The 56,358-nt window shown below is 63.6% G+C and carries 53 protein-coding genes, 1 tRNA gene and 1 pseudogene (1 of these 55 only partly in view); 44 read left to right on the forward strand and 11 right to left on the reverse strand.

Going from position 1 to position 56,358, the window contains the following annotated elements:
* Positions 1-133: 133 nt before the first annotated feature.
* From AP428_RS15230 to tatC, 19 genes are all read left to right on the forward strand, one after another.
* Positions 134-1,060, forward strand: a complete 927-nt coding sequence (locus AP428_RS15230; RefSeq protein WP_011694114.1) for an ABC transporter ATP-binding protein — start codon at positions 134-136, stop codon at positions 1,058-1,060.
* A complete protein-coding gene (locus AP428_RS15235; protein ID WP_227745860.1) occupies positions 1,057-1,878 on the forward strand; it encodes an ABC transporter permease in 822 nt (273 codons plus the stop codon). Before AP428_RS15230 ends, AP428_RS15235 begins: the two co-directional genes overlap by 4 nt.
* Positions 1,879-1,932: 54 nt before the next feature.
* A complete protein-coding gene (locus AP428_RS15240; RefSeq protein ID WP_006477131.1) occupies positions 1,933-2,172 on the forward strand; it encodes a BolA family protein in 240 nt (79 codons plus the stop codon).
* 14 nt (positions 2,173-2,186) lie between these two features.
* Complete coding sequence (gene murA, locus AP428_RS15245) at positions 2,187-3,536, forward strand: UDP-N-acetylglucosamine 1-carboxyvinyltransferase (protein ID WP_006477130.1); 1,350 nt, start codon at positions 2,187-2,189, stop codon at positions 3,534-3,536.
* Positions 3,533-4,186, forward strand: a complete 654-nt coding sequence (gene hisG, locus AP428_RS15250; protein ID WP_006477129.1) for an ATP phosphoribosyltransferase — start codon at positions 3,533-3,535, stop codon at positions 4,184-4,186. Before murA ends, hisG begins: the two co-directional genes overlap by 4 nt.
* 24 nt (positions 4,187-4,210) lie before the next feature.
* A complete protein-coding gene (gene hisD / locus AP428_RS15255) occupies positions 4,211-5,527 on the forward strand; it encodes a histidinol dehydrogenase (protein WP_054928299.1) in 1,317 nt (438 codons plus the stop codon).
* A 143-nt stretch (positions 5,528-5,670) separates the two neighbouring features.
* Entirely contained in the window at positions 5,671-6,744 is a 1,074-nt protein-coding gene (gene hisC, locus AP428_RS15260) for a histidinol-phosphate transaminase (RefSeq protein WP_054928300.1), read from the forward strand.
* Between the two features lie 65 nt (positions 6,745-6,809).
* Positions 6,810-7,397 carry an imidazoleglycerol-phosphate dehydratase HisB gene (gene hisB / locus AP428_RS15265; RefSeq protein ID WP_011546606.1) on the forward strand — a complete coding sequence of 196 codons (588 nt, stop codon included), beginning with the start codon at positions 6,810-6,812 and terminating at the stop codon, positions 7,395-7,397.
* A gap of 60 nt (positions 7,398-7,457) precedes the next feature.
* Positions 7,458-8,078 carry a MarC family protein gene (locus AP428_RS15270; protein WP_054928301.1) on the forward strand — a complete coding sequence of 207 codons (621 nt, stop codon included), beginning with the start codon at positions 7,458-7,460 and terminating at the stop codon, positions 8,076-8,078.
* Positions 8,075-8,716: an imidazole glycerol phosphate synthase subunit HisH gene (hisH, locus tag AP428_RS15275; RefSeq protein ID WP_012492306.1), complete on the forward strand. Its 642-nt coding sequence runs from the start codon at positions 8,075-8,077 to the stop codon at positions 8,714-8,716. Before AP428_RS15270 ends, hisH begins: the two co-directional genes overlap by 4 nt.
* A 163-nt stretch (positions 8,717-8,879) precedes the next feature.
* Positions 8,880-9,635, forward strand: coding sequence for a 1-(5-phosphoribosyl)-5-[(5-phosphoribosylamino)methylideneamino]imidazole-4-carboxamide isomerase (hisA, locus tag AP428_RS15280; protein ID WP_006477123.1), 756 nt, complete (start codon positions 8,880-8,882; stop codon positions 9,633-9,635).
* 107 nt (positions 9,636-9,742) lie between these two features.
* Complete coding sequence (hisF, locus tag AP428_RS15285; RefSeq protein WP_006751800.1) at positions 9,743-10,516, forward strand: imidazole glycerol phosphate synthase subunit HisF; 774 nt, start codon at positions 9,743-9,745, stop codon at positions 10,514-10,516.
* Positions 10,516-10,932 (forward strand): phosphoribosyl-AMP cyclohydrolase, encoded by a 417-nt coding sequence (hisI, locus tag AP428_RS15290; protein ID WP_011546604.1) that lies wholly within the window; start codon positions 10,516-10,518, stop codon positions 10,930-10,932. Before hisF ends, hisI begins: the two co-directional genes overlap by 1 nt.
* Positions 10,929-11,294 carry a phosphoribosyl-ATP diphosphatase gene (locus AP428_RS15295; protein WP_006485344.1) on the forward strand — a complete coding sequence of 122 codons (366 nt, stop codon included), beginning with the start codon at positions 10,929-10,931 and terminating at the stop codon, positions 11,292-11,294. Before hisI ends, AP428_RS15295 begins: the two co-directional genes overlap by 4 nt.
* 70 nt (positions 11,295-11,364) lie before the next feature.
* Positions 11,365-11,757, forward strand: a complete 393-nt coding sequence (locus tag AP428_RS15300; protein WP_006477118.1) for a hypothetical protein — start codon at positions 11,365-11,367, stop codon at positions 11,755-11,757.
* Between the two features lie 31 nt (positions 11,758-11,788).
* On the forward strand, positions 11,789-12,154 hold the full coding sequence (locus AP428_RS15305) for a histidine triad nucleotide-binding protein (RefSeq protein WP_011546602.1): 366 nt from the start codon (positions 11,789-11,791) through the stop codon (positions 12,152-12,154).
* A gap of 93 nt (positions 12,155-12,247) precedes the next feature.
* The gene (gene tatA / locus AP428_RS15310; RefSeq protein WP_006477115.1) at positions 12,248-12,478 is read left to right on the forward strand and encodes a Sec-independent protein translocase subunit TatA; all 231 of its coding nucleotides are present in this window, start codon (positions 12,248-12,250) and stop codon (positions 12,476-12,478) included.
* A gap of 26 nt (positions 12,479-12,504) precedes the next feature.
* The gene (tatB, locus tag AP428_RS15315) at positions 12,505-13,044 is read left to right on the forward strand and encodes a Sec-independent protein translocase protein TatB (RefSeq protein WP_006477114.1); all 540 of its coding nucleotides are present in this window, start codon (positions 12,505-12,507) and stop codon (positions 13,042-13,044) included.
* A gap of 41 nt (positions 13,045-13,085) precedes the next feature.
* Entirely contained in the window at positions 13,086-13,874 is a 789-nt protein-coding gene (tatC, locus tag AP428_RS15320; RefSeq protein WP_023476200.1) for a twin-arginine translocase subunit TatC, read from the forward strand.
* Between the two features lie 207 nt (positions 13,875-14,081).
* Here the strand turns inward: tatC and AP428_RS15325 are convergent, their stop codons facing one another.
* On the reverse strand, positions 14,082-15,287 hold the full coding sequence (locus AP428_RS15325) for a Do family serine endopeptidase (protein ID WP_006477112.1): 1,206 nt from the start codon (positions 15,285-15,287) through the stop codon (positions 14,082-14,084).
* Positions 15,288-15,308: 21 nt separating this feature from the next.
* Here AP428_RS15325 and AP428_RS15330 point away from each other — a divergent pair, with 21 nt between their 5' ends.
* From AP428_RS15330 to AP428_RS15360, 7 genes are all read left to right on the forward strand, one after another.
* Complete coding sequence (locus AP428_RS15330) at positions 15,309-16,055, forward strand: Nif3-like dinuclear metal center hexameric protein (RefSeq protein ID WP_006477111.1); 747 nt, start codon at positions 15,309-15,311, stop codon at positions 16,053-16,055.
* Positions 16,056-16,273: 218 nt separating this feature from the next.
* Positions 16,274-16,894 (forward strand): ubiquinol-cytochrome c reductase iron-sulfur subunit, encoded by a 621-nt coding sequence (gene petA, locus AP428_RS15335; protein ID WP_006491868.1) that lies wholly within the window; start codon positions 16,274-16,276, stop codon positions 16,892-16,894.
* Positions 16,894-18,276 carry a cytochrome bc complex cytochrome b subunit gene (locus AP428_RS15340; RefSeq protein WP_012327783.1) on the forward strand — a complete coding sequence of 461 codons (1,383 nt, stop codon included), beginning with the start codon at positions 16,894-16,896 and terminating at the stop codon, positions 18,274-18,276. The genes petA and AP428_RS15340 overlap by 1 nt, the downstream gene beginning before the upstream one ends.
* Positions 18,277-18,297: 21 nt before the next feature.
* On the forward strand, positions 18,298-19,056 hold the full coding sequence (locus AP428_RS15345; protein ID WP_054928302.1) for a cytochrome c1: 759 nt from the start codon (positions 18,298-18,300) through the stop codon (positions 19,054-19,056).
* Positions 19,057-19,150: 94 nt separating this feature from the next.
* The gene (locus tag AP428_RS15350) at positions 19,151-19,762 is read left to right on the forward strand and encodes a glutathione S-transferase N-terminal domain-containing protein (protein WP_006400565.1); all 612 of its coding nucleotides are present in this window, start codon (positions 19,151-19,153) and stop codon (positions 19,760-19,762) included.
* 71 nt (positions 19,763-19,833) lie between these two features.
* The gene (locus AP428_RS15355) at positions 19,834-20,355 is read left to right on the forward strand and encodes a ClpXP protease specificity-enhancing factor (RefSeq protein ID WP_012327784.1); all 522 of its coding nucleotides are present in this window, start codon (positions 19,834-19,836) and stop codon (positions 20,353-20,355) included.
* Positions 20,356-20,373: 18 nt separating this feature from the next.
* Positions 20,374-20,449: transfer RNA gene (locus AP428_RS15360), tRNA-Thr, on the forward strand.
* Positions 20,450-20,561: 112 nt separating this feature from the next.
* On the opposite strand, the gene AP428_RS15365 is transcribed toward AP428_RS15360, so the two are convergent.
* The 6 genes and pseudogenes from AP428_RS15365 to AP428_RS36730 form a co-directional block, all read right to left on the reverse strand.
* Positions 20,562-21,242: a PIN domain-containing protein gene (locus tag AP428_RS15365; RefSeq protein WP_231691695.1), complete on the reverse strand. Its 681-nt coding sequence runs from the start codon at positions 21,240-21,242 to the stop codon at positions 20,562-20,564.
* Positions 21,145-21,615: an excisionase family DNA-binding protein gene (locus AP428_RS37755; RefSeq protein WP_082409383.1), complete on the reverse strand. Its 471-nt coding sequence runs from the start codon at positions 21,613-21,615 to the stop codon at positions 21,145-21,147. Before AP428_RS37755 ends, AP428_RS15365 begins: the two co-directional genes overlap by 98 nt.
* 191 nt (positions 21,616-21,806) lie before the next feature.
* The gene (locus AP428_RS15370) at positions 21,807-23,012 is read right to left on the reverse strand and encodes an IS110-like element ISBma3 family transposase (protein WP_041489176.1); all 1,206 of its coding nucleotides are present in this window, start codon (positions 23,010-23,012) and stop codon (positions 21,807-21,809) included.
* A 327-nt stretch (positions 23,013-23,339) separates the two neighbouring features.
* Positions 23,340-23,844, reverse strand: a pseudogene (locus tag AP428_RS35205) (IS21 family transposase); the annotation flags it as partial.
* A 436-nt stretch (positions 23,845-24,280) separates the two neighbouring features.
* Entirely contained in the window at positions 24,281-25,207 is a 927-nt protein-coding gene (locus tag AP428_RS35210) for a hypothetical protein (RefSeq protein ID WP_125380893.1), read from the reverse strand.
* Positions 25,208-25,270: 63 nt separating this feature from the next.
* On the reverse strand, positions 25,271-25,744 hold the full coding sequence (locus tag AP428_RS36730) for a hypothetical protein (RefSeq protein ID WP_125380892.1): 474 nt from the start codon (positions 25,742-25,744) through the stop codon (positions 25,271-25,273).
* Between the two features lie 697 nt (positions 25,745-26,441).
* Here AP428_RS36730 and AP428_RS15380 point away from each other — a divergent pair.
* Complete coding sequence (locus AP428_RS15380; RefSeq protein WP_006477106.1) at positions 26,442-26,645, forward strand: hypothetical protein; 204 nt, start codon at positions 26,442-26,444, stop codon at positions 26,643-26,645.
* Positions 26,646-26,782: 137 nt separating this feature from the next.
* On the opposite strand, the gene AP428_RS15385 is transcribed toward AP428_RS15380, so the two are convergent.
* Positions 26,783-27,583 carry a transporter substrate-binding domain-containing protein gene (locus AP428_RS15385; protein WP_011546588.1) on the reverse strand — a complete coding sequence of 267 codons (801 nt, stop codon included), beginning with the start codon at positions 27,581-27,583 and terminating at the stop codon, positions 26,783-26,785.
* Between the two features lie 364 nt (positions 27,584-27,947).
* Here AP428_RS15385 and tssI point away from each other — a divergent pair, with 364 nt between their 5' ends.
* The 4 genes from tssI to AP428_RS15400 all read left to right on the forward strand — a co-directional run bounded on the left by tssI (position 27,948) and on the right by AP428_RS15400 (position 37,285).
* Entirely contained in the window at positions 27,948-31,139 is a 3,192-nt protein-coding gene (gene tssI, locus AP428_RS15390) for a type VI secretion system Vgr family protein (protein ID WP_054928304.1), read from the forward strand.
* 51 nt (positions 31,140-31,190) lie between these two features.
* Positions 31,191-35,846, forward strand: a complete 4,656-nt coding sequence (locus AP428_RS15395; RefSeq protein WP_011694122.1) for an RHS repeat-associated core domain-containing protein — start codon at positions 31,191-31,193, stop codon at positions 35,844-35,846.
* A 55-nt stretch (positions 35,847-35,901) separates the two neighbouring features.
* Positions 35,902-36,432 (forward strand): imm11 family protein, encoded by a 531-nt coding sequence (locus tag AP428_RS35215; RefSeq protein WP_226292247.1) that lies wholly within the window; start codon positions 35,902-35,904, stop codon positions 36,430-36,432.
* A gap of 535 nt (positions 36,433-36,967) precedes the next feature.
* Complete coding sequence (locus AP428_RS15400) at positions 36,968-37,285, forward strand: hypothetical protein (protein ID WP_027809805.1); 318 nt, start codon at positions 36,968-36,970, stop codon at positions 37,283-37,285.
* Positions 37,286-37,372: 87 nt separating this feature from the next.
* On the opposite strand, the gene icmH is transcribed toward AP428_RS15400, so the two are convergent.
* From icmH to tssJ, 3 genes are all read right to left on the reverse strand, one after another.
* The gene (gene icmH, locus AP428_RS15405) at positions 37,373-38,155 is read right to left on the reverse strand and encodes a type IVB secretion system protein IcmH/DotU (protein WP_012327796.1); all 783 of its coding nucleotides are present in this window, start codon (positions 38,153-38,155) and stop codon (positions 37,373-37,375) included.
* Positions 38,152-39,498 carry a type VI secretion system baseplate subunit TssK gene (tssK, locus tag AP428_RS15410; RefSeq protein ID WP_006477098.1) on the reverse strand — a complete coding sequence of 449 codons (1,347 nt, stop codon included), beginning with the start codon at positions 39,496-39,498 and terminating at the stop codon, positions 38,152-38,154. Before tssK ends, icmH begins: the two co-directional genes overlap by 4 nt.
* Positions 39,499-39,600: 102 nt before the next feature.
* Entirely contained in the window at positions 39,601-40,212 is a 612-nt protein-coding gene (tssJ, locus tag AP428_RS15415; protein ID WP_006477097.1) for a type VI secretion system lipoprotein TssJ, read from the reverse strand.
* 372 nt (positions 40,213-40,584) lie between these two features.
* Between tssJ and AP428_RS15420 the strand changes: the two genes are divergently transcribed.
* From AP428_RS15420 to AP428_RS15480, 13 genes are all read left to right on the forward strand, one after another.
* Entirely contained in the window at positions 40,585-41,220 is a 636-nt protein-coding gene (locus tag AP428_RS15420; RefSeq protein ID WP_011546581.1) for a M48 family metallopeptidase, read from the forward strand.
* 46 nt (positions 41,221-41,266) lie between these two features.
* The gene (gene tssB / locus AP428_RS15425; RefSeq protein WP_006484395.1) at positions 41,267-41,782 is read left to right on the forward strand and encodes a type VI secretion system contractile sheath small subunit; all 516 of its coding nucleotides are present in this window, start codon (positions 41,267-41,269) and stop codon (positions 41,780-41,782) included.
* 15 nt (positions 41,783-41,797) lie between these two features.
* Positions 41,798-43,288 carry a type VI secretion system contractile sheath large subunit gene (tssC, locus tag AP428_RS15430; protein WP_006477094.1) on the forward strand — a complete coding sequence of 497 codons (1,491 nt, stop codon included), beginning with the start codon at positions 41,798-41,800 and terminating at the stop codon, positions 43,286-43,288.
* Between the two features lie 70 nt (positions 43,289-43,358).
* Positions 43,359-43,862 (forward strand): type VI secretion system tube protein Hcp, encoded by a 504-nt coding sequence (locus AP428_RS15435; RefSeq protein WP_006477093.1) that lies wholly within the window; start codon positions 43,359-43,361, stop codon positions 43,860-43,862.
* Positions 43,863-43,924: 62 nt separating this feature from the next.
* On the forward strand, positions 43,925-44,410 hold the full coding sequence (tssE, locus tag AP428_RS15440; protein ID WP_006477092.1) for a type VI secretion system baseplate subunit TssE: 486 nt from the start codon (positions 43,925-43,927) through the stop codon (positions 44,408-44,410).
* 76 nt (positions 44,411-44,486) lie between these two features.
* A complete protein-coding gene (gene tssF, locus AP428_RS15445) occupies positions 44,487-46,322 on the forward strand; it encodes a type VI secretion system baseplate subunit TssF (protein ID WP_006477091.1) in 1,836 nt (611 codons plus the stop codon).
* Positions 46,286-47,386, forward strand: a complete 1,101-nt coding sequence (tssG, locus tag AP428_RS15450) for a type VI secretion system baseplate subunit TssG (RefSeq protein ID WP_054928305.1) — start codon at positions 46,286-46,288, stop codon at positions 47,384-47,386. The genes tssF and tssG overlap by 37 nt, the downstream gene beginning before the upstream one ends.
* A gap of 41 nt (positions 47,387-47,427) precedes the next feature.
* Positions 47,428-50,097, forward strand: coding sequence for a type VI secretion system ATPase TssH (gene tssH, locus AP428_RS15455; RefSeq protein WP_054928306.1), 2,670 nt, complete (start codon positions 47,428-47,430; stop codon positions 50,095-50,097).
* 44 nt (positions 50,098-50,141) lie between these two features.
* A complete protein-coding gene (gene tssA, locus AP428_RS15460) occupies positions 50,142-51,263 on the forward strand; it encodes a type VI secretion system protein TssA (RefSeq protein ID WP_054928307.1) in 1,122 nt (373 codons plus the stop codon).
* A 66-nt stretch (positions 51,264-51,329) separates the two neighbouring features.
* Positions 51,330-53,891 (forward strand): type VI secretion system Vgr family protein, encoded by a 2,562-nt coding sequence (locus AP428_RS15465; protein ID WP_054928308.1) that lies wholly within the window; start codon positions 51,330-51,332, stop codon positions 53,889-53,891.
* Positions 53,891-54,931, forward strand: a complete 1,041-nt coding sequence (locus AP428_RS15470; RefSeq protein ID WP_054928309.1) for a DUF4123 domain-containing protein — start codon at positions 53,891-53,893, stop codon at positions 54,929-54,931. Before AP428_RS15465 ends, AP428_RS15470 begins: the two co-directional genes overlap by 1 nt.
* The gene (locus AP428_RS15475) at positions 54,918-55,751 is read left to right on the forward strand and encodes a DUF3304 domain-containing protein (protein ID WP_054928310.1); all 834 of its coding nucleotides are present in this window, start codon (positions 54,918-54,920) and stop codon (positions 55,749-55,751) included. Before AP428_RS15470 ends, AP428_RS15475 begins: the two co-directional genes overlap by 14 nt.
* A 112-nt stretch (positions 55,752-55,863) precedes the next feature.
* On the forward strand, positions 55,864-56,358 hold the 5' portion of the coding sequence (locus AP428_RS15480; RefSeq protein ID WP_054928311.1) for a DUF3304 domain-containing protein. Its footprint extends 357 nt past the window's final position; the window shows 495 of its 852 coding nt (coding positions 1-495); it begins with the start codon at positions 55,864-55,866; its stop codon lies beyond the right edge, outside the window.

Consider the following 56,358-nt stretch of genomic DNA (forward strand, 5'->3'; position numbering starts at 1 on the left):
GTCGGCGCCGGCTCCACCAGCCGGTTTGCCCTATAATCAAGCGTTTTGCGGGGCAGCCAATCGGCGTCCGGCCCCCATTTTCTTTCGCAGCAAGCACAGAATAGGCGTCGCGGCCCTTGCGTCGCGCACAGTCATGTCAGCCATAGAAATCCGTCACGTCAAGAAGCGCTACAAGTCGCTTCAGGCGCTCAAGGGCGTCAGCCTGTCGGTCGAGGAAGGCGAGTTTTTCGGTCTGCTCGGCCCCAACGGCGCAGGCAAGACCACGCTCATCAGTATCCTCGCCGGGCTCGCCCGGGCCGACGAAGGCAGCATCTCGGTGCGCGGTCACGACGTCGTCCAGGACTTCCGCAACGCGCGCCGCGCCCTCGGCGTCGTGCCGCAGGAACTCGTTTTCGACCCGTTCTTCACCGTGCGCGAGACGCTGCGCATCCAGTCCGGCTATTTCGGGCTGCGCCGCAACGACGACTGGATCGATGAAGTGATGGCCAATCTCGATCTCACCGAGAAAGCCGACGCGAACATGCGCGCGCTGTCGGGCGGGATGAAGCGCCGCGTGCTGGTCGCGCAGGCGCTCGTGCACCGGCCGCCCGTGATCGTGCTCGACGAGCCGACCGCCGGCGTCGACGTCGAATTGCGCCAGACGCTGTGGAAATTCATCTCGCGCCTGAACCGCGAGGGTCACACGATCGTGCTGACCACCCATTACCTCGAGGAAGCCGAGTCGCTGTGCGACCGCATCGCGATGCTGCGCCGCGGTGAAGTCGTCGCGCTCGACCGCACCGACGCGCTGCTGCGCCGCTTCGCGGGCCTGCAGCTCTATCTGCGGCTCGCGACCGGCGCGCTGCCGGCCGAGCTGCGCGGGCTGGAAACTGACCCGGCCGCGCGCGCGCCGGGCGAACACCTGCTGCGCCTCGCGAGCTACGACGAGGTCGAACGCATCCTCGCGCAATGCCGCGCGGCCGGCTGCACGTTCGACGAGATCGAGGTCCGCAAAGCCGACCTCGAGGATGTGTTCGTCCAGGTGATGAACGGGGCCGAGGTGATCGAGGGTCTGGCATGAATCAACACTCCCCACGCGAACTGCGTTCGCTGTCGTCCGAGGTGACGGCCCGGCCCGTGCCGGGAAGCGGGTTTCGCACGCTGTTCTACAAGGAACTGCTGCGTTTCTGGAAGGTGTCGTTCCAGACGGTGCTCGCGCCGATCGTCACGGCGCTGCTGTACCTGACGATCTTCGGCCACGCGCTGTCGGGCCGCGTCGAGGTGTATCCGGGCGTCGAGTACGTGAGCTTTCTCGTGCCGGGCCTCGTGATGATGAGCGTGCTGCAGAACGCGTTCGCGAACAGCTCGTCGTCGCTGATCCAGTCGAAGATCACCGGCAACCTCGTGTTCATGCTGCTGCCGCCGCTGTCGTACCGCGACATCTTCGGTGCGTACGTGCTCGCGTCCGTCGTGCGCGGGCTCGCGGTCGGCACCGGCGTGTTCGTCGTGACGATCTGGTTTATCCCGATGCACTTCGCGGCGCCGCTGTTCATCATTGCGTTCGCGCTGCTCGGCTCGGCGATCCTCGGCACGCTCGGCCTGATCGCCGGGATCTGGGCCGAGAAGTTCGACCAGCTCGCCGCGTTCCAGAACTTCCTGATCATGCCGCTGACGTTCCTGTCCGGCGTGTTCTATTCGACGCATTCGCTGCCGCCCGTGTGGCGCGAAGTGTCGCGTCTCAACCCGTTTTTCTACATGATCGACGGCTTCCGTTTCGGGTTCTTCGGCGCGTCCGACATCAACCCGTTCGCGAGCCTCGCGATCGTCACCGGTTTCTTCGTGCTGCTCGCGCTGATCGCGATGCGGCTGCTCGCGACCGGCTACAAACTGCGTCATTGATATCGACAGGCCGCGGCCGCCCCAGGGCGGCGCGCGCCACAGGAGCCTTACACCATGTTGCCGACTCCCGAACAGGTCAAGCAATACATCGCCGGCGGTCTCGCCTGCACGCATCTGGAAGTCGAAGGCGACGGCCAGCATTTCTTCGCGACGATCGTGTCGGCGGCCTTCGAAGGCAAGCGGCCGATCCAGCGGCATCAGCTCGTCTATGCGGCGCTCGGCGATCGCATGAAGCAGGAAATTCACGCGCTCAGCATGAAGACGCTGACGCCCGCCGAATGGCAGAACGCATAAACGGAAATCACTGAGTGCAAGTCACCGTCAACGAGCGCGACGCCGTCCAGAGCGTCGCCACGGCACACCCGGCCGCCAACGGGGAATCGCAGGGACAGGGGATGGACAAGCTCGCGATCGAAGGCGGTAACCGCCTGTCGGGCGAGATCGTCGTGTCGGGCGCGAAGAACGCCGCGCTGCCGATCCTGTGCGCGGGGCTGCTCACCGCCGATCCGGTCGATCTCGACAACGTGCCGAACCTGAAGGACGTGCGCACGACGCTGAAGGTGCTGAACCAGATGGGCGTGAAGAGCGAGACCGACGGCTGCCGCGTGCAGCTCGACGCGTCGCGCGTCGACAACCTCGTCGCGCCGTACGAGCTCGTGAAGACGATGCGCGCGTCGATCCTCGTGCTCGGGCCGCTGCTCGCGCGCTTCGGCGAGGCAAAGGTGTCGCTGCCGGGCGGCTGCGCGATCGGCGCACGGCCGGTCGACCAGCACATCAAGGGCCTGCAGGCGATGGGCGCGGAGATCAGCATCGAGCACGGCTTCATCGAAGCACGCGCGAAGCGCCTGAAGGGCGCGCGCATCGTGACCGACATGATCACGGTGACGGGCACGGAAAACCTGCTGATGGCCGCGACGCTCGCCGACGGCGAGACGGTGATCGAAAACGCCGCGCGCGAGCCGGAAGTGAGCGATCTCGCACACTTGCTGGTCGCGATGGGCGCGAAAATCGATGGCATCGGCACCGATCGCCTCGTGATCCAGGGCGTCGAGCGGCTGCACGGCGCGCGTCATTCGGTGATCCCCGACCGTATCGAGGCCGGCACGTTCCTGTGCGCGGTCGCGGCGGCCGGCGGCGACGTGATGCTGACGGGCGTGCGCCCGCACATCCTCGACGCGGTGATCGACAAGCTGCGCGAAGCGGGCGTGTCGATCGAGGAAGGCGACAGCTGGCTGCGCGTGAAGATGGACCGCCGCCCGTCGGCGGTGACGATCCGCACGTCGGAATATCCGGCGTTCCCGACCGACATGCAGGCGCAGTTCATGGCCCTCAATACGGTCGCGACGGGCACCGCGCAGGTCGTCGAAACCATTTTCGAGAACCGCTTCATGCACGTGCAGGAGCTGAACCGGCTCGGCGCGAACATCACGATCGACGGCAACACGGCGCTCGTAACCGGCGTCGACAAGCTGTCCGGCGCGAACGTGATGGCGACCGACCTGCGTGCGTCGGCGAGCCTCGTGATCGCCGGTCTGCGCGCCGACGGCGAAACGCTCGTCGACCGCATCTATCACCTGGACCGCGGCTACGACCGCATGGAAGCCAAACTGACCGCCGTCGGCGCGAACGTGCGCCGCCTTTCCGGGAGCCAAGCATGACCGCGCCGCTGACCCTCGCCCTGTCGAAGGGCCGGATTTTCGAGGAAACCCTGCCGCTGTTGGCAGCCGCCGGCGTGCAGGTGGCCGAGGACCCGGAAACGTCGCGCAAGCTGATCCTGCCGACCACCGATCCGAACCTGCGCGTGATCATCGTGCGCGCGAGCGACGTGCCGACCTACGTGGAATACGGCGCGGCCGATTTCGGCGTGGCCGGCAAGGACGTGCTGGTCGAGCACGGCGGCTCGGGCCTGTACCAGCCGATCGATCTGAACATTGCGCGCTGCCGGATGTCGGTGGCCGTGCCGGCCGGCTTCGACTACGCGAATGCGGTGCGCCAGGGCGCGCGCCTGCGGGTCGCGACGAAATACGTCGAAACGGCGCGCGAACACTTTGCCGCGAAGGGCGTGCACGTCGACCTGATCAAGCTGTACGGCTCGATGGAGCTCGCGCCGCTGGTCGGGCTGGCCGACGCGATCGTCGACCTCGTCAGCTCGGGCGGCACGCTGAAGGCGAACAATCTGGTCGAGGTCGAGGAGATCATGGCGATCTCGTCGCGCCTCGTCGTGAACCAGGCCGCGCTGAAACTGAAGCGCGCGGCGCTCAAGCCGATCCTCGACGCGTTCGAACGCGCGTCGCAGAATGGCGGTTGAGCGCATCACCGTAACGGAACTCCCATGTCCATCACCATCCGCAAGCTCGATTCGACGAACGAAGGCTTCGGCGCCGCGCTGCGCGCCGTGCTCGCGTTCGAGGCGAGCGAAGACGAAGCGATCGAGCAATCGGTCGCGAAGATCCTCGCCGACGTGAAGTCGCGCGGCGACGCCGCGGTGCTCGAGTACACGAACCGTTTCGACCGGCTGAGCGCGAACAGCGTCGCCGCGCTCGAACTGCCGCAGGACGCGCTGCAGACGGCGCTCGACGGCCTCGCGCCGAAGGCGCGCGCGGCGCTGGAAGCGGCCGCGGCGCGGGTGCGCGCGTACCACGAGAAGCAGAAGATCGAATGCGGCACGCATAGCTGGCAGTACACGGAAAGCGACGGCACGGTGCTCGGCCAGAAGGTCACGCCGCTTGACCGCGTCGGCCTGTACGTGCCGGGCGGCAAGGCCGCGTATCCGTCGTCGGTGCTGATGAACGCGATTCCGGCGCGCGTCGCGGGCGTCGGCGAGATCGTGATGGTCGTGCCGACCCCGGACGGCGTGAAGAACGACCTCGTGCTGGCGGCGGCGCTGCTCGGCGGCGTCGATCGCGTGTTCACGATCGGCGGCGCGCAGGCGGTCGGCGCGCTCGCGTACGGCACCGAGACGGTGCCGGCCGTCGACAAGATCTGCGGCCCCGGCAACGCGTACGTCGCGTCGGCGAAGCGCCGCGTGTTCGGCACGGTCGGCATCGACATGATCGCCGGGCCGTCGGAAATCCTCGTGCTGTGCGACGGGACGACCGATCCGAACTGGGTCGCGATGGACCTGTTCTCGCAGGCCGAGCACGACGAACTCGCGCAGTCGATCCTGCTGTGCCCGGACGCTGCATTCCTCGATCGCGTCGAGAAGGCGATCGGCGAGCTGCTGCCGACGATGCCGCGCCAGGACGTGATCCGCGCGTCGCTCGAAGGCCGCGGCGCGCTGATCAAGGTGTGCGACATGGCCGAGGCATGCCGGATCGCGAACGACATCGCGCCGGAACACCTCGAAATCTCGGCGCTGGAGCCGCAGCAATGGGGCCAGCAGATCCGCCACGCGGGCGCGATCTTCCTCGGCCGCTATACGAGCGAGAGCCTCGGCGACTACTGCGCGGGCCCGAACCACGTGCTGCCGACGTCGCGCACCGCGCGTTTCTCGTCGCCGCTCGGCGTGTACGACTTCATCAAGCGCTCGAGCCTGATCGAGGTCAGCGCGGAAGGCGCGCAGACGCTCGGCGAGATCGCATCCGAGCTCGCCTACGGCGAAGGGCTGCAGGCGCACGCGAGGAGCGCCGAGTTCCGGATGAAGGGCTGACCGCGCATCGTGCGCGGGGCCGGGCGGGCGCCGAGGCGCCGGCACCGGCGGCACCCGGAGCGGGGCAGGAGACGAGCGCAGGGCGGCAGCCGCCGCCTTGCCGACCCATTTGACGCCGGCGCGACGCACGCCGGCTTGAGACCATGACGACGCCACAAGACATCATCCGCCGCGACGTGCTCGCGATGACCAGCTATCCGGTGCCGGACGCGAGCGGGTTCGTGAAGCTCGACGCGATGGAGAACCCGTACCCGCTGCCGGCGCCGCTCGCCGCGGCGCTCGGCGAGCGGCTCGCGCAGGTCGCGCTGAACCGCTACCCGGCGCCGCGCCCGGCCGCGCTGCTCGACAAGCTGCGCCACGCGATGCGCGTGCCGGCCGGCTGCGACGTGCTGCTCGGCAACGGTTCCGACGAAATCATCAGCATGATCTCGGTCGCGTGCGCGCAGCCGGGCGCGAAGGTGCTCGCACCGGTGCCGGGCTTCGTGATGTACGAACTCTCGGCGAAGTTCGCGCAGCTCGAATTCGTCGGCGTGCCGCTGAAGGCGGACCTGACGCTCGACGTCGACGCGATGCTCGCGGCGATCGCCGAGCACCGGCCGGCGATCGTCTATCTCGCGTACCCGAACAACCCGACCGGCACGCTGTACGACGATGCCGACGTCGAGCGGATCGTCGCGGCCGCGCGGCACAGCCTGATCGTGATCGACGAGGCGTACCAGCCGTTCGCCGAGCGTTCGTGGCTGCCGCGCGCCGCCGAGTTCGACAACGTCGTCGTGATGCGCACGGTGTCGAAGCTCGGCCTCGCGGGCATCCGCCTCGGCTACCTCGTCGGCTTGCCGGCGTGGCTGAACGAATTCGACAAGGTGCGCCCGCCGTACAACATCAACGTGCTGACCCAGGCGACCGCCGATTTCCTGCTCGATCACCTCGACGTGCTCGACGCGCAGGCGGCCGAATTGCGCGCGGAACGCACCCGCCTCGCGCAGGCGGTGGCCGCGCTGCCGGGCGCGACGGTGTTCCCGAGCGCCGGCAATTTCCTGCTGGTGCGCGTGCCGGACGCGGCCGCCGTGTTCGATGGGCTGCTCACCGAGCGGGTGCTGGTCAAAAACGTGAGTAAAATGCATCCATTACTGGCCGAATGCGTGCGGCTGACCGTCGGTTCTCCCGACGAAAACGCCCGCCTGCTGGCCGCCTTGAAACTCGCGCTGCCCGGTTGAGCCCAGGGCGCGGCGGCGCGCGACGATCAATCCCCATTTACATCAGACTCAATCAAGGAATTGCCATGCGTGTGGCGGAAGTCGTTCGCAATACCAGCGAAACGCAGATCCGTGTGAAGCTCGATCTCGACGGCACCGGCCGGCAGAAGCTGGCCACCGGCGTGCCGTTTCTCGACCATATGCTCGACCAGATCGCGCGACACGGTCTGGTCGATCTCGAGGTCGAAGCGCATGGCGACACGCATATCGACGATCACCACACGGTCGAGGATGTCGGCATCACGCTCGGTCAGGCCGTCGCGAAGGCGATCGGCGACCGCAAGGGCATCCGCCGCTACGGCCATTCGTACGTGCCGCTCGACGAGGCGCTGTCGCGCGTCGTGATCGATTTCTCCGGCCGGCCGGGCCTCGAATTCCACGTGCCGTTCACGCGCGCGCGGATCGGCACGTTCGACGTCGACCTGTCGATCGAATTCTTCCGCGGGTTCGTGAACCACGCGGGCGTCACGCTGCACATCGACAACCTGCGCGGGATCAACGCGCACCATCAGCTCGAGACGGTGTTCAAGGCCTTCGGCCGGGCGCTGCGCGCGGCGGTGGAGCTCGACGAGCGGGCGGCGGGGCAGATTCCGTCGACCAAAGGCAGCCTCTAACTTCCGAACGGACGACGCCAAGGACGACCTCACGGCTTCGGCGCGGCGCGCCGGCGTGCGATGGATCTGCTCAAATCGTTCATTTCGCTGCTCGCGCTGATCAACCCGGTCGGCGCGGTGCCGTTCTTCCTGAGCCTGACGGCGCAGCAGACGGACGGCGAGCGGCGGCGCACGATCCGGATCGCATCGGTGTCGGTGTTCTGCGTGATGACGGTGACCGCGCTGCTCGGGCAGCAGATCATCAACTTCTTCGGCATTTCGGTCGGGTCGCTCGAAGTGGGCGGCGGGATCATCATGCTGCTGATGGCGATCAACATGCTGAACGCGCAGATCGGCAACACGCGATCGACGCCGGAGGAACGCCACGAAGCCGAGCTGAAGGACAACATCGCGGTCGTGCCGCTGGCGATTCCGCTGCTCACGGGCCCCGGCTCGATCAGCACGGTGATCATCTATGTGGCGAACGCGCATCACTGGTATGAACGGGCCGGGCTGGTCGCGATCGGCGCGGTCCTGGCTTTTCTGTGTTTCGTCGCGATGCGGCTCGCCGAGCCGATCGCGAACTGGATCGGCCGCACAGGCATCAACATCGCCACGCGGCTGATGGGTCTGATGCTGTCGGCGCTGGCGGTGGAATTCATCGTCAACGGACTGAGGGCGCTACTGCCTGCACTGAGATGAAAACTTCGATTGCGATTGTGGATTATGGGATGGGCAACCTGCGCTCGGTCGCGCAGGCGCTCAAGAAGGCCGAACCGGCCGCCGACGTGGCGATCGTCGACACGCCGGCCGCGATTCGCGCGGCCGACCGCGTTGTGCTGCCCGGCCAGGGCGCGATGCCCGACTGCATGCGCTGTCTCGGCGAATCGGGCCTGCAGGAGGCCGTGATCGAGGCGTCGCGCACGAAGCCGCTGCTCGGCGTGTGCGTCGGCGAGCAGATGCTGTTCGACTGGAGTGCGGAGGGCGACACGAAGGGCCTCGGCCTGTTGCCCGGCAAGGTCGTGCGCTTCGAACTCGACGGCCGCGTGCAGGACGACGGCTCGCGCTTCAAGGTGCCGCAGATGGGCTGGAACCGCGTGCGCCAGGCGCAGCCGCACCCGCTGTGGGACGGCGTGCCCGACGACGCGTATTTCTACTTCGTGCACAGCTATTACGTGACGCCGGACAACCCGGCACACACGGTCGGCGAAACGGCCTACGGCGCGCCGTTTACGTCCGCGGTCGCGCGGGACAATCTCTTCGCGACCCAATTCCACCCCGAGAAAAGCGCGGAGGTCGGGTTGCGTCTGTATCGCAACTTCGTACACTGGAAACCGTAAACGTGGTGCGGGAGCCACAGTCGACGGCGCGCAAGCGCCTGTCGTGCGGGGCTCTCACGCTTAGGCGCCGAAAGAGTTGTACTAAACTAGCGAGACGGCGCGGCACCGGTTTGGCCGGTACGCGCCGGATTCTTTTCTTTTTCCACGACGACACCCGATTGCTATGTTGCTGATTCCGGCCATCGACCTCAAAGACGGTCAGTGTGTGCGCCTCAAACAGGGCGATATGGACCAGGCCACGATTTTTTCCGAGGACCCGGCGGCGATGGCCCGCAAGTGGGTCGACCTCGGCGCCCGGCGGCTCCATCTCGTCGACCTGAACGGCGCATTCGCCGGCAAGCCGAAGAATCTCGAGGCGATCGAAGCGATCCTCGACGAAGTCGGCGACGAAATTCCCGTCCAGCTCGGCGGCGGCATCCGCAGCCTCGAGACGATCGAGAAGTATCTCGACGCCGGCCTGTCCTACGTGATCATCGGCACCGCCGCCGTGAAGAACCCGGGCTTCCTGCAGGACGCGTGCACCGCGTTTTCCGGCAGCATCATCGTCGGGCTGGACGCGAAGGACGGCAAGGTCGCGACCGACGGCTGGAGCAAGCTGACCGGCCACGAGGTGATCGATCTCGCGAAGAAGTTCGAGGACTACGGCGTCGAATCGATCGTCTACACCGACATCGGCCGCGACGGGATGCTGCAGGGCATCAACATCGACGCGACCGTGAAGCTCGCGCAGGCGGTCGGCATCCCGGTGATCGCCAGCGGCGGCCTGTCGAACCTCACGGACATCGAGAGCCTGTGCGAAGTGGAAGAGCACGGCGTCGAGGGCGTGATCTGCGGCCGTGCGATCTACTCCGGCGATCTCGATTTCGCGGCCGCGCAGAAGCGCGCGGACGAACTGAACGGCGAACTCGACAACGCGTAACCGCGCGTCGTCCCGTTCGCCGGGGCTGCCCGCAGGCGGCCCCGACCGGAAGCCTCGCGCGAGGCTTCCGCAACCGGCCGTCCCAGCGCGGCATTTGGCGCAACATCATGGCTCTAGCTAAACGCATCATCCCCTGCCTGGACGTGACCGCCGGGCGTGTCGTCAAGGGCGTCAATTTCGTCGAGCTGCGCGATGCCGGCGACCCCGTCGAAATCGCCCGCCGCTACGACGACCAGGGTGCCGACGAACTGACCTTCCTCGACATCACCGCGACGTCCGACCAGCGCGACCTGATCCTGCCGATCATCGAAGCCGTCGCGTCGCAGGTGTTCATTCCGCTGACGGTCGGCGGCGGCGTGCGCGCCGTCGAGGACGTGCGGCGCCTGCTGAACGCGGGCGCGGACAAGGTCAGCATGAATTCGTCGGCGGTCGCGAACCCGCAGCTCGTGCGCGACGCGGCCGACAAGTACGGCTCGCAGTGCATCGTCGTCGCGATCGACGCGAAGCGCGTGTCGGCCGACGGCGAGACGCCGCGCTGGGAAGTCTTCACGCACGGCGGCCGCAAGAACACGGGCCTCGACGCGATCGAGTGGGCGCGCAAGATGGCCGAGCTCGGCGCCGGCGAGATCCTGCTCACGAGCATGGACCGCGACGGCACGAAGTCGGGCTTCGACCTCGCGCTCACGCGCGGCGTGTCGGACGCGGTGCCGGTGCCGGTGATCGCGTCGGGCGGCGTCGGTTCGCTGCAGCATCTGGCCGACGGCATCAAGGACGGCCGCGCCGACGCCGTGCTGGCCGCCAGCATTTTCCACTACGGCGAGCACACGGTCGGCGAGGCGAAGCGCTTCATGTCCGACCAGGGCATCCCGGTGAGACTGTAATGAATACCGAAACGAAATCCCTGCCCGCGTGGCTCGACAAGGTCCGCTGGGACGACAACGGCCTCGTGCCGGTGATCGCGCAGGAAGCGTCGACGAACGACGTGCTGATGTTCGCGTGGATGAACCGCGAGGCGCTCGCGAAGACGATCGAGACGCAGCGCGCGGTCTACTATTCGCGTTCGCGCAAGCGCCTGTGGTTCAAGGGCGAGGAGTCGGGCCACGTGCAGCACGTGCACGAAGTGCGGCTCGATTGCGACGAGGACGTCGTGCTGCTGAAGGTCGAGCAGGTGTCGGGCATCGCATGCCACACCGGCCGGCATTCGTGCTTCTTCCAGAAATTCGAAGGTACGGTGGACGGCGGCGACTGGGTCGCGGTCGAGCCGGTGCTGAAAGACCCCGAACACATCTACAAATGACGCAATCGACCGAAGACACGCTGCTGCGCCTCGCGGCCGTGATCGACAGCCGCAAGGGCGGCGATCCCGATCAATCGTACGTGTCGCGCCTGTTCCACAAGGGCGACGACGCGGTGCTGAAGAAGATCGGCGAAGAGGCGACGGAAGTCGTGCTGGCCGCGAAGGACGTGCGCCAGGGCGGCGCGCCGACCGCGCTGGTCGGCGAGGTGGCCGACCTGTGGTTCCACTGCCTCGTGATGCTGTCGCATTTCGACCTGAGCCCGGCCGACGTGATCGCCGAGCTCGAGCGTCGCGAAGGCTTGTCGGGCATCGAGGAAAAAGCGCTGCGCAAGCGCCGCGAGCGCGAGGAAAACGGCGGGTGACACGCAGGCCCCGCCGCGGTGGCAACAGTGCGGTAAGCTGTAAGAATTGTCATCCAACGGGGGTAGCATCATGAACGATACGTCGAACCAGTTCCCGACGCCGGCGGTGTCGGGGGCAGCGGAGGCCGAACGCCTGAACGGGCTGCGCACGCTGACCCACGTGCTGTACGGCCTCTATGCGATTCACTGGCTGACGGGCGGCGTCACGGGCATCATCGCGATCATCATCAACTACGTGAAGCGCGGCGACGTAGCCGGCACGCCGTACGCCGATCACTTCGAGTGGCAGATCCGCACGTTCTGGCGCGCGCTGATCGCTTATGTGATCGGGTTCGCGCTGATGTTCGTCGCGATCGGGTTCGTCGTTATGTTTGTCACGTGGATTTGGACGCTGTACCGTATCATCAAGGGTTGGCTGTACCTGAACGACAACAAGACGCTCGATCCGCAGGCGTGGTTCTGACCGGCGCGCGCGGGCGTTTCGCAGGAGCAACATGAGTCACGATCCGAATTGCCTGTTCTGCAAGATCGCGGCAGGCGAGATTCCGAGCACGAAGGTGCACGAGGACGACGAATTCGTCGCGTTCCGCGACATCCGCCCGGCGGCCGACACGCACGTGCTCGTGATTCCGCGCCGGCACCTGCCGACGCTGTCGGCGGCGAGCGAGGCCGATGCGCCGATGCTCGGCCGGCTGATGCTGCTCGTCGCGCGTCTGGCCGACCAGCTCGGCGTCGCGTATACGGGCGGCGAAACCGGTTTTCGCACGGTGATCAACACGGGCCCGGGCGGCGGGCAGGAGGTCTACCACCTGCACGCGCATATCCTGGCCGGCCCGCGCCCGTGGCAGCGGATGGGTTGACGCAGCGGGGCGTTTCCCCGCATCGATAGTCGAAGCCGGCGCGTCGCCGGCGATTTACGCCGCCCCGCGGCGTGGTTGAGGAGAGGTTTCATCATGGGTGGATTGAGCATTTGGCACTGGCTGATTGTGCTGCTGATCGTCGCGCTGGTTTTCGGTACGAAGAAGCTGCGCAACATCGGCAACGACCTCGGCAGCGCCGTGAAGGGTTTCAAGGACGGCATGAAGGAAGGCGAAACGCCGGCGGATGCGCAGCAACTGCCGCGTTCGGGCGCGGTCGACGTCAACGCGAAGGAAACGACGCGTTCCGATTCGAACAAGGCGTAACGCCGGCACGCTGACAGGCATTCGCGATGCTGGATCTCGGTCTTTCGAAGATGGCGCTGATCGGCGTCGTCGCGCTCGTGGTGCTCGGCCCCGAGCGCCTGCCGCGCGTCGCGCGCACGGCAGGCGCGCTGTTCGGCCGCGCGCAGCGGTACATCAACGACGTGAAGGCCGAGGTCTCGCGCGAAATCGAACTCGACGCGCTGCGGACGATGAAGACCGATTTCGAATCGGCCGCGCGCAATGTCGAGACGACGATTCACGACAACCTGCGCGAGCACGAGAAGGAACTGAACGACACGTGGCATTCCGCGGTCGGCGGTCTTGACGGAGCTGCCGGCGACGCTGGTTCCGTCGGTTCCCCGGGTTCCGATACGCCCGCGGCGCCGTCGTGGCGCGGCAGTTCGGCCGCGCTTGCGCCGAAGCGTCGCAACTGGCGCATCAAGCAGGCGGCGACGCCTGTCTGGTACAAGCGCGCGACGACCCGCCGCACGCACGTGCAGTCGGGTGCCGCGCGTGTCGCGCGCCATCAGCCGGCCAGCCTGCGCCGGCCGACGCGCTTCTTCTGAGTCGAGCGCATGCTCGCTCGTCAATCCTACCGAGGGCCGGTGTGAGCGACCCCCAGCAGAACCCGGGCGACGCCCCGGAAGAAACCTTCATTTCCCATCTCGTCGAGCTTCGCGATCGCATCATTCGCGCGGGGCTGGCCGTGATCGTCGTGTTCCTCGGGCTCGTCTACTGGGCGCCGGACATCTTCAAGCTGCTCGCGCGGCCGCTGATGGACAACCTGCCGAAAGACGGCAAGATGATCGTCACCGACGTCACCGGCTCGTTCTTCGTGCCGATGAAGGTGACGATGCTCGTCGCGCTCGTGATCGCGCTGCCGATCGTGCTGTACCAGATCTGGGCGTTCGTCGCGCCGGGGCTGTACCAGCACGAGAAGAAGCTCGTCGCGCCGCTCGTCGGCAGCAGCTACTTCCTGTTCCTGTGCGGGATGGCGTTCGCGTATTTCCTCGTGTTCCCGACGATCTTCCGCGTGATGGCGCACTACAACGCGCCGCTCGGGGCCGAGATGACGACCGACATCGACAACTACCTGAGCTTCGTGCTGGGGATGTTCATCGCGTTCGGGGTCACGTTCGAGGTGCCGATCGTCGTCGTGCTGCTCGTCCGGATGGGCGTGCTGTCCCTGAAGAAGCTGAAGGAGATGCGGCCGTACGTGATCGTCGGCGCATTCGTGGTCGCGGCGGTCGTCACGCCGCCGGACGTGTTCTCGCAACTGATGCTGGCGCTGCCGCTCGTCGTGCTGTTCGAGATCGGGCTGCTGGCCGCGCGGTTCTTCGTGCCGAAGAAGCCGGCCGAAGAGGGCGAGGCGGGGAACGGCGAAGCGGCGAGCTGACGGCTCGCGGCGCCGGGCGGCTTTCCGGCCCCCGGCTGCAGTGGCCCGGTTTGGTCATCAGCCGGCGCGTGAGAAAACCACCTTCCCGCCAACGACGATCGTCAGACGCAAAGCAAAGGGCAGCCGACCGGACCGGCTGCCCTTTTTCATTTCCGCGTCGCGTTGCCTCGCATCGCGACCGGCAGGCGGCGCACCGGCCGCCGACCCTCATTCGCTATCGTTGTCCTGCTCGTCGAGCGCCTGCTTCGGCGGCGGCGGGCGCTTGCCGATCACGACGTTCACGTCGAACTGCTTGCCCTTGCGTACGACGTGCACCTTGGTCGGCGTGCCCGGCTTGATCTGCGCGACGGTGTTCAGCAGCTTCGTCGTGTCGGTGATTTCGTCGCCGTTCACGCTCACCAGGATGTCGCCCGGCTTGATGCCGGCCTTGTCGGCCGGGCCGCCCTGCAGCACGCCCGCGACGATCGCGCCCGATTTCTGCTGCAGCCCGAACGACTCGGCGATTTCCGGCGTGACGTCCTGCGGCTCGACGCCGATCCAGCCGCGCGTGACCGAGCCCGTCGTGATGATGCTTTCGAGCACCGTGCGGGCGGTCGAGACGGGAATCGCGAAACCGATGCCGAGCGAGCCGCCCGAGCGCGAGTAGATCGCCGTGTTGATGCCGAGCAGGTTGCCGTTCACGTCGACCAGCGCGCCGCCGGAGTTGCCGGGGTTGATCGGCGCGTCGGTCTGGATGAAGTTCTCGAACGTGTTGATGCCGAGGTGGTTGCGGCCGAGCGCGCTGATGATCCCCATCGTGACCGTCTGGCCGACGCCAAACGGATTGCCGATCGCGAGCACGACGTCGCCGACGCGCGACTGGTCGGAGCGGCCGAGCGTGATCGTCGGCAGGTTCGTCATGTTGATCTTCAGCACCGCGAGATCGGTTTCGGGATCGCTGCCGATCACTTTCGCGGTGGCCGTGCGGCCGTCGGCGAGCGCGACTTCGATCTGGTCGGCGCCGTCCACGACGTGCTGGTTCGTTAGAATGTAACCTTCAGGGCTCACGATAACGCCCGAGCCGAGGTTGGCGGCCGGCTCGTCCTGCTGCTTGCGGGCGTTGCGGTCGCCGAAGAAGTAACGGAACAGCGGATCTTTCGCGCGCGGGTCGGGCGGCAGCGAGCCGTCCTTGCTGGAGAACACGTTGACGACGGCCGGCATCGCCTTCTGCGCGGCTTCGGCGTACGACGTGGTCGCCGGTGCGCCGCCGATGCCCGGCGCGACTTCCCGCAGCGCGACGATCGGCGTGGCGAGCTGCTTGCCGAGCTGTCCTTGCCGTTGCAGCCATTGCGGCTTGAGCGTCACGACGATGAACATCAGCGCGAGCAGTACGGTCACCGCCTGCGCGAAGAACAGCCAGAAGCGTCTAAGCATCTGAATGGATTAGAGGTTTATATGGATCGGATCGAACTTGAATTGTACTTGAACAATACCCTTGAAACCGCGCGCTTCAAGGACTATTGCCCGAACGGCCTCCAGGTCGAAGGGCGCCGCAAGATCGAGAAGATCGCCACCGGCGTGACGGCGTCGGTCGCGTTCCTCGAAGCCGCGCTCGAATGGGGGGCGGATGCCGTGCTCGTCCACCACGGCTATTTCTGGCGCAACGAGGCGCCGCAGATCACCGGCCGCAAGTACCAGCGCCTGAAGCTGCTGCTCGCGAACGACCTGAACCTGTTCGCGTTCCACCTGCCGCTCGATGCGCATCCCGAGTTCGGTAACAACGCGCAGCTCGGCGAAAAGCTCGGCCTGATCGGCGACCAGCGGTTCGGCGAAGGCGATCTCGGCTGGATGGCGACGCTGCCGATGCCCGTCACGCTCGAGCACTTCGTCGCGAAGGTCGAGCGCACGCTCGGCCGCACACCGCTCGTGCTCGGCGAGCCGGACACGCAGCTGCGCCGCATCGCATGGTGCACGGGCGCCGCGCAGAGCTATTTCGACGCGGCGATCGACGCCGGCGCGGACGTATTCCTGACCGGCGAGGTGTCCGAGTCGACCACGCACGCGGCGGCGGAGAGCGGTGTCGCGTTCGTTGCGGCAGGGCACCATGCGACCGAACGTTACGGAATCCAGGCACTTGGGCGCCACTTGTCGGAAGAATTCGATCTCGAACACCTTTTTATCGATATTCATAATCCGGTCTGAGCGACGGATTTGCGGCGGCGCATCGAAATTTCTCAATGTAGCATCCGCTTAAAAGTGAAATGATTTAATCGCTCCGGTAATGGGGGATAACCCTTAACTATCAAACACTTCGAAGGGATTTTCATCTCCGGGCCTTGTAAATGACGACTCCATTCGAGCAAACTAGCGGCGGAATGGAAAGTCGTGACGGAAAATCCAACTCAGAAGTGGGGCGTGTGATGCGAGACAAGGAAGAGAAACGCGTCGACAGCGGCCGCCGTACCTGGCTGATTGCGACATCCGTAGCAGGTGGCGTGGGAGGCGTAGCCACCGTCATACCTTTCGCGGCGTCGCTTGCGCCGTCCGCGAAAGCGAAAGCGGCCGGGGCACCGGTCGAGGTCGACATCAGCGGCCTGAAGCCCGGCGAAATGGTCACTGTGCCGTGGCGCGGCAAACCCGTCTGGATCCTGAATCGCACCGATTCGATGCTGGCCGACGTGGTCAAGGCCGACAAGGAAGTGGCCGATCCGGCCACGAAATCCCCGTATTCGATGCCGTTGCCCGCGTACTGCGCCAACGAATATCGGTCGCGGGCCGATCGCAAGAACATTCTCGTCGTGATGGCCGTGTGTACGCACCTCGGCTGCACGCCTAGCCAACGCTTCACGCCGGGTCCGCAGCCGAACCTGCCGGACGACTGGCCGGGCGGTTTCCTGTGCCCGTGCCACGGTTCGACCTACGACCTCGCCGGCCGTGTGTTCAAGAACAAGCCGGCGCCTCAGAATCTCGACATCCCGCCCTACATGTTCACGTCGGCGACGACCCTCGTGATCGGCAAGGACGAGAAAGGAGAAGCGTGATGGCCGCCGACAACAAAGAAGTCTCCACCACAGGTTTCACCGGCTGGATCGACCAGCGCTTCCCGCTCACGTCCACCTGGAAGAAGCACGTATCCGAGTACTACGCGCCGAAGAACTTCAACTTCTGGTACTTCTTCGGCTCCCTCGCGCTGCTGGTGCTCGTCAACCAGATCGTCACGGGCATCTTCCTGACGATGAACTACAAGCCCGACTCGACGCTCGCGTTCGCGTCGGTCGAGTACATCATGCGCGAGGTGCCGTGGGGCTGGCTGATCCGCTACATGCACTCGACCGGTGCATCGATGTTCTTCGTGGTCGTGTACCTCCACATGTTCCGCGGGCTGCTGTACGGGTCGTACCGCAAGCCGCGCGAGCTCGTCTGGATCTTCGGCTGCGCGATCTTCCTGTGCCTGATGGCCGAGGCGTTCTTCGGCTACCTGCTGCCGTGGGGCCAGATGTCGTTCTGGGGCGCGCAGGTGATCGTGAACCTGTTCTCGGCGATCCCGTTCGTCGGGCCGGACCTGTCGCTGTGGATTCGCGGCGACTACGTCGTGTCCGACGTCACGCTGAACCGCTTCTTCGCGTTCCACGTGATCGCGATTCCGCTCGTGCTGGTCGGCCTCGTGGTCGCCCACCTGGTAGCGCTGCATGAAGTCGGGTCGAACAACCCGGATGGCATCGAGATCAAGGCGAAGAAGGACGAGAACGGCATCCCGCTCGACGGCATCCCGTTCCACCCGTACTACTCGGTGCACGATTTCCTCGGCGTATGCGTGTTCCTGATGGTGTTCGCGCTGATCGTGTTCTTCTCGCCGGAGATGGGCGGCTACTTCCTCGAGGCGAACAACTTCGTCCCGGCGAACCCGCTGCAGACGCCGCCCGAGATCGCGCCGGTCTGGTACTTCACCGCGTTCTACGCGATGCTGCGCGCGACCACCGATCCGTTCAAGATCGTGCTGATGATCGTGATCGCGCTGCTCGGCGTGCTCGCGCTGATCCGTGCGCGCGGCAAGTGGAAGGTCGGGCTGCCGGTGCTGGCGGCGGCGATCGTCGTGTTCATGTATCTGACGGAGTCGAAGTTCTGGGGCGTCGTCGTGATGGGCTCGGCGGTGATCTCGCTGTTCTTCCTGCCGTGGCTCGACCGCAGCCCGGTGAAGTCGATCCGCTACCGGCCGCTGTTCCACAAGGTGTTCCTCGGGATCTTCGTCGCGGCGTTCCTGACCCTCGCGTTCCTCGGCACGCGGCCGCCATCGCCGGCGGCGACGCTGATCGCGCAGGCCTGTGCGCTGATCTACTTCGCGTTCTTCCTCGGCATGCCCGTCTGGACGCCGCTTGGCACGTTCAAGCAGCCGCCGGAACGGGTGCGCTTCAAGCCCCATTAACGTGAGCGAGGAGAGAACGACATGAAGAAACTGCTTTCGACACTCGCGTTGATCGGGGCGACCGCCTGTGCGCTGCTGGCGGCGCCGGCCGTGCGGGCGGAGGGTAATTTTCCGCTCGACCGGGCGCCCGATAACACGGAAAATCTCGTTTCGCTTCAGCACGGCGCGCAATTGTTTGTAAACTATTGCCTGAACTGCCACAGCGCGAACCTGATGCGCTACAACCGTCTGACGGATCTGGGCATATCCCAGAAGGAGATCGAAACGAATCTCCTGTTCACGACCGACAAGGTCGGGAACACGATGTCCGTCGCGATGCGGCCCGACGACGCGAAGAACTGGCTCGGCACCTCGCCGCCCGACCTGTCGGTCGAGGAGCGTGCGCGCGGCCGCGACTGGCTGTACACGTATCTGCGGAGCTTCTACCGCGACGATACGCGGCCGACCGGCTGGAACAACGCGGTGTTCGAGAACGTCGGCATGCCCCATGTGTTGTGGCAGTTGCAGGGGCAGCGCGTTGCCAAATTCGAAGACAAGACGGACGAGGAGACGGGCGAGAAGGCCCACGTGCTCGTCGGCTTCCAGCAGGTCACGCCGGGCACGCTCTCGTCGCCCGACTACGATGCTGCGGTGGCCGACCTGGTGGCCTATATGACATGGATGTCCGAGCCGGCCCAGCAGACCCGCAAGCGCCTCGGCGTGTGGGTGCTGATCTTTCTCGGTGTCCTGACTTTCCTGGCCTGGCGGCTGAATGCCGCGTACTGGAAAGATATCAAGTAAACACGCCTGACCGGCGTGGGGCCGGCGCAAGGCGGAACCCGTGAAAGGGGTTTCGCCGCGTGCCGGCCCTCGGCTTTTTTGAGGAAACGCAAATATGATGGTTCTGTATTCCGGCACAACTTGCCCGTTCTCCCAGCGTTGCCGGCTGGTGCTGTTCGAGAAGGGCATGGACTTCGAAATCCGCGACGTCGACCTGTTCAACAAGCCGGAAGACATTTCGGTGATGAACCCGTACGGTCAGGTGCCGATCCTGGTCGAGCGCGACCTGATCCTGTACGAATCGAACATCATCAACGAGTACATCGACGAGCGCTTCCCGCATCCGCAACTGATGCCGGCCGACCCGGTGCAGCGCGCCCGTGCGCGCCTGTTCCTGCTCAACTTCGAGAAGGAACTGTTCGTCCACGTCAGCACGCTCGAGAACGAGAAGGGCAAGGCGGCGGAGAAGAATCACGAGAAGGCACGCCTCGCGATCCGCGATCGCCTGACGCAGCTCGCGCCGATCTTCGTGAAGAACAAGTACATGCTCGGCGAAGAGTTCTCGATGCTCGACGTCGCGATCGCACCGCTGCTGTGGCGCCTGGATCACTACGGCATCGAGCTGTCGAAGAACGCCGCGCCGCTGATGAAGTACGCCGAACGGATCTTCAGCCGTCCGGCCTACATCGAAGCACTGACGCCGTCCGAAAAGGTCATGCGTCGTTAATGTTGCAATGAAGGCATGACGGAGCGGGTGGCGCGGCGTGCCGCGCGCCCGCTCCGGGTTCGAGGATTGTGATGCAAGAGATTTCAACGAAGCCTTATCTGCTGCGCGCGTTGTACGAGTGGTGCACCGATAACGGTTACACGCCGCATATCGCGGTGAGGGTCGACAACTCGACGCGCGTGCCGCGTCAGTTCGTGCGTGACGGCGAGATCGTGCTCAACATCAGCTTCGAGGCGACGAGCCAGTTGCAGATGGGCAACGAGTGGATCGAGTTCACGGCCCGGTTCTCCGGGAAGGCGCACAAGATCGAGATTCCGGTGGCCAACGTGCTCGCGATCTATGCGCGCGAGAACGGGCAGGGCATGGCGTTCCAGGTGGATGCGGTCGCGGGCGAAGGCGAGGATTCGGGCACGTTCGACGATGACGCCGCGCCGGCCGACGACGCGCAGCGTGACGAGTCGGTATCGCCGTTGGCGCCGGTCGCCGACAGCGGCGCGAACGAGGAACCGTCCGAAGGGGCCGACGAACCGCCGAAAACCGACGGCGACGGCTCGAAAGGCGGCAGCAGACCTCGCCTCAAGATCGTGAAATGAGGTAGAATCTCGCGCTACGCCGGCTTAGCTCATCTGGTAGAGCAGTTGATTTGTAATCATCAGGTGGCGGGTTCGAGTCCTGCAGCCGGCACCAATACCGAAGCGGGTCCCAGAGATGGGGCCCGCTTTTTTTTGTTCTACAACAAGGCGGGTGTTCTACAAAACTTACCGGCACGACTCTCTTCTAGCCAACGCCAGGACGCCGGTTAAAGCAAGTCCGCCGCGTCGCGTATGCGCTGAGCTGTCGAGGGGAGACCGCTACGCTCCAAGGCTTGGGCAAAGTCTTCAACGGTCGATTCTGGTTTCCGCCGACGAGCCCGCATCTGCTTAAATGCGGTCATGGCTCCGAGTGAATCTAGATCCCACTGGTTGATGATGAACCTATCGGGGTCCACAATTTCTATTCCGTATTCGGAGGCGATTGCATCGGGGAAATCGCGGCGGTTTGACGTCACGATGCAGTCTGCATGACCTGCAATGGCGGCAGCGAGAACGTGCCGATCGTCAGGATCGGGCAGGGTAAAACTCCCGATAAGTGGTGTCCAAGCCGCCTCGGACACCTCCCAGTCGGGAATCGCCTCGCGCATGCTATCCCGACGGGTGAGTAGCCGACCTTGAAGGTCGGGCCGTTGTTCCTCTAACGATCTAATCCACTCAGTCTCAATCAACTGAGTCCACTTTGCCGCGAAAAAGCCAGCGGTTGCGAGGCTCAAGAGAGCGTCGGTAGTTACCAGTGGAAACAGGACGCATGCGTCCAATAGCGCCGTGTAGCGCGCGTAGCCCGCCATCTCAGTAATCGAGACCCAAATCGCGAGCGTTATCGGCCATGCGCTCCAATGCAGCCATTTGCTTGCCTCGCATATCTTTCCGATAAGCAAGGAGGTCATCGAATGCGATTCGACGATGTGTTCCCACCATCCGATGGCCTAACCTTCCGGCTTCAATTTCCTTTATGACAAACGGTCGTGACACGTTAAGGAAGTGCGCTGCCTCAACAGTCGTGAACTCCCGGTTTGCCGGACTCAAGAGAATCGACCGGCCCTCGCTCATTGCCCCTAGCAACTGACCAATCAACTTCAAAGCTGCGGGCGGAACCTCAACAGACGGGTGATCACCCTTGTCAGTTGTAAGTGTGATTGCGGCTGCACGAGAATGATCGAGTGCCTCCATGATGCATCGCTGTGCTACGCGCGCCATTTCTACTTCACGCTCCGTCATCGGTGGAGGTGTCACCTCGCGGAATCGATCTACGGTTCGCATGTCATTTCTTCCCTAAAAAAACAAAATGTGCCATCAGCTAAGCTGGCTTACGTGTAAGCCAGCTTAGCTGATGGCTCGTTTAAATGCAACAAGTGCAGCATATGCAATAAATGATAGGTGGGTACGAGCACAGGTGCGACGAAATGCACTGTATTGGCGCTTTTTTTGGGGGGGTGCCCCTATGTGTTTCGTCAAGCGTTAGGGACTGACTTGGGTTGGTAAATGGTGCCGTCGCGCAGCATGGCGAACAGGACGTCACAGCGTCGCCGTGCCAGCGCGATGAGCGCTTGGTTGTGGCGCTTGCCCTGCTGGATCTTGCGCGAGTAATAGGCCCGCGAGACGGGGTCTCGCAAGGCCGCGAAGGCGGAGAGGAACAAGGCGCGCTTGAGCACCTTGTTGCCGCGTCTGGATGGATGTTCGCCTCGGATAGACGAGCCCGAGCGCCGGGTTACCGGGGCAAGGCCAGCGTAGGCCGCCAAGTGTGCAGCCGAAGCGAAGGCCTTATGGGCGACTTCGGTCAGGAGTCTGGCGGCAGTCCTGACGCCGACTCCCGGCATGCTGGTCAGGACCGGCCAAAGAGGGTGAGCAAGCACCAGTTGTTCCACTTCGGCAGCGACCTCGTCGCGCTGCTTACGCAAGGCTGCAAGCTGCTGGGCCAAACGAGGCATGACGATGGTGGCAGCTTGCGTGCCGGGCACGATCACGGCTTGTTCGCTCAGAGCCTGAACGATCTCGGCCGCCAGGTTTTTGCCCATGCGCGGCGCGAGCTTAGTCAGGCGGTTGGCGAGCGTCTTCTCGCTGGTTGAGGCAAGCGCGGCGGGCGACGGGTAGCGCTCAAGCAGATCGAGCACCGCCGGATGGTCGAGGCGCGGTCCGAGAACGCGCTCGAGCGCCGGATGGATCTGGGTGAGCAGGCCGCGAATGCGGTTGCTGGTTTGAGTGACCTGAGCGGCGAGATCATCGTCAAAGCCGCACAGCATGGTGAGCTCGGCGAGTTGCTCGTCAGCCAATCGAAGCGAGCGCAGCGTATGCGGCATCGAGCGGGCGGCTTCGGCAATGATCGCGGCATCGCGGGCATCGGTCTTGGCCTCACCTGCATGCAGATCGGCGATACGGCGCATGGCCAGTCCCGGCAGGTAGGCGACGAGTATGCCTTCAGCACGGGCGACAGCTACCGGAAGCGCGCCGATGGTGGAAGGTTGGTCGACGACGAACAGGAGTCGACCATGAGTCTTGAGTTCGGCGATGAGGGCGCGCAGCTTGGCCTCGTCGTTGGGTAGCGCCTTGTTGTACAGACGCTTGCCGTTCCGATCGAGTGCGACGGCGTGATGCTGGCCTTTACCGACATCGACGCCGACGAAGACATCGACGGCATCACGTTGTTGTGTGTCTTGCATCGCAGTTTGTGCAGAGTGAACGGATTGGCCTGCAACAACGGTGGCAAGTCTCGGCATCCACGTTACGGACGGCGTCGGGATATCCCGGCCAAACCCCTATCAGCGATCACCAGCCACCCACCAGGCCCGGTGACAACACCCCCCGGATCATGACTGCGACTGGGGGCGAGAATCATGCCGGGCCTGGCTGGCCAAAACCCCGATTATCGGGGCGTGAAGATAGTAACGGGGGCTAGGGGAAGCAGATTGCCCGAAGGGGGGCTCGGAGGCGGGGAGGTAAGCTACATCACGAAATTCCCCCGTGCGTGCCCGTTCTTGGCTAGCCTATTTGGTTGTGGTACCCACCAGCCAGAATGCCCGGCTTGCAGCGAGCTTTACATTTGCCACTTCAAGGCGCCGGCGCAACCCCCAGATGAAGACGTATTCGCAATTCCAGTCAAACTGGAACGCGTCCCCATATTCGAACGACATAGGCACGAACGCGCCGTGCTGAGGGCTTTCATCCCGTTCCTGCTTCCAGATCCGCACGAATGCACAAACACGTCGATAACTACCGTCGTAGTCAGTGGCTCGCAACTCCTCGTACATCTGCGTTGCGGTTCGCCGGCCCCGTTTGGGCAGACGTGAGTCAGCGATCAACCACTGACGCAGTTGTTCTGCCCAAGCATCGATGACTCTTGCCGGCACGTTTCGGATACTTTGGCTCGCCAGTGGATGGCTCTCGTAGCCATCGTCGGATCGTGTTTCTGGGCAGCCCGGTACGTCGAGAAATGTCCCGGAGGGGGACGCCATCGCGGAAGTGCCTCCGCCGTATTTTGGCCAACATGCTCACCGTAACCACTCCGGTTCTCCTGCTTGGCGTCCCAAGCAGGCATTCGAACATGTGGGTCAATTTTCGATGAAAAAACTTGCAGCAAACGGGTCAGTTTTGTTCGGCTATCAACAGTTACGCAACAGATATGTGACCCTTTTTTCGTTTGTCGTTAATTCTCGCGAGCGACGCTAGTCGAGCCCGATCGATCGCCCATCCACTCGACAGCGGTTAATCACGCCTCCGCGCTACGTGCAGCTTCTATTTCCGGCGTGCAAAGCAATGTCCTTGATCTTTGCGAATCGAGAAATAATATAAGTAACCGATTCAGTTTATATTTGTTCAAACTTTTCCGACAAATTAAAAAGCCCGCGTATGGCGGGCTCCATCTATCACGCGGGCGCATGGTTTTATCTCCTGCGTGAACGATATCGCGTCGCCTTTTTCTGGTGAGTTGCTACGTTTGATTTAACAGGCGCGCCTTCAGCATCGCAAGTATCATTTTTGCAAAAGACGGCTTTTCGATATTGGCTGCAAGATGTCCGTTTTTCACCTCAACGGAATTCGCTTTCTGTTGCTGAATCGGTTGGCCGTCCACCAGTACAAAACCGTTCTTCGCACCTTTTGCGGTAATGGTGAACACGCCGTTGGTACTTATAAAATCTGGTTCCGGGCGATGGAACTCGACATCTTTGGATGCAGTGACGATCGATCTGGGATTGACTGCATATGTTCCAAATTCCGTCAAATTCGAATTCGTGTTGTTAGCACTTGAGCCATCAGTAACGAATTTTTCCAGAAACTGGAAATTCATAATGTGGTTCTGACCGTACCCTTGATCCAGAATGTAATTCAGAAAACCCTTATCCAGCTTGGTATTGTTGCTGTTGGTCTGAATAACTTTTGCGGATGCCACGTCTTTGTCACTGAAAGAAGACGTGAGGCGATGGCCTTCCATATCGTACATCGGGTTAGTCGTCCAGTTCGATACTACCGTACCGGCGGTTTGCCGATAATAGGCAAGCTGAAACGCGATATCGTCAACGTAATGCAGATCAGCGCCGGTCTGCTGCGCATACCCATACAGATCCGACAACGCGCTACGGTCGTCTGCATTAAGCCACATAACAGGATCAGCCGCGCCAACGTCTTTCGATCCGACTAACGGTGTCGCAGGAATTCCCTTTTCGGAACCACCATACAGCCGTGAAAGCATAATTGCTTCACCGCTCAGCGTTACGCTATCGCCTTGTGTCGCTGTCGACTGTGCCGAAGTGGATGCATAAGCGGCAGCGCCCGTCGAATCGCTGACCGTAGGTGTTGCCGTTGATTTGGCTGAGCCACTATTTTGCGTCGTCGTCAAAAGGTTCGAATTGATTTCCATGGAAAACCCCATGTCGTGGAATCGAAAACGCCCCGCCGATTTCTCAAACGAGGCGCATACTCATCAATACGAGTAGTTGTAGGTCACAGATTCGGTGCCTGCAGGATTCAGAGTCGTACTAGGCCGTCCGCTCGGGTGGTGCCTAATCACAAAGGAAGCACCGTTACCGAATGGCAGATTATTGAAGTCTGTAAGGCTGATGCTAGTCCCCGGAACGATTTCATTGCGACAATAATTCGATTGCGTCGTGTACGGCGGCAAATAGCAAACGGAAACGATGTCGTTCGTTGCACCGATATACGAAGTGGTTTGAACGTCGATGCTAGTCAGTTTTTTGTTTGCGGTCAACAGTGAGCCCGGAAAATCCGAACCGCTCAGCCCGAAATATGCGCCCGCTGTAAAACCGGCGCCAGTCGAAAAAATGAGCGCTTGCGGTGGCGTCGTCGTTTTCTGAATTGAAGTGGTGCCAGCATAGGCGCCGACGACAGCCGACGACAGCAGAGCCGCCAAAACGCATTTCTTCGTGATTTGTCGCATAGTGGTTTTCTCAATAATTGAACAGAGACGAACCGAACATGCATTCGTCTGATGAATTATCGGTATCATTGAGAAAATCTGTAGGGTTTGTAAAAATTTTTTCGTCGTTATCGATGCGGGCAAGAACGCCAGCACGCACCACTATTGGATCGTCCTCGCAGCATGCCGGTGTCCGCACTGTCAGCAAGCGAGACTCCCCCCTGTCGGCTGGCTCTTCGTTCTACAACCAAAACGGGAGCTCTGCAGGCAATGCGTTTCAGCCCTGCTCTCGCGAGGTCCTTGTAGAACGAATTGTTATCTAAGGCTTTGATTTCCCGAGATTCTTCCGGAGATTTGTAATCATCAGGTGGCGGGTTCGAGTCCTGCAGCCGGCACCAAATCCGAAAAAGGGTTACGGAGTTTTCCGTAACCCTTTTTTCGTTCATGGAGTCGCGCGCCGCGATGGCGCGAGCACCATCGCCATCCCCCTTTTCTCGTCACACCCGCGTCACGCTGCGCCGCTAACGTTGCACGCTCCCGTCGCGGCAGCATTGTCGCTATCGGGGTGTACGTGACCGCGTCCCACGCCGTGCCCGCGTCGCGCTCACCCGGGATCTCGCTCCCGGCAGCGCATTGGCTGCTGCCTCTCATCCATTCCATTCGAAAACGCGATCGACGCCGATCAAACTGCATCGCGTACGATCAGGAGACACGAACCATGCTGAGCCCGCATGAATTCTCGATGCTGCTGCGCATTGCACGTGCGCCCGACAGTGTCGACCTCGCGAACCCGGCCTTTGCCGTGCTCGTGGAAAAGCGGCTGGTCGACGATACGCAGGTCCGCGTGAATGAGGTAGCGGCGCGCCCGGCGCTGACGCCGATCGGCCAGATGCTGCTTTCCCGCTTCGACGAGGCGGCCTGAAGGAAAAAGGAAAAGGAAAAGGAAAAGGGGAAGAAGGGAAGAAGGGAAGAAGGGAAGAAGGCGAGGCGAACGCCGCAACTGCGCGTCACGCCTTCGCCGCAGCGAAAACGTGACGCATTGAACACGCGCCGAACCGCTTACTGCGCGACCGGCACCGTCACGTCGCTGCCGAACCAGTGCGTCGAGATCTTCTTCAGCGTGCCGTCCTTGCGCAGCGACTCGAGCGCATCGTTGATCGCCTTCTCGAACTTCGGATTGCCCTTGCGGAACGGGATCGCCATTTCCTGCTTGCCGCCGTTCAGCACCGCCCCCGCGCGCAGCGGCAGGTTCGACGTCTTGATCATGTACGGCAGCATCAGGCGGTCGTCGAGCGTCGCCTCGATCCGGCCCGCAGCGAGGTCGCGCAGCTTCTCCGGCGCGCCCGGATACGTCTGCACCTCGATGCCCGGCACGGTGCGCGCCATCTGATCGTAGTTGGTGCCGAGCGTCACACCGAGCTTCTTGCCCTTGAAGTCGTCGAGCGACTTGAAGTTGCGCGTGTCGTCCTTGCGCTGGATCAGCTGCGCGGCCGAGTACGTGTACGGCTCGCTGAAGTCGAGCGCCTCCTTGCGCTGCGGCGTGATCGTGACCTGATTGACGATCACGTCGAACTTGCCGGCCTGCAGCCCGGCGATGATACCGCTCCATTCGGTCGGGATGAACTGCGTCTTCACGCCGAGCTTGCCGGCGACCGCGTTCGCGACGTCGACGTCGAAGCCCTCGAGCTGGCCGGACGTGCCGCGCGAGTTGAACGGCGGATAGGTGCCTTCGAGGCCGACGCGCAGCACGCCGGCCTTCTTCACGGAATCGAGCAGGTCGTCCGCGTGCGCGGCGACGGCCGTGAAGCCGAGGGCCGACGCGAGCAGCAGGCCCGACAGCAGGAACTTCGAACGTTTCATCGCAGATCTCCAGGGTTCAGTGTCGTGATGTCGTGATGTGAGCGCCGGCTCTCGGTCGGCCCCGGCGGCGGCCGGCATACGGGCACGTAGACACTACTCGCAACCGCGCCGCGCCGGAAGTCGAATTGGCCCTGATTGCAATCGATTTCATGGGACGGGGCAGGGCATCGCCGTGGCGCGGGCCTGCTTCGGCGAGCGGTCAGTCGGTAAGGGCTGTCCATCAGGCTTCCGGGCGCGTTTGAAAATGTGCTTTTGAATCAGGCTACTTTGGAGGGATTCGTGCAAAGTTTTGCCTGTAAAATCGCGCAAGCGAAATGAAGCTGCGCCATCCGAGGGCGCGTCAAAAGAAGAAAAGGCCGTAGCCATGAACATGCAGAACACAATCGCCGCATTGCGCGGCGGGTTGCTTCAGCAGGACCGGTTGTTGAAGCTCGATACGCCATTGGGGAGCAACGTCCTGACCGTGCAGCGGGCAGTTGGCCGTTCGCGGATCGGGCGCGCGTACGAGTTCACGCTCGACGTGCTGTCGACCGATAGCGATCTGGAGCTTAAAAAGCTGATCGCGCAGCCGGTCACGTTGTGGATTCAGCAAGGCGATCGCAGCTATCGGCCGGCGAATGGCTACGTGCACACCGCGCGCCGTCTGGGCGCCGACGGCGGGCTCACGACCTATCAGCTCACGTTCGCCGATTTCACCCATTTCCTGAAGTTCCGTCGCGACCAGCGGATCTGGAACGATACGACCGTCGACCAGATCATCAGCGACGTGCTGAACCAGCATCCGCAGGCGAAAGGCCATTTCCGCTTTGCGCTGTCGAAGCCGTTGCCGAACCGCTCGTACACGCGACAGCACGACACCGACTGGCATTTCATCCATCGACTGATGGAGGACGAAGGGCTCTACTGCGCGTGGCAGCAGGCCGACGACGGCAAGTCGCACACGCTCGTGGTGACCGACAACCTGCAGGCGTTCGCGCCGCTATCGCCGCAGACCGTGCGCTTCTATCGTGGCGGGGCGGCGAGCGAAGCCGATGCGTTCACGCAATGGTCGGGCACGCGCACGCTGCAGAGCGTCACGCGTTCGACGCGCACGTTCGACTACAAGAATCCCGCGCAGCCGTCGAATCCGAAAGGCACGTCGCTGCCGACGATGGCCGGTCAGGGCGAATTGCCCGATCAGCTCGAAGTCTACGAATACACCGGTGCGTACACGTATCTGGACCAGACGCGCGGCGACCATCTGACGAAGATCCGGATGGAGCAGTGGGAGTCGGAGGCGAAGCGCTTCCACGGCGCGGGCGGCGTGCGTGCGATCGATGCCGGCCGGCGCTTCACGCTGGCGGATCATCCCGAACACGATCGCGATCCGGCCGACCAGCGCGAATTCGCGGCGATCGGCGTCGAATGGTGGATCGAGAACAACCTCCCCGTTTCGAACGGCAGCGCGGATTTTCCGTACAGCCTGCGTGAAGCGTTGACGCAAGCGCAGGAGGGCTACGGTGCCGACCCCGCGTTTCGCGTGCCGCACGACGACGGCTCGGTCGGCTTCTATCTCGTCGAGGTCGAAGCGCAGCGCGTGAACGTGCCGTATCGCAGCCCGTTCGAGCATAAAAAGCCGGAGATGCACCTCGAGACGGCGATCGTCGTCGGGCCGCAGGGCGAGGAGGTTTATACCGACGAGCTGAACCGGACTCGCGTGCAGTTCGTGTGGGATCGCCTGAACCCGGGCAACGAGAACGCATCGTGCTGGGTGCGCGTCGTGCAGTCGGATACGGGCGGCGGCTACGGCGGTGTGCACGTGCCGCGCATCGGCGAGGAAGTGCTGATCGACTACGTCGGCGGCGACTGCGACCGGCCGCTGGCCGTGGGGCGCGTGTACAACGGCGCGAACCAGCCGCAGTGGCATAGCGACGGGATTCTGTCCGGCTATCGATCGAAGGAGTATTCGGGCGGCGGCTACAACCAGCTCGTGATGGACGACGCGACCGGGCAGAACCGCGTGCAACTGATGAGCAGCAGCGCGAACAGCCTGCTGCATCTCGGCTACATCATCGACCAGAACGGCAATGCGCGCGGGTCGTATCTGGGCAGCGGTTTCGATCTGCGCTCGGATGCGTATGGCGCGGTGCGGGCGAGCCAGGGCCTGTACGTGACGACGCACCCGAAGGCGGCGAACAGCCAGCCGCTCGACGTGAAGGAGGCGCAGCAGCAGCTCGTGGCGGGCGAGAGCCTGGTCGAGGCGATGTCGGGCGTGAGCGAGCAGCATCAGGCGGAGAGCCTGAAGGACGCGCAGGACACGATGCGTGCATTCACGGACGCGACGCAGGACAGCCAGTCGGGCAGCGCGGCGGGCGGGCGCACGGCGGGCGGCGGCACCGGTAACGCGAACGCGTTCAAGGAACCGGTGATGCTGTTCGGCAGCCCGTCGGGAATCGGGATGTCGACGCAGCAGTCGGTGCATATGGTCGCGAACGATCACGTGAACGTGGCAAGCGGGCAGAGCGTGCACGTGGCCGCGGGCAAGTCGCTGATCGGCAGCATCGGGCAGAAGCTGAGCCTGTTCGTGCAGAACGCGGGGATGAAGCTGTTCGCGGGCAAGGGCAAGGTCGAGATCCAGGCGCAGTCGGACAACATCGAGGTGACCGCGCAGAAGGCGGTGAGGGTGGTGTCGGCGACGGACCGGATCGAGATCGCGGCCGATCAGGGGATTTTGCTGACGAGCGGCGGCGGATATATCCGCATCAAGGACGGCGACATCGAGATTCATACGCCGGGCGCGGTCGATGTGAAGGGGGCGTCGCATACGTTCGCGGGGCCGGCGAGCATGGGGTATCCGCTGCCGAGCCCGCGGCCGGATCAGCCCGGGCAGCTCGAACTGTTTCACAAGTACGTGAACGGCGAGGCGGTGAAGGGCGGGCTGTTCACGGTGAAGGACGTGAACGGCGCCGTGCTGAAGAAAGGCGCACTCGACAACAGCGGCTATACGGTCGTGAGCGGCTTGCCGCCGGGGGCGGTGCGCGTCGAATTCGGGAAAGACCCACGCGAGTCGGATCAGCCGGCGAACTATTTCAAGCAGGCGAAGTGGCCGGCGGAGCCCGTGCAACCGTCGCCCGAGGCCGCGCAGGCCGCGGCGAGCGGACAGCTCGCGAGTCAGCTGCAAGGGATGGCGCCGGCCGCGACGACCGCGGCGATGGGGCTGGTGAGCGGCGGCGGCGCGGGTGCGGCCCTCGGCGGGCTCGCGAGCGCCGCATTGCCGGCTGCTGCGACCGCGTTGGGTGGCGCCGGCGTGGCGTCCGCGTTGCAGACCGCCTCGAGCCTGAGCGGTGCGGCGAAGCAGGTGGCCGGGATGGTTCAGGCCGCCCGTCAGGGCGGGCTTGCCGCGCTTGCCGCGCCGGCTGCGAATGCGGCGTCCGGGGCGTTGCAGGGCGCGTTGCCCGGTGCATTGCCGGGCGTGGCCGGTATCGCGGGCAAGGGCGCCACGACCGTGGCGTCGGCCGCGGGCGCGACGGGCATGAAACTGCCGACAAGCGGGTTTGGCGGACCGTTGAAATCCTGAGAGGGCGGCTCGTCAGCCGTCTTGAAAAAAACGAATTGAACGAACAACGACATGGCACAACAACTTCCACCCGGTGCAGAGAAGGAACAGGCTGTTTCCTGGCTCAGCGATATTTCACCGAAAGACGTGGCGGCGGGGGGCGACCGTTTCAATAAGTGGTTGCTCAAGATCAGCGGCAATCACATTTCGTTCGAGGATCTCAAAACCGTCGCGAGCGCGGTGCCGATCATCGGCAACCTGATGGCGTTCTACGATGCCGTGTGCGACATCGTGACGATCGTCGAGAAGCGTCATGCCGATCTGCTCGATTACCTTGGACTCGCGATCAACCTGATCGGGGTCATTCCGGTTCCGCCGCCGCTGGCGTCGTTCCGACTGTCGGCGCGGCCGCTGTTGGCGCTTGTGCGCAATCAGTTGCTGGTGTCTCGCGGCAATCTCGGGGCGGCGATCATTGGCGTGCTCGTTGCACACGTCAACGCCGCGGCCGCGACGGAAATCGAGAACTTCCTGAAGACGTTGCAGGAAGTCCTTGTCGATCTGCTGAATGACTGCGCGGCCAAGGCGCAGGAATTGATGGTCGGTATTGCCAGCGGACTCGAGCTTGCCCTCAAAGGGCAGATTTTCGACAGTAGTGCGAACGTGCGACGTACGCAGCAGATCGCGCGGAAGATGGGCGAGCGATCCTGGTACAACCCGAAGCTCTTGGTCGATGCGTTCGAGTACGGTTACGAAGGTTCGATCGCGTTGGGCAAGGAAGCCGGCAACGCGACGGTCGGGACCGCCGCGAAGCTGGCGCCGGATTCGTGGCTCCAACCGTTTCGCGATATCGTCGCCTTCCTGAAGACTGAGGCGCCGAAAGTTGCGAAGGCCATCCGTGATCTGAATGGCAGCGAAGAAGGCAAGATGCTCTGGCTGATCGCGCAAGTGATCGAGGCCGTGGCACGGGTGCGGGCGGGCGGCAAGCTTCGTGAAAAGACCGCCGACGTGCCGACCGGCGGCAAGGGAAGGGCACATCATGATCGCCCGCAGGAGCCGGTGGGTGCGGTCGAGCAGCATGCGCATCCGGAGGGTCCTGGCCAGAGCCCCTGCAAAGGTTGCGGGGTCGGCGCGTCGACCGGGTCGATCGATTTCGCTTTCGGCGATGAGACGTTCACGCATACGGACTTTGAACTGCCCGGCGCATTGCCGCTTGTCTGGGCGCGTACTTATCGCTCACGCCTGTCCGCATACGACACCGGAGAACTCGGCGCGCGATGGATTACGCCGTACACGACGCGCATCGATATAGAAGGCGACACATGGTTCTACCGTGATGCCAGCGGGCGCAGCATTGAATATCGCGCGCTCGCAGCCGGAAGCGTGCATGACGATCTCTCGGAAAACCTGACGCTGTCGCGACTCGACGATACGTGGGTGACGATTGCGTACGGCCACGACGAGTTGCACGTGTATGAACGGCGTGGCAACGCGTTCAGGCTGGCGATGCAGAAAGATCGCGCGGGTAACACGATCACGCTCGACTACGATGCGCGCGACCACGTGGCGCGCCTGATTGATGCGAACGGTAACGTGCTGTCGTTCGAGCACGACAAGCACGGCCGGATCGTACTGATCGAGCAGGTGCTCGAAGACGGTAAGCGTCGCACGCTCGCGAGCTACGCCTATGACGAAGCGGCCGATCTGATCCGCGCAACCGATCGGCACGGCAACGCGTGGAACTACCAGTACGACCGACATCTCGTCACGCGCTACACCGATCGCACCGGCCGCGGGATGTCGCTTGAATGGGACGGCGCGGACGCTGACGACAACGCGAATGCGAAATGCGTGCGCGAGTACGCGGACGACGGCAGCCTCGATATCCGTCTGGCGTGGCATCCGAACATTCGATTGACCTATGTGACCGATGCGCTCGGTCAGACGACGCGTTATTACTTCAATATCAAGGGCTACGTTTATCGGATCGCCTATCCGGATGGAAGCGAAGAGTGGTTCCGGCGAGACGAGCACAACAATCTGACGTTGCACATTCTGCCGGACGGCAGCGTCGAGCAGATGCGTTACGACGCGCGCGGTAACCGGACATGGCACGAGCGCGCTGACGGCAGCATTGTCGAGATGGCATACGACGACAAGGACCAGATGATCCGGCTCGTCGATCCGAATGGGCATGTCTGGCAGCGCAAGTACGATGATGCAGGCAATCTCGTCGAGGAAATCGATCCGCTCGAGCACTCGACGAAGTACAGCTATAACGACAAGGGGCTGCCGACACAGATCACCGATGCCAAAGGCGGATCGAAGGCGCTCGAATACAACGCCGCCGGGCAATTGACCGGCTACACGGACTGCTCTGGAAAGAAGACGGCGTGGCGCTATGACGATATCGGGCGTGCGATCGAGACAAAGGATGCGTCCGGGGGCGTCGTTGCTTATGCATATGGCCCGAACGGCCAGTTGACGGAGATTCGTTCGCCGGCCGGTGTCGAACACGTGCAGTACGATGCTGAAGGTCGATTGCTTGGGCGTACGGATCAACTCAATCGGTCGACGCGATATGGCTACGATGCCGTTGGCCGTATCGCGAGCCGCTCGGACGCGCTCGGGCAGACGATCGCGTATCGCTACGACCGTCTCGGGCGCTTGACCGCGCTGACCGATGCCAACTTTGCGACGTACCAGTTCCGCTACGATCCGGCAGGGCGGCTGATCGAGGAAATCGCCTTCGACGGCAAGTCGACGCGTTATCAGTACGATCCGGACAGCGGCAGTCTCGTTTCGATCGATGAAGCGGGTTGCGTGACTTCGGTCGACGTCGATGCGAACGGCCGTCTGCTGAAGCGCATCGCGGGGGACAGCGAGGAACGGTTTGCCTACGATCCGAGCGGCAGGTTGATCGACGCGGTGAATCGGTACAGCCGCGTGCAGTTCTTCTTCGATCCGGTTGGCAATCTGGTGCGTGAACATCACGCTTACGATCTGTTCGGCGACCGGCGCAGCTACGTGTGGCATCACGAATACGACGAACTCGGCAATCGGCGGCGTACCGTTCGGCCGGACGGGCATGCGGTCGACTGGCTGATGTATGGCTCGGGGCATGTGCACGGGATGCTGCTCGATGGCGAGGAGCGCGTGCAGTTCGAGCGCGATGACTTGCATCGCGAGACGGTGCGTGTGCTGTCGAGCAAGGTCGGGCAGCGCACGCACTACGATCCGGCTGGGCGCGTGCTGCAGCAGACGATCCAGCGGTCGACGTCGCCCGCGCCGCTTGCCGAGCGGCGCTATCGCTATGACGCGGTGGGGCAGTTGTCGCGGATCGAGGACAGCCGCAAGGGCGGGACCGATTATCGATACGATCCTGTCGGGCGTTTGATCGAGGCGATCAGTCCCGTCGCGAAGGAGCGGTTCGCGTTCGATCCGGCGAGCAACATCATCGATCCGGTGCGGATTACGGAGACGCCTGCATCGCGTCCCAGCCCGGTGCGGCCGGAAAGCACGTTGCCGGTCGAGGTGCCGAAGGTGCTCGGGAACCTGCTGAAGGCGTACGCGGGGATGCACTTCGAGTACGACGCACGCGGGAATCTGGTGCGCAAGCGCACGCCTGCGGGGCAGCAGGAATACGAGTGGGATGAATTCAATCGCTTGCTGTCCGCGCGGGTTGCCGAGACGTCGCGGCAGAGTCAGGCTCGGTATTTCTATGATGCGTTCGGTCGTCGTATTGCGAAGGAGGTGAACGGCGAGCGGACGGTGTTCGGGTGGGATGGCGACACGCTGGCGTACGAGAGTGATGGCGAGCGTGGCACGCACTATCTGTACGAGCCGGGGACGTTCGTGCCGCTGGCGCAGTATGTGGCGGAGCCAGTTGAGGGAATCGAGACGCCGGTATGGACGAGTACCGACCGCTATGTGCCGGAAGATGACCCGCTGCAGAAGGTGCCGGAGCGGCGGGGCGATGCGGCGGTGTTCTATTACCACTGTGATCAGATCGGCACGCCGCAGCTTCTAACGGACGATGATGGTGATGTGGTCTGGGAAGCGTCGTACAAGGCTTGGGGTGAAGCGCGGGAGGTGATTGCGCGGGCGTCGAAGGCGGCGGGGATTGTGGCTAAGAATCCGTTGCGGTTTCAGGGACAGCAGGTTGATGCGGAAACGGGACTGCACTATAACTGGCACCGGTACTATGATTCGGGTATCGGAAGGTTCGTGTCGAAAGATCCGATCGGGCTCGTTGGCGGGATCAACGTCTATCAATATGCGTCGAATCCGGTCGAATGGATCGATCCGTTGGGGTTGGCACCTCGCCGTCCTGCCCATGAAGCCAGCATCCAGAGAAGAGTTAACTGCCTCAAGTCTCAGGGGTTTCAAGAGCACCACATTATTAGCGACAAGAATTCCCAGACGAAAAATCACCCTCTAATTGCGCTTGCTGGCTTTGATCTTCAATCTCAGGCTAACAAAATCTATCTACCAGATGACGAAAGCCTTCATCCGACTCGCTCGATCCACAACGGGCGTCATCCCAACATCGTAAGCACAAACTTGTCCAGACAAATGAACGATGCTGTTGTGATAGGAAAGCAGCAGGGTTGGGGGCAGAAACAGTATGACGCGGCTCTGCGCGGAATCATCGCGCGAGAGCGGATGGAGTTGAAAGCCGGGAACCGGATGCTCAACAAGAACCATCGACCATGGGCGTGTCCAAACTAAGTGAGGATATATGACGAAAATCTGGACCACGGAGGCGGACTATCCGGAAAGTCGGATGGCACTCTACGATGAGGCAAAAAATCAAGTGGATCGCTTTGATTTACAGGCGGCCACACGCCTCACAAAATCGAATCCTTTGGTATTCGATCTTCCCAAAAAGGGGGTGGCAAAGATTCAAGACTACGGTGTTATTTGGTCAAACATCTTGATTCCGCTTGTAAGTGAAGCGGTGCGTGTTGCGATTGAAGGACTGGCGAATGACGGTGACGTACAGTTCATTCCGGCAGTTATTGAATCGGACGGAAAGGCTATTGACGGATCATACTTTCTTCTTAATCCGGTTAGAAAAGTCGATGTGATCGATCACGACGCTTCTGAGCCGATAGTGGTGAAGATTCCGGGGTTTCCTGATGCCAAGGTTGGTTTCAAAAAGATGGTCTTGCGCTCCGATTTCTCTGCCAATGGCATTGGCAGACAATACGACTCCTTGACATATATTGTCGTGGGAGATCGATTGGCCGAGGCTGTATTGTGTGCCACAAAGAAGGGGGTTAGATTCACCACTGGTATTCCGCCTGCCGATTGATGTCGACCAGACCGGCGGTGCCCGAGCGGGAAGCAAGATCATGTTGTTCGAGAATCGACTTCATTCGTTTATCCGTCAGATGTTGGAGCGGGAAACAAGGCTCCACGCTGAAAAGGGAGCATGGTGTTGCATGGCGCGTATAAGTAATATCGGGATTGTCGCGAGTGGGTCAATCAAGAAGCTATGCTCAAATTGGAACGGATTCTCCCGACAGCAAGATCTATGCGTGAAATCGCTGAGTGTCGTGGATGCGGTGAGATTCGGTCCCTGACCGAAGACCGCGTGGCCGCGATCCATGAAACAATTCGCCACGAACTCTGGAGGGCGGTCCGATGCGGGAAGTTCGACGTGATCTCGAATGTCGGTATTGCATCCGTTCACTGACCGACAGCGACCACCGACCCAGCCTAACGTGTCCGAAATTGGCATAATCGCGGCTCCCTTACGCGAGCGCTGTGGCAACGCAGGCACATTCGGGGCCTGCGACATTACCGCTCCTGCATTGACTTCAGTCCAGTTATAACCGCAATACCCCATGTCGACCACCCCCGCGACCATCGCGTCGCTGCAGCACATTCTCGAACATCCGGGCGACTTTTCCGGATGGCTTTGCCTGCCATCAACGCCATGGACGCTAGATACAGAGGGCGTATTCACCGAAGGCGCTGACAACACTGAAGTCGACACGCCGCCCGCCGCCGCCCCACAACCCGGCTGGCGCGTCACGCTGAACAGCGCGACGATCGAAGACATCGTGATCAACGCGCATGACCAGGTCGACGAACCGACCGTCGCGCAATTGTTCGACGCATTCGTGTTCTACGTCGACAACGACGAGTTCATTCTGCTCTGACGAGGCACGCGCCCCACGCCACAGCAAAAAAGGACCGCCGGTGCGGTCCTTTTTCATCAAGCGGCATTCGAAAAAAACACGCGCCTCTTACGGCAACGAAATCGTCAAATTAGCCGATTCCGGCCCGACCTTGATCACCTGCGAATACGGCGCCAACGCCTGCAGCGTCTTGTCCTTGAGATAGGTATTGAGCCCGAGATACCCAAGCAACGCAACGAGCGCGAACACGGTCCCGATCGCCCAAACCGGCACCTCCCGCTTCAACCGGTGCGCGATCTGATCCGGCAGCGGCCAATGTGGCGCAAACGCAGCCCGCTTGCCCTTCATATGCGCGATCTCGTCCCCAAGCCGCGCGGTCAGATACGCGAGCTTCTCCGGCCCTTCGAGCAGATACTTGCCCTGGAACCCGAGCAGCAGGCACATATGAAACACCTCGAGCGACTGCAGCCGCGCCGCACCCTGCGCACGACACTCCTCGAGATACTGGAAGAACTTCTCGCCCGCGAGTTGCTCGCCGAACAGTACGAGCTGCAGCGGCCGGCGTTCCCAATCCGCGCGGATCTTGAACTGCGACGACAGCACCATTTCGTCGATGGCCGCGCAGAACGCGAATTTCGCGCCGTACACGTCCTCGGCGGCGATATTCAGCTTCTTCGCGCCGCGCTCGAAATCCGACAGGAATTCCTGGATTCGCGTGCTGAACTCGCTGGCGCTGTCCGGCTCCCGCTTGTTCTTGAGCAGGAACAGCATGAAGAACCCGTCGTACAGCAAATCGAGCAGCGAGCGGGCCTGGAACGCGGCGTCCGTCGACGCCGGGCTATGCGAGGGCGGCGGCACGTTGTCGCCGAACAGGGAAGGCGCGTAGCTCATGATGTGACCGCGATCAGTTCGAATTTCAGGTCATTGATGCCAGTCGGCGCGTAGATCATCGCGGACTGGGCCTGCAGCATGCGCTCGTACAGCGGGCTGCGTGAATCGAGCGCGAAGTAGCACGCGCCGGGGCGCACCGGAATCGCGGGCGGCACCTGCGGCGTGTACGACAGCCGCACGCCGGGCATCGCCGACAGCACGAGCTTGTCGACGTCGTCAGGCGCGCCGACCTTGAAGCGGGCCGGCACCGCATCGACGAGCTCGACGCTCGGCATGTCCGCGGACACCGCGAGGTAGAACTCGGTCTTGTCGTCGATCTTGCCGGAATCGAGGCGGCCAAGGTGGAACGACGGGCGCACTTCGTCGAGCGTGATCGCGAAATAGCGCGTCGAGATCACGGTGTCGAGCAGTTCGCGCAGCATCAGGTCGAGGCGCGCGAAGCTCGGGCCCGGATCGTCGTGGCGGTACACGGGCAGGTCGGCGAGCGTATAGCCCTTCGAGAACGTCATCAACTGGCCCGCGAGGCGCAGCAGTTCCTGGAACAGCCGCTCCGGATGCAGCGCCGCGTGCTGGTGCAGGTGCGCGAGCGTCGCGAATGCGGCGTTCGCCGTATGCAGCAGCCAGAACGACGCGATGTCGCCCGAGCGGAATTCGATGATGTTCTTCGACGGCTCGCGGTGGAAGCCGTACAGCGCGTTCACTTTTGCCTGTAGTGCGTCGACCAGCTGGCGCAGCCGCTGGTGCAGGATCGGCGACGCTTCGATCGCGAGGCACGGTGGCACGAAGCTGTCGTCGATCTCGAAGCCGGACGTCGCGGTGCGGCGCACGCGTACGAGCGGCACCGACAGCAGCTGGTCGCGCGGCTCGCTGTGCGCGATCAGCTTGACCTGCGTCTTCAGGAACGTGATGTCGGCTTCGGCGGCGTCGGTGAAGTTGTCGGCGACGCTCGTCTGCTCGCTGACGAACCGCGTCATGAAGCCGGCGGCCGGATCGTCGCTGTAGTTGGTGCCGTTCTCGCGCAGCGGGTGCAGCGCGAGATAGAACACGAATTCGTTGATGCCGTCGGGCAACGTATCCAGCGCGATCGGCGGCGGCAGATCGTCTGCCTGCGGCGCGGCATACAGCGCGCCGTCCGGGAACACGAGCGCGAGCTCGGCGACCCGCAGCACGTTGCTGCCGAGCGCGTCGCGGTCGATGCGCACCGAGCGCACGCCCCAGTTGTACGGCTGGATCGCCTGGATGGACTCGAACAGGCGCGCCTCGTGGTACGCGTCCTGCCGTTGAAAGTGTTGAGGCCGGAGGAACAGCCCTTCCCCCCACAGCACCTTGGCCGAATAACTCATGTCAAATCCGGTTAATGTGGCGTTGCGATGTAATCGATTTGTTCGTGCCCGAATTAAATCGCCAAGTGTTAACTCTTGTTAATTGACATCCGTGCGTCATGTTTAACCGCAAGAGACCGAAGACAGCAAATTCAGCGGTTGCGAAGGCGCACCTTGTTGCGGTGCGATGACCGTGCCGTCGGTGACCGTCATCGCGCAATTATGCAGGCCGATGATTATGCCGGATTTCTCCGATTTCGCCGGATCGAATGTCAGTTTCCATCGTTGCAGTGCGGGATCGCGGAACAGCGCGACGATGCCGAATGCCTGGGCCTCGCGCGATACCTTCTCGGTTGCCGTATAGCGCTGGCCCGGAATCAGCGTGATTTCGCGCACATTCAGCAGATCGGCGCCGAGTGCGGCTTTTTCCTTGGTCGGATCGGTAAATGCGTCGAACGGCGCCTGCTGGAACGAGGTCGGGTCCTTCAGCGCATAAAGCCGGACGACGAGCGCGAGCGGCTTGTGGTCGGTCGCGGCATTCAGGTTCGGCGCGGCGGCCAGCGTGAGCCCGATGTTGCGCGGCGGCTTCTGCGCGTCGGGCACCTCGGGCTTGCCGATACCGGCCGCGGACATCACGGCGCTCGCGGCCGAGCCGAGCAGCGGGGCGGCCGCGCATCCGGCCAGAAGGGCGCAGGCAACCAGCGGCAGCGCGTAGCGAATCATGGACGATCTCATCGTTTTTCCGGCGTGCCGCCTTTATCCCTGTCAAAACTGCCGGGTATTGCCGCGTTCGCTGCGCCTCCCCGACATTGCACCGTTCAACTATTAAGCACGCCCGCGTCAGGCGAGCGCCCGGAAATTTTTTCCGCCGTCCGGGCGGCGCGTCGTGCGACCAGTAAAACTTGCGCATTCCGGCCCGAGGAAAAACCGCGGCGAGCCCGCAGCGATCGGCCATTCGAGGGGGTAGCGCCCGGTTTTAAAAGGAATTACTCTTCACACGACGATTGAATTATGAAAAATTGATCGGTACTATACCCGCGCGCTTCTTGCAAAGCAAAAGAACCAGATTCTCAACGATTTAAAACTCACGCGCCGGTGGATATAACGATGAAAGACCGTCTGTTCGCAAAACTGTCTGGGGTAGTGGTGGCTTGCGGCGTGATCGCCGGCTGTGCGAGCCAGCCTCCCGCGCCGCCGACTGCGGAAGTGTTCAACAAGTCGCTGGCCGATGCGGACGCCGTCGCGAAGGCGGGGGACCAGGACAAGGCGCTCGGCCTGTACCAGCAGCTCGCGAAGTCGGATCCGACGCGCGAGGAACCGTGGTCGCGCATCGCGCAAATCCAGTTCGCGCAAAACCATTACGGGCAGGCGATCGTCGCCGCCCAGGAAGCGCTGCAGCGCGACGCGACCGATCGTCAGGCGAAGAGCGTGCTGGCCGTCGCCGGCCTGCGGATCGCGACGCAGTCGCTCGGCGAGCTGCGCCAGGACGCATCGCTCGCGGGCGATGCGAAGTCCGACGCGCAGGCGCTCGCGAAGCAACTGCGCGATACGCTCGGCGAATCGGCGCTGTTTCCGCCGGAAACCAAGACCGTGAAACCGCGCCCGCCGCGCCGCGTCGTCCATCGCCCGAAGGGCGGGGCCGCACCGGCTGCCGATGCGGCTGCGCCGGCCGCACCGAGCGCGCCGACGCCGCCTGTGGCGCAAAAGGGCAGCGCGGACCCGTTCGGCGCACTGCGCAACTGAAACCGCAACTGACGCGATAACCACAACTAACCTGGGAGCCGTCGAGATGGCCAAGAAAGAAAGCATTCAGAAAAGCTTGCAGAAAATACGGCCGCCGCGCGTCCAGCTGACCTACGAGGTCGAGAAGGGCGATGCGATCGAGGTGAAGGAGCTGCCGTTCGTCGTCGGGGTCGTCGGCGATCTGGCGGGCCAGTCCGAGATCGAGCAGCCGAAGCTGCGCGATCGTAAATTCGTCAATATCGACCGCGATAATTTCGACGACGTGATGAAGGCGATCGAGCCGCGTGCCGCGTTCCAGGTGGAAAACCGCCTGAGCCCGGAAGGCGGCAAGTTCGCGGTCGACCTGAAGTTCCGCTCGCTGTCGGATTTCAGCCCGGACGAAGTCGTCGAACAGGTCGAGCCGCTGCGCCGCCTGCTCGAGGCGCGCTCGAAGCTCGCCGACCTGCGCAACAAGCTCGCCGGCAACGACAAGCTCGAGGATCTGCTGTCCGAGGTGCTGAAGAACACGCAGCAGCTGCAGGAGCTCGCGAAGGGCACCGGCGGCGACAAAGACGGCGAATGACGACGGAGTGTTGAGATGAACCAGCAAACGGCTGCGGCCCAAGCGAGCGGCGCGGAATACGCCGCGGGGACTTCGCTGCTCGACGACATCGTCGAGAAGAGCAAGGTCGCGAAATCCGATTCCGAGCATGCGCGTGCGAAGGACCTGATCGGCGAACTCGTGCACCAGGTGCTCGATGGCACGGTGATCGTGTCGGACAACCTGTCGGCCACGATCGACGCGCGCGTCGCGGAACTCGACCGCCTGATTTCCACGCAGCTTTCCGCCGTGATGCACGCGCCGGAATTCCAGCGCCTCGAAAGCACGTGGCGCGGGATGGATTATCTGGTCAAGGAAAGCAACACGGGCCAGACGATCAAGATCAAGGCGCTGCACGCGCCGAAGCGCGATCTCGTGCGCGATTTCAAGGGCGCGAGCGAGTTCGACCAGAGCGCGCTGTTCAAGAAGGTCTACGAAGAGGAATTCGGCACGTTCGGCGGCTCGCCGTTCGGTGCGCTGATCGGCGATTACGAGATCTCGCGCCAGCCGGAAGACATGTACTTCATCGAGCAGATGTCGCACGTCGCGGCGGCCGCGCATGCGCCGTTCATCGCGTCGGCGTCGCCGGAGCTGCTCGGCCTCGAGTCGTTCTCCGACCTCGGCAAGCCGCGCGACCTCGGCAAGGTGTTCGACACCGTCGAATACGCGAAGTGGAAGTCGTTCCGCGACGCCGAGGATTCGCGCTACGTCGGCCTGACGCTGCCGCGCTTTCTCGGCCGCTTGCCGTTCAATCCGAAGGACGGCCAGACCGCGGAGAACTTCAACTTCGTCGAGGACGTCGACGGCACCGATCACGACAAGTACCTGTGGTGCAACGCGGCATGGGCCTTCGCGGCCCGCCTGACGGCCGCGTTCGACGACTTCGGCTGGTGCGCGGCGATCCGCGGCGTCGAAGGCGGCGGCCTCGTCGAGGATCTGCCGACCCACACGTTCAAGACCGACGACGGTGAAGTCGCGCTGAAGTGCCCGACCGAAATCGCGATCACCGATCGCCGCGAGAAGGAGCTGAGCGATCTCGGCTTCATCCCGCTCGTCCATTGCAAGAACTCAGATTACGCCGCGTTCTTCGCTGCGCAGTCGGTGCAGAAGCCCAAGAAATACAGCACCGACAGCGCGAACGCGAACGCCGTCCTGTCCGCCCAGCTTCAGTACATCTTCTCGGTATCGCGCGTCGCGCACTACCTGAAGGCGATGATGCGGGACAAGATCGGCAGCTTCGCATCGGCGCAGAACGTGGAGACTTTCCTCAACCGGTGGATTTCGCAGTACGTCCTGCTCGACGACAACGCCTCGCAGGAACAGAAAGCGCAATTTCCGCTGCGCGAGGCATCCATACAAGTGTCGGAGATTCCGGGCAAGCCGGGCTCGTATCGTTCGGTCGCGTTCCTGCGCCCGCACTTTCAGCTCGACGAACTCTCGATTTCTCTGCGACTTGTCGCTGATCTGCCCAAACCGGCAAATTCATAAGCGAGTAAATCGCCCGGGCGGGCCGCCTGGGTAGGACGTTAAAACCACCTCTTTGGGGAGTCGAAGGGCCATGTTACATATGCACTTGCAGTTTGGTAGTCCCGCGGTGAAGGGCGAATCCGCGGATAAAGACCACCAGGGCTGGATCGAACTGAAATCGTGGGATCACTCGATCGTTCAGCCGCGTTCGGCAACCGCATCGACCGCTGGCGGTCACACGATGACGCGTTGCGAGCACGGCGACATGATCTTCACGAAGGAAATCGATTCGTCGAGCCCGCTGCTGTATCAGCACGCTTCGGGCGGTACCACGTTCGACGAAGTGACGGTCCATTTCTCGCGCGCTGACGGTGAAGGCAAGCGCGTGCAGTATCTGGAAGTCAAGCTCAAGTACGTGATCATCTCGAGCATCGCGCCGAGCGTTCGCGAGGAAGGTCTGCCGCTCGAGACGTTCTCGCTGAAGTACGCAGCCGTGCAGTGGAAGCAAACCCAGCAGAAGATCGGCGGCAACCAGGGCGGCAACACGCAAGGCGCCTGGAGTCTGACGAAGAACGACAAGACCTACGCGGTCTAAGGTCGGTTGCGGCAACGGGGCGCGTCGCGTCCCGTTGTCGTTTTCGCTGTCAACACCGGCCGATGAAACGATTCGAACCCAGTTTTCTCGACAAGCTGTTCGACGACGAACCGCATCTGCCGGCCTCGGCTGCGATGCGGCAATTGTCGCTGGACGAGCTCAAGAACACGGTCGCCCGCGACGTCGAGGCGATCCTCAACACCCGTATCGCGCACACCGAGAACGAACTGGCGGCGCTGCCGGAATGCCAGAAGTCGGTGCTGACCTACGGGCTGAACGATTTCGCGGGGTTGAGCCTCGCGAGCCACTACGACCGCGCATTCATCTGCAAGTCGATCCAGCAGGCCATCGCGCGCCACGAGCCGCGCCTGCAGCAGGTGCAGGTGACGTTCGAGTTGAACGAGCAAGCCACCAACGCGCTGTACTTCGCGATCCAGGCGCTGCTCGTCGTGCACCCGGCCGAGGAGCCGGTCAGTTTCGACGCGATGCTGCAACCGTCGACGCTGCAGTATTCGGTCACGCGCGCACGCGCGGCACGCATGCAGTAAATCAAGCCGCCGAGCGGGCCGGACCGCCCGGTGGTCAATCAGGTCCGGCAGGAAATATTGAGGTTCGGGGTCGTCGATGGAAGAATTGCTGCCGTATTACGAACGCGAATTATCGTTTTTGCGGCGCTATTCGCGAGATTTCGCCGAACGCTATCCGAAGATCGCCGCGCGTCTCGCGCTGTCCGGCGAGCATTGCGAGGATCCGCACGTCGAGCGGATGATCGAGTCGTTCGCGCTACTCGGCGCGCGCATCAACAAGAAGCTCGACGACGATTACCCGGAATTCACCGAAGCGCTGCTGGAAGTGCTGTATCCGCACTACCTGCGGCCGTTCCCGTCGTGCTCGATCGCGCAGTTCACGCCGGCTTCGCCCGGCCAGCAGACCGAACCGGTCGTGATCGATCGCGGCACCGAGCTGAAAAGCCGTCCGATCCGCGGCGTGCAATGCCGGTTCCGTACCGCCTACGACGTGACGCTTGCGCCGATCCGCATCTCGGAGGCGCGCTATACGCCGGTCGCGCTCGCGCCGAGCGCGACGGTGCTGCCGTCGAACGCGACGGGCGTGATCTCGATCACGTTCGAATCGCTCGCCGCGCAGCTCGATCTCGGCGCGCTGAAGCTGTCGACGCTGCGCGCGCACCTGCACGGCGAGCAGTCGTTCGTCGCCGCGCTGACCGACTGCCTGTTCGTCAACGTGCTCGGCGCGTACGTCGAGCCCGAACGCAACGGCCGCTGGACCGCGCTGCGCAAGCTGCCGATCGCGCAGGCCGGCTTCGCCGAGGACGACGCGCTGATCGACTATCCGGCGAAATCGCACCCCGCGTACCGGTTGCTCACCGAATACTTCGCGTTCCCCGACAAGTTCGATTTCGTCGACTTCGACCTTGCGGCGATCGCACGCGCGTCGGGCCGCTGCCAGCGCGCGACGCTGCATCTGGTGCTGCAGGACGTGCGCAGCGATTCGCATATCGCGCGCCTGCTCGAATTGCTGACGGCGAGCCATTTCCGGCTGTTCTGCACGCCGATCGTCAACCTGTTCCGCCAGCACGGCGAACCGATCCGCATCACGCACCGCGCGGTGTCGTATCCGGTGATCGCCGAGGCGCGGCGTGCGTTCGCGTACGAGGTGTACTCGATCGACTCGGTGAAGCTCGTCCGGCAGCAGGCGCACGAGGAATCGGTGATCGAGTTCCGGCCGTTTTATTCGCTGCATCACGGCGAATCGGCGCGCATCGGCCATTACTGGTTCGCGCGCCGCAACGACTGGGTCGCGCAGAAGAGCCCCGGCTATGAAACCGAGATCTCGATCGTCGACATCGACTTCGAGCCGACGTCGCCGCAGACCGACACGCTGAGCCTCGACCTCACCTGCACGAACCGCGACCTGCCTTCGATGCTGGCGTTCGGCCTCGAAGGCGGCGACCTGTTCCAGGAAGGCGGGGCGCAGACGAGCGGCATCTCGCTGCTGCGCCGCCCGACGCAGAGCGTGCGCTTCGAGCGCGGCCGCGCCGCGCACTGGCGGCTCGTGTCGCATCTCGCGCTCAACCACGTGTCGCTCGTCGCGCACGGCCTCGCGCCGCTGAAGGAAATGCTGACGCTGTACGACCTGCGGCGCACGGCCGTGTCGATGCGCCAGATCGACGGGCTGGCCGGCGTCGAGCAGCGCGGCGCCGTGCAGTGGCTGCCCGGCAAGCCGTTCGCGACCTTCGTGCGCGGCATCGAGATCCGGCTGACGATCGACGAGGAGCACTTCGTCGGCGCGAGCCTTGCGTCGTTCGTGCGCGTGCTCGACAGCTTCTTCGGGTTGTACGTCCACCTCAACAGTTTCGTTCAATTGGTCGTCGTGTCGAAGCGCACCGGCGAGGAGATCATCCGATGCAAGCCCCGAACCGGCGAATCGATCCTGGCGTAGTCGACGCGCTGCTCGACGAGCCGCATCGCTTCGAGTTCTTCCAGGCGGTGCGGGTGCTCGAAGGGTTGTTCGCGCGGCAGGCGTCGGATGCGCCCGGCGCGTGGCGGCAGGGCGACGTGGTCGCGCAGCACATCGCATTCCGCAACACGCTGTCGCTCGGCTTCCCGCCGAGCGAGATCGAAGGCGCGCGTTCGTTCGACGACGACGGCGCGCCGCTGAACTCGGACGAGCAGCGCGACACCGCGCTCGCTGCGGGCGAGCTCGGCCGCGTCGAGCTGACGCCCGCGTTCTTCGGGCTGCTCGGCGGGCAGGGCGCGCTGCCGCTGCACTACACCGAGCAGATCGTCGCGCGCGAGCACCTGCGGCGCGACCACGCGGCGCGCGCGTTCTTCGACGTGTTCTCGAACCGCGCGACCGCACTGTTCTATGCGGCGTGGAAGAAATACCGGCTGCCGTTCCATTACGAGCTCGACCGCGACGAGCGCTACCTGCCGCTGTTGCTCGCGATCGCGGGCGTGCCGAGCGACGAGGTGCGCGACAGCCTCGCGGCCGGCCCGGGCGGCGTGCTCGACGAAGCCGTGGCCGGCTATGCGCTCGCGGCGCGGCACCGGCCGATGTCGGCCGCCTACCTGCAACGCACGCTGTCCGATTACTTCCGCGTGCCGGTGAAGATCGACCAGTTCGTCGGCAAGTGGTACGACGTGCCGCCCGATCAGCTGAGCGTGCTCGGCGAAGTCAACGCGGTGCTCGGCGCGACGGCGCTCGTCGGCGAGCGCGTGTGGCAGCGCGACATGCGCGCGCGGATCGTCGTCGGCCCGCTGTCCAAGCGCGACTACGAGGCGTTCCTGCCCGGCGGCGCGCACGCCGTCGCGCTCGAGCGGATGCTGACGCTGCTCGCCGGCGTCACGCTCGAGTACGAGGTGAAGCTCGTGCTCAAGCGCACCGAGGTCGGCGCGAGCGTGCTCGGCGCGGGCTCGCGGCTCGGCTGGGATGCGTTCCTGTGCACGCGCGATGCGCTGGAGGATCGCTCGGACGCCCGCTACGAACTGCACGTGATTCACTGAGACCCTAACAACAACACGCAATCGAACCTGAGATCGACGCCATGAGCACGCCTCTGAAGACCCTGATCACGAAACTGAACCCGCTGTGCCGCCACGCGACCGAGCGTGCGGCGAGCGCGTGCCTGGCGCGCGGCCACTACGAGGTCGATCTGGAGCACCTGTTCCTCGCGTTGCTCGACGAAGCGACGGGCGATCTGCCGCTCGCCTTGCGCGCGAGCCGCGTCGATCCGCATGCGCTGCACGCCGATCTCGAACGCGAGCTCACGCGCCTGAAGACGGGCAACACGCGCACGCCGGTGTTCTCCGTGCACCTGATCGCGCTGTTCGAGCAGGCGTGGCTGATCGCGTCGCTCGATTCGCAGCTCGGCCGCATCCGTTCCGGGCACCTGCTGCTCGCGCTGCTGACCGCGCCGGATCTCGCGCAGTTCGCGCAACGGATGTCGTCGCGCTTCGCGGAAATGAACGTGACGGACCTGAAGCACAAGTTCGACGAAATCATGGCCGGTTCGAGCGAAGCCGAGCCGCGCCAGGCGGACGACGAAGGCAGCGACGTCGCGCCGGCCGCCGACGGCTTTGCGCCCGCGGCCGGCCCGTCGAAGACGCCCGCGCTCGACACCTATACGACCAACCTCACGCAGCGTGCGCGCGACGGCAAGATCGACCCGGTGATCGGCCGCGAGGCGGAGATCCGCCAGGCGATCGACATCCTGATGCGCCGCCGCCAGAACAACCCGATCATGACCGGCGAGGCCGGCGTCGGCAAAACGGCGGTCGTCGAAGGGCTCGCGCTGCGGATCGCGGCCGACGACGTGCCGCCGCCGTTGCGCGGCGTCGCGCTGCACGTGCTCGACATGGGGCTGCTGCAGGCCGGCGCGAGCGTGAAGGGCGAGTTCGAGAACCGGCTGAAGAGCGTGATCGACGAGGTGAAGAAGAGCGCGCACCCGATCATCCTGTTCATCGACGAGGCGCACACGATCATCGGCGCGGGCGGCCAGGCCGGCCAGAACGACGCGGCGAACCTGCTGAAGCCCGCACTCGCGCGCGGCGAACTGCGCACGATCGCCGCGACGACGTGGAGCGAATACAAGAAGTACTTCGAGAAGGATGCGGCGCTCGCGCGACGCTTCCAGGTCGTGAAGGTCGAGGAGCCGAGCGAGCCGCTGGCCGCCGCGATGCTGCGCGGGATGTCGGGCCTGATGGAGAAGCACTTCAACGTGCGGATTCTCGACGATGCGATCACGGAGGCCGTGCGCCTGTCGCACCGCTACATCAGCGGCCGCCAGCTGCCGGACAAGGCGATCAGCGTGCTCGACACCGCATGTGCGAAGGTCGCGCTCGCGCACAGCGCGACGCCGGCCGCGATCGACGATACGAAGAAGCGCATCGAGCGCATCGATGCGGAAATCGCGTCGCTGGAGCGCGAGGCGGCGGGCGGCGCGGCGCACGACGAGCGGCTCGGCGAGCTGCGCGGCGCGCGCGACACGGCGCTCGAACAACTGGCGAAGGATGAGGAACGCTACGAAGCCGAGCGCGTGATCGTCGCCGAGATCACCGAGCTGCGCGACGCGCTTGACAAGGCACGCGGCCCGTCGGAAGACGGCCAGCCGGTCGACGTGCAGGCCACCCGCGAGAAGCTCGCCGAACGCGTCGCGGCGCTGCATGCGCTGCAGGGCGGCGAGCCGATGGTGCCGCTGCAGGTCGACGGTCACGTCGTCGCGGAGATCGTCGCCGCGTGGACGGGCATTCCGCTCGGCCGGATGGTGAAGGACGAGATCGACACCGTGCTGAACCTGCAGCCGCTGCTGACCGCGCGCGTGATCGGCCAGGATCATGCGCTGGAGGCGATCGCCCAGCGTGTGCGTACCGCGACCGCGAACCTCGAGGACCCGAACAAGCCGCGCGGCGTGTTCATGTTCGTCGGGCCGTCGGGCGTCGGCAAGACCGAGACGGCGCTGGCGCTGGCCGACATCCTGTACGGCGGCGAGCGCAAGATGGTCACGATCAACATGAGCGAGTACCAGGAAGCGCACAGCGTGTCGGGCCTGAAAGGTTCGCCGCCGGGCTACGTCGGTTACGGCGAGGGCGGCGTGCTGACCGAGGCCGTGCGCCGCAACCCGTATTCCGTCGTGCTGCTCGACGAGGTCGAGAAGGCGCACCCGGACGTGCTCGAGATGTTCTTCCAGGTGTTCGACAAGGGCACGATGGACGATGCCGAAGGGCGCGAGATCGACTTCCGCAACACGCTGATCATCCTGACGTCCAACGTCGGCTCGGCCGCGGTGATGCAGGCCTGCCTGAACAAGCCGGCCGAGGAACTGCCCGATCCGGACGCGCTCGCCGAGACGCTGCGTCCGCAGCTGTACAAGACCTTCAAGCCGGCGTTCCTCGGCCGGATGAAGGTCGTGCCGTATTACCCGATTTCCGACGACGTGCTGGCCGAGATCATCGAGCTGAAGCTCGAACGCATCCGCCGCCGGATCGAGGCGAACCACAAAGCCGCGTTCGAATGGGACGAATCGCTTGTCGACGCGGTGCTCGCGCGCTGCACCGAGGTCGACTCGGGCGCCCGCAACGTCGACCACATCCTGAACGGCACGCTGCTGCCGGAGATCGCGGGCCACGTGCTCGGCCGGATCGCCGACGGCGCGGCGATCGCGCGCATCGCGGTGCGCGCGGACGAGGCCGGCGAATTTGCGTACACCGTCGAATGAGCCCCCGCACGCGACATCTGATGCATCAACGGATTCACTGAACCATGCCGATCAATCTCCCCGAGCTGCTGACGCCGATCAGCGATGCGTCGCCCAGCGGCGACGACCTGCTGTTTTCGAACGAATTCGACGCGATCCAGGACGCGCGGCGCTACGACGATCCGACGCTCGACCAGGGCGAATGGGTAACCGAGATCAAGGAGGCCGACTGGGGCTTCGTCGTCGACCATGCGGGCGAGCTGCTGCGCACGCGCACCAAGGACCTGCGGCTCGCCGTGTGGCTGACCGAGGCGCTCGCGCTCGAGGACGGCATCACGGGCCTCACCGAAGGCTATGCGCTGCTCGAAGGCCTGTGCCGCGACTTCTGGGACACCTTCCACCCGCTGCCCGAGGACGACGACATCGAGCACCGGCTCGGCAACGTCGCGTGGCTGTCCGGCCGCACGGCCGAGCTGCTGCGCGCGGTGCCGCTGACGGACGGCGCATCGAATGCGTTCAGCACGCTCGATTGGGAGGTCGCGCAGCACGTCGCGCAGTCGATCAAGCGCGACCCCGAACATGCCGACGACATCGCGCGCGGCAAGCCGTCAATCGACCAGATCGACGCGTCGCGGCGCGTGACGTCGATCGCGTTCTACACGGCGCTGCTGGCGAACCTGAAGGCGTTCGAATTCGCGCTCGATGCGTTCGAGGAGCGGCTCGTCGAGCGCGCGGGCGATTCGGCGCCGAGCTTCCGGCAGGCGCGCGACGCGTTCGAGACCGTGTACCGGCTCGCCGAGCGCTTTGCGCGCGAACAGGGCTATACGGGCAGCGCGCCGCACGCGCAGACGGCGCCGCAGGCCCAGCCCGAACGCATCGAGCCGGTATTCGGCCAGCCGATCCAGACCGAGGAGACTCACGTGCAGCAGCAGACCGCTTCGCGTCCGCCGGTGACGCAGATGATCGCCGGCATCCAGAACCGTGCGCAGGCCGTCGACCAGTTGCGCGCGGTGGCGCGCTATTTCCGTCAGACCGAGCCGCACAGCCCGGTCGCGTATCTTGCCGACAAGGCGGCCGAGTGGGCCGACATGCCGCTGCACAAGTGGCTCGAGAGCGTCGTGAAGGACGACGGCTCGCTGTCGCACATTCGCGAGCTGCTGGGGGTGAGGCCCGACGAGCAGGCGTGAACGATTGTTTTTTGACCTGAGAGCGCGGGCCCGGCGGGCTCGCGATGAACAAGAAGAAGGTGACGCATGAACGTGACCGAACTGGCCCAGGCGATTCGTGGCGGCCTGATCCAGCAGGATCGGCTGCTGAAGACGGACATCCCGTCGCTGCCGAACAATGCGCTCGTGCCGCGTCGCGCCGTAACCCGCTCGGAGCTCGGCCGTGATTTCAGCGTAACGCTCGATCTGGTGTCCACCGCGAGCGACGTCGAGCTCAAGACGCTGATCGCGCAGCCGATCACGCTGTGGATTCAGCAGGCGGACAGGTCGTATCAGCCGATCAACGGCTATATCCACACGGCGCGGCGGCTCGGTGCCGACGGCGGCCTGTCGAGTTACCAGCTGCGCTTCGCGTCGTGGATGCACTTCCTCAAGTTCCGTAGCGACATGCGGTACTGGCAGGACCAGCCGGTCGACGCGATCCTTGCCGACGTGTTCGACAGGCATCCGCAGGCCAGGGGCCAATACCGGTTCGCGCTGTCGAAGCCGCTGCCGTCCCGTTCGTACTGTCGCCAAAGCGAGACCGACTGGAACTTCGTGCACCGGCTGATGGAGGACGAAGGGCTGTTCGGCTTCTGGCGGCACAGTGAAGACGGGAAGGCGCACACGTTCGTCATCACCGACGATCTGCATACCGTCGACGCGCTGTCGCCGAATACCGTCAGGTTCGATCGCTCGGGCAGCGGCACCGAAACCGCCGGTTTCACGCAATGGACCGCGTCGCGGACCTTGCAAAGCACGCTGCATACGACGCGCACGTTCGACTACAAGTCGCCGTCGTCGGCGGGCAATCCGAACGGCACGTCGCTGCCGACGAAAAGCGGGCAGGGCGAGCTGCCCGATCAGGCGGAAATTTACGAATACACCGGCGCTTACACGTATCCGGCGCAGGACCGCGGCGAACACCTGTCGAAGATTCGCCTCGAGGAATGGGAGTCGCGTGCGAAGCGTTTCTTCGGCGTGGGCGGCGTGCGTTCGATCGACGCCGGCCGGCGTTTCACCCTCGTGGACCATCCGGAGCACGATCGCGATGCGGCGAGCGACCGCGAGTTCGCGGCCATCGGCGTCACGCGTTACATCGAGAACAATCTGCCGGCCTCTGACCACGAAGCAAGTTTCCCGCATAGCCTGCAGGACGCGCTGGCGCAGGTGAAGGCCGGGCACGGGAAAGGGGGCGCGTTCGAGGTCGGGCACGACGACGGCTCGGCCGGGTTCTATCTCGTCGCGGTCGAGGCGCAGCGCGCGAGCGTGCCGTATCGCAGCCCGTTCGAGCACCGCAAGCCCGCGATGCAGCTCGAGACGGCCGTCGTGGTCGGTCCGAAGGGCGAGGAGGTCTATACCGACGCGCTGAACCGGATCAAGGTCATGTTCGTGTGGGACCGCCAGAGCGAAGGCCGCGAGACGGCATCGTGCTGGATGCGCGTCGTGCAATCGGATACCGGCGGCGGTTACGGCGCGGTGCATATTCCGCGCGTCGGCGAGGAAGTGCTGATCGGCTACATCGGCGGCGACTGCGATCGGCCGATCGTCATGCATCGTGTCTACAACGGGGCGGCCAAGCCGCAATGGCATAGCGACGGGATACTGTCGGGCTTCCGGTCGAAGGAATATGCGGGATCGGGGCACAACGAGATGGTGCTCGACGACGCGACCGGGCAGAACCGCGCGCGCCTGTTCAGCAGCAGCGCGAATTCGCTGCTTCATCTCGGCTATCTGATCGAGCAGAACGGCAACACGCGTGGTGCGTATCTCGGCTCGGGTTTCGATCTGCGCACGGATGCGTACGGCGCGCTGCGTGCGGGCCAGGGCTTGTACGTGACGACGCATCCGAAGCAGGCGAACAGCCAGCCGCTCGACGCGAGCGAGGCAAAGCAGCAGCTTGGCAGTGCGGACGGGTTGATCGAGTCGATGTCGCAGGTCAGCGAGATGCATCAGGCGGAGAGTCTCGGTGCCGGTCGCGATGCGCTGAAGCAGTTCGCCGATGCGACGCAGAACAGCGTGGCGGGGGCGGCCTCGGGGGGCGGCAGGACGGCCGGCGGCGGAACGGGGAATGCCAATGCGTTCAAGGAACCCGTGATGCTGTTCGCGAGCCCGGCGGGGATCGGGATGGCTTCGCAGCAGTCGGTGCATCTGGCGAGCGAGCAGCAGACCAATATCGCCAGCGGGCAAAGCACGTTCGTGACCAGTGGGAAATCGCTGATCGCCGGCATCCGGGATCGCATCAGCCTGTTCGCGCAGAACGCCGGGATGAAGCTGTTTGCCGGGAAGGGCAAGGTCGAGGTCCAGGCGCACGCGGACAACGTCGAACTCACCGCGCAAAAGGCCGTGAAGATGGTGGCGGCGACCGAGGCTGTCGACGTGGCCGCGAAGCAGGAGATATTGCTGACGTCGGGCGGCGCTTACATCCGGATCAAGGGCGGCAAAATCGAGCTTCACGCACCTGGGAAAGTCGATTTCAAGGGGGCGCAGCACCAGTTCAGCGGACCGACGAGCATGCAGTATCCATTGCCCGCGATGCCGGGCGGCACGTGCAAGCAATGCGTGCTGAACGCGCACAGCGGTCGTGAGTCGATGGTCGAGGCGGATTGATGGATGAAGTCAACGATACGGTCGACCGGAACAACGCGGTCGGCGCGAGCGAAGCGGTTGACGCAGAACCGAATCCACGCGAGCCGAAGTGGCCGGCGTTTCTCGAGACGCTGAAGGCTTCGGTCACGCGTACGGACGATGCGGGCAGTGCGATGCGGCTTTACGCACTCGTCGATACGCGCGGCTATCAGGAGCTGGACGTGCAGCTCGCGGCGGTGCCCCGCCTGCGCTGTGCGTCGCTCTGGGCGGATACCGGGCTCGACGCTTATACGGATATTGCGCCGTACTTGATCGCGTTCGATCACGATGCGATCAACGACGAGAACGCCGAACAGCATCGGCTGCTGCGCCAGCTGTGGTTGGAGGCGGTCGACCTGCATGCGGTGACGTGGCTGTGGTCGACTTGGTCGTTCGATGCGCTCGATCAGCATTTGCGCCAATACGTGCAGTACAAGCTGCCCAACGGCCGCGCGTACTACCTGTTTTTTTTCGACAACCATGTATTGGGGCGACTTCGACAGGTGTGGAGCGATACGCAGGCGCAGCAGTTCGTTGCGCCGTTCGGCGAGATCCGATATCGCGACAGGCGGCTCGACGAGGTCGTGTGGCGCAATGACATGCCGGCGAGTGAAGGTGCGGTACCGGTGGGTGATGCGCCGGGTCTCAGCGAGCGACAGCATGCGCAACTGATCGAGCTCGGATATCCGGACAAGCTCGTGCTGAAGTTCCGCGAGACGATGGGGGCGATGGTCGATCACCTGTCCGATGTGGGGCTGCATGATCTGGTTGTCGAGCAACTCGCTCGAGCGACGGCACACGGGATCGTCGAGGAAGCGGAATTGCAGTGCTACGTGGTGACGGCTGTGCTGGTTTCGCCGCGGTTCGACGAGCATCCGGTCGTGAAGCCGTGGCTCGAGGCGGCTTCGCGAGGAGAAACGAGCGTCGATGCGGCACTGGCCTCTATCGACGATGCGACGTGGGACACGATTCGCGATGCACACGAGCGGGAATTGCTGGAGGCGCGTAGTGACGTGGCGTAGATCCGGGCTCGTGGTGGGGCTGCTCGCGGTCGCTTTCAGCTTGAGCGCGTGCGGCAAGTCGGAGCCGGTGTATAGCGGAATTTCCGTGATGGGCCGGAATTATCTGCCGTACAACATGAGTGGTTTCACCATTACCGACGCATACGGGAATAAGGCGAGTGGCGGTGGCGATGATCCACCGGGAGCGGGTGGCGGGAGCTTGAGATGTTGCTACAAGCTCAAGGGGACGGAATTCACGGTCAGGTGGGAGTACTACGATGTCGACCAGTGGCACAAAGGGGACAAGCAGACGTTCCGTGCCGAGGCGAAGGTGTCGATGCCGCCGTCCCGGTCGCCGGACGATGTGGGTTCCCGGATTTTCGAAGCGCACTTCTTTCCGGACCGGCATGTCGAGTTCCAGTTTCCCGGCCAGATGCTTGATGATGCACGGCTACCGATCATCGAAGTCGTGAAATGGGTGAAGCAGTATCAAGGGCAACTGGACAAGCGATACGACGAGCGCGAGGACCAGCAGTTTCGTCGTGTTGCCCGGATCGTGGCGTCTGCATGGTTGAAATATCGTCTGACCGACCGTAACGATTTGGAGCAGTACGCCTACTTCAGTTTGCTCATCAACAGCCAATTCGATACGCATCCGGACGCTCAGCGCATATTGAAGACCGCAGCCAGCCAGCCGGGTGCATTTGCAAAGTGGGCTCTGTCGCTTTCGAATCAGGTGCGCTCCGAGATGGCAAGCGGGAAATTCGTGGCGGTAGCTGCACCGCCGATAGCTGACGGTTTGCTGCCGTTAGCGCGTGTGGACGAGGCTCTGCATGGTTGATTGTGCGGAGAACTGCTCGCGGAATGAAAGAAGGGCGGCTTGCGTGGCAGACGGAACAATACCGATGCGCCGATATGTCGGTAACGCATGCTGGACAATCTTCGGAAGGAAAATGTCAGTGAATAGAGCGACGAGATTTTCAGGTCTAGCGAACCGTGTTCTGGCAGGGTGTCTGCTCGTGACGGCCATGGCGGCGTGCGGCAAGTCAGAGCCGACATATAGTGGCGTTTCGGTTATCGCCCACAACTATCTGCCGTACAACCTGGACGGGTTTACCATCACCGATGCCCACGGAAACAAGGCAGGCGGAGGGAATAGTTTGCCGGGCGGTGGCGGCGGCGTGACGTGTTGCTACAAGCTCCAGGGAACCGAGTTCACGGTCAAATGGAATTATGTCGACGTCGACCAGTGGCACAAAGGCAACGAGGAAACGCTTCACGGAGAGGCAAAAGCGACGTTGTCTCCGTCACCGGTTCCCGAGAAGATAGGTGATCGAATTCTCGAGGTTCACTTCTATCCGGATCGCCACGTCGAGCTTCAGTTTCCCGGCGCGCTGATAGATGAATCGCGTGTTCCGATGATCGATGTGTCGCGCTGGATGGCGAGC

This window comes from Burkholderia sp. E168m22, assembly GCF_001319805.1.
Classification (GTDB): domain Bacteria; phylum Pseudomonadota; class Gammaproteobacteria; order Burkholderiales; family Burkholderiaceae; genus Burkholderia; species Burkholderia orbicola.

What these genes read in the sequence shown, in the direction of transcription:
- AP428_RS15230 (WP_011694114.1), top strand. Translation starts at nt 134, where the DNA reads ATGTCAGCCATAGAAATCCGTCACGTCAAGAAGCGCTACAAGTCGCTT.
- AP428_RS15235 (WP_227745860.1), top strand. Translation starts at nt 1,057, where the DNA reads ATGAATCAACACTCCCCACGCGAACTGCGTTCGCTGTCGTCCGAGGTG.
- AP428_RS15240 (WP_006477131.1), top strand. Translation starts at nt 1,933, where the DNA reads ATGTTGCCGACTCCCGAACAGGTCAAGCAATACATCGCCGGCGGTCTC.
- hisG (WP_006477129.1), top strand. Translation starts at nt 3,533, where the DNA reads ATGACCGCGCCGCTGACCCTCGCCCTGTCGAAGGGCCGGATTTTCGAG.
- hisD (WP_054928299.1), top strand. Translation starts at nt 4,211, where the DNA reads ATGTCCATCACCATCCGCAAGCTCGATTCGACGAACGAAGGCTTCGGC.
- hisC (WP_054928300.1), top strand. Translation starts at nt 5,671, where the DNA reads ATGACGACGCCACAAGACATCATCCGCCGCGACGTGCTCGCGATGACC.
- hisB (WP_011546606.1), top strand. Translation starts at nt 6,810, where the DNA reads ATGCGTGTGGCGGAAGTCGTTCGCAATACCAGCGAAACGCAGATCCGT.
- AP428_RS15270 (WP_054928301.1), top strand. Translation starts at nt 7,458, where the DNA reads ATGGATCTGCTCAAATCGTTCATTTCGCTGCTCGCGCTGATCAACCCG.
- hisH (WP_012492306.1), top strand. Translation starts at nt 8,075, where the DNA reads ATGAAAACTTCGATTGCGATTGTGGATTATGGGATGGGCAACCTGCGC.
- hisA (WP_006477123.1), top strand. Translation starts at nt 8,880, where the DNA reads ATGTTGCTGATTCCGGCCATCGACCTCAAAGACGGTCAGTGTGTGCGC.
- hisF (WP_006751800.1), top strand. Translation starts at nt 9,743, where the DNA reads ATGGCTCTAGCTAAACGCATCATCCCCTGCCTGGACGTGACCGCCGGG.
- hisI (WP_011546604.1), top strand. Translation starts at nt 10,516, where the DNA reads ATGAATACCGAAACGAAATCCCTGCCCGCGTGGCTCGACAAGGTCCGC.
- AP428_RS15295 (WP_006485344.1), top strand. Translation starts at nt 10,929, where the DNA reads ATGACGCAATCGACCGAAGACACGCTGCTGCGCCTCGCGGCCGTGATC.
- AP428_RS15300 (WP_006477118.1), top strand. Translation starts at nt 11,365, where the DNA reads ATGAACGATACGTCGAACCAGTTCCCGACGCCGGCGGTGTCGGGGGCA.
- AP428_RS15305 (WP_011546602.1), top strand. Translation starts at nt 11,789, where the DNA reads ATGAGTCACGATCCGAATTGCCTGTTCTGCAAGATCGCGGCAGGCGAG.
- tatA (WP_006477115.1), top strand. Translation starts at nt 12,248, where the DNA reads ATGGGTGGATTGAGCATTTGGCACTGGCTGATTGTGCTGCTGATCGTC.
- tatB (WP_006477114.1), top strand. Translation starts at nt 12,505, where the DNA reads ATGCTGGATCTCGGTCTTTCGAAGATGGCGCTGATCGGCGTCGTCGCG.
- AP428_RS15325 (WP_006477112.1), bottom strand. Translation starts at nt 15,287, where the DNA reads ATGCTTAGACGCTTCTGGCTGTTCTTCGCGCAGGCGGTGACCGTACTG.
- AP428_RS15330 (WP_006477111.1), top strand. Translation starts at nt 15,309, where the DNA reads ATGGATCGGATCGAACTTGAATTGTACTTGAACAATACCCTTGAAACC.
- petA (WP_006491868.1), top strand. Translation starts at nt 16,274, where the DNA reads ATGCGAGACAAGGAAGAGAAACGCGTCGACAGCGGCCGCCGTACCTGG.
- AP428_RS15340 (WP_012327783.1), top strand. Translation starts at nt 16,894, where the DNA reads ATGGCCGCCGACAACAAAGAAGTCTCCACCACAGGTTTCACCGGCTGG.
- AP428_RS15345 (WP_054928302.1), top strand. Translation starts at nt 18,298, where the DNA reads ATGAAGAAACTGCTTTCGACACTCGCGTTGATCGGGGCGACCGCCTGT.
- AP428_RS15350 (WP_006400565.1), top strand. Translation starts at nt 19,151, where the DNA reads ATGATGGTTCTGTATTCCGGCACAACTTGCCCGTTCTCCCAGCGTTGC.
- AP428_RS15355 (WP_012327784.1), top strand. Translation starts at nt 19,834, where the DNA reads ATGCAAGAGATTTCAACGAAGCCTTATCTGCTGCGCGCGTTGTACGAG.
- AP428_RS15365 (WP_231691695.1), bottom strand. Translation starts at nt 21,242, where the DNA reads ATGACCTCCTTGCTTATCGGAAAGATATGCGAGGCAAGCAAATGGCTG.
- AP428_RS37755 (WP_082409383.1), bottom strand. Translation starts at nt 21,615, where the DNA reads ATGCGAACCGTAGATCGATTCCGCGAGGTGACACCTCCACCGATGACG.
- AP428_RS15370 (WP_041489176.1), bottom strand. Translation starts at nt 23,012, where the DNA reads ATGCAAGACACACAACAACGTGATGCCGTCGATGTCTTCGTCGGCGTC.
- AP428_RS35210 (WP_125380893.1), bottom strand. Translation starts at nt 25,207, where the DNA reads ATGGAAATCAATTCGAACCTTTTGACGACGACGCAAAATAGTGGCTCA.
- AP428_RS36730 (WP_125380892.1), bottom strand. Translation starts at nt 25,744, where the DNA reads ATGCGACAAATCACGAAGAAATGCGTTTTGGCGGCTCTGCTGTCGTCG.
- AP428_RS15380 (WP_006477106.1), top strand. Translation starts at nt 26,442, where the DNA reads ATGCTGAGCCCGCATGAATTCTCGATGCTGCTGCGCATTGCACGTGCG.
- AP428_RS15385 (WP_011546588.1), bottom strand. Translation starts at nt 27,583, where the DNA reads ATGAAACGTTCGAAGTTCCTGCTGTCGGGCCTGCTGCTCGCGTCGGCC.
- tssI (WP_054928304.1), top strand. Translation starts at nt 27,948, where the DNA reads ATGAACATGCAGAACACAATCGCCGCATTGCGCGGCGGGTTGCTTCAG.
- AP428_RS15395 (WP_011694122.1), top strand. Translation starts at nt 31,191, where the DNA reads ATGGCACAACAACTTCCACCCGGTGCAGAGAAGGAACAGGCTGTTTCC.
- AP428_RS35215 (WP_226292247.1), top strand. Translation starts at nt 35,902, where the DNA reads ATGGCACTCTACGATGAGGCAAAAAATCAAGTGGATCGCTTTGATTTA.
- AP428_RS15400 (WP_027809805.1), top strand. Translation starts at nt 36,968, where the DNA reads ATGTCGACCACCCCCGCGACCATCGCGTCGCTGCAGCACATTCTCGAA.
- icmH (WP_012327796.1), bottom strand. Translation starts at nt 38,155, where the DNA reads ATGAGCTACGCGCCTTCCCTGTTCGGCGACAACGTGCCGCCGCCCTCG.
- tssK (WP_006477098.1), bottom strand. Translation starts at nt 39,498, where the DNA reads ATGAGTTATTCGGCCAAGGTGCTGTGGGGGGAAGGGCTGTTCCTCCGG.
- tssJ (WP_006477097.1), bottom strand. Translation starts at nt 40,212, where the DNA reads ATGAGATCGTCCATGATTCGCTACGCGCTGCCGCTGGTTGCCTGCGCC.
- AP428_RS15420 (WP_011546581.1), top strand. Translation starts at nt 40,585, where the DNA reads ATGAAAGACCGTCTGTTCGCAAAACTGTCTGGGGTAGTGGTGGCTTGC.
- tssB (WP_006484395.1), top strand. Translation starts at nt 41,267, where the DNA reads ATGGCCAAGAAAGAAAGCATTCAGAAAAGCTTGCAGAAAATACGGCCG.
- tssC (WP_006477094.1), top strand. Translation starts at nt 41,798, where the DNA reads ATGAACCAGCAAACGGCTGCGGCCCAAGCGAGCGGCGCGGAATACGCC.
- AP428_RS15435 (WP_006477093.1), top strand. Translation starts at nt 43,359, where the DNA reads ATGTTACATATGCACTTGCAGTTTGGTAGTCCCGCGGTGAAGGGCGAA.
- tssE (WP_006477092.1), top strand. Translation starts at nt 43,925, where the DNA reads ATGAAACGATTCGAACCCAGTTTTCTCGACAAGCTGTTCGACGACGAA.
- tssF (WP_006477091.1), top strand. Translation starts at nt 44,487, where the DNA reads ATGGAAGAATTGCTGCCGTATTACGAACGCGAATTATCGTTTTTGCGG.
- tssG (WP_054928305.1), top strand. Translation starts at nt 46,286, where the DNA reads ATGCAAGCCCCGAACCGGCGAATCGATCCTGGCGTAGTCGACGCGCTG.
- tssH (WP_054928306.1), top strand. Translation starts at nt 47,428, where the DNA reads ATGAGCACGCCTCTGAAGACCCTGATCACGAAACTGAACCCGCTGTGC.
- tssA (WP_054928307.1), top strand. Translation starts at nt 50,142, where the DNA reads ATGCCGATCAATCTCCCCGAGCTGCTGACGCCGATCAGCGATGCGTCG.
- AP428_RS15465 (WP_054928308.1), top strand. Translation starts at nt 51,330, where the DNA reads ATGAACGTGACCGAACTGGCCCAGGCGATTCGTGGCGGCCTGATCCAG.
- AP428_RS15470 (WP_054928309.1), top strand. Translation starts at nt 53,891, where the DNA reads ATGGATGAAGTCAACGATACGGTCGACCGGAACAACGCGGTCGGCGCG.